A 42479-nucleotide genomic window follows, 5' to 3' on the forward strand; every position below is an offset into this window, starting at 1 on the left:
GCGGTGCGCGGCATCGGCTACCGGCTGGTGGCCTCGCCATAGATCAAGTGAAGCGCGCTAGATGAGCACGATCGATACCGGCCTGACGCTTCTGAAGAGCGCGGCCGGCCGCGTTTCGGCCGCCAATGGCTGGATGGGCAATGCGTTCAAGGGCTGGATGCCGACCGGCCTCTATGCCCGCGCGCTCCTCATCATGATCGTGCCGATGGTGATCCTGCAATCGGTCGTCGCCTTCGTGTTCATGGAGCGGCACTGGAACACGGTGACACGCCGCCTGTCGGCCGCGGTGGTCCAGGACATCGCCGCGCTGATCGACATCTACAAGGGCTATCCGCAAGACAAGGACCGCGACCAGATCCGCCGCATTGCGCAGCAGCGCCTCGGCCTCGTCGTCGACTTCCTGCCCGCCGGCGACATGCCGCCGCCGGGACCGAAGCCGTTCTTCTCGCTGCTCGACCAGACGCTATCGGTGCAGCTCGGCCGCCAGATCGGGCGCTCGTTCTGGATCGACACGGTCGGCCGCTCCAACCTCGTCGAGATCCGCATCCAGCTCGACGATGCCGTGATGCGCGTGTTCGCGCAGCGCAGTGCCGCCTATGCCTCGAACTCGGAGATCTTCCTGTTCTGGATGGTCGGCACGTCCTCGATCCTGTTGATCGTCGCAGTGCTGTTCCTGCGCAACCAGATCAAGCCGATCCTGCGGCTTGCGGATGCCGCGGAAAGTTTCGGCAAGGGCCGCGAGGCGCCGAACTTCCGCCCGCGCGGCGCGCGCGAGGTGCGGCGCGCGGCGGTCGCCTTCCTCGAGATGAAATCGCGCATCGAGCGCACGATGGAGCAACGCACCGCGATGCTCGCCGGCGTCAGCCACGATCTGCGCACCATCCTCACCCGCTTCAAGCTCGAGCTGGCGCTGATCGGCGACAGCCCCGAGCTCGAGGGCATGCGCAAGGACGTCGACGAGATGTCGATGATGCTGGAGGATTACCTTGCGTTTGCCCGCGGCGATTCCGGCGAGCAGTCGCAGCCGACCGACATGGCACAGGCGCTCGAGGAGCTGCGCAGCGATGCCGAGCGCCACGGCCACACCGCGACCGTGGCGTTCAACGGCCTGCCCGTGGTGACGGTGAAAGCGGCCTCGTTCAAGCGCTGCCTCGCCAACCTCGTCACCAACGCGGCGCGCTACGGCAAGAGCATCGCCATCACCGGCCAGCGCGATCACCGTTATTTGACCGTAACGGTCGACGACGACGGCCCCGGCATTCCCGCCCACTTGCGCGAAGAAGTGTTCAAGCCGTTCCTGCGGCTGGACAACGCCCGCAACCAGGACGAAGGCGGCACCGGCCTCGGCCTTGCGATTGCCCGCGACATCGCCCGCTCGCATGGCGGCGACATCACGCTCGGCGACAGCCCGATGGGCGGATTGAGGGCGAGTGTGAGGATCCCGGTGTAGGTGTGAGCTTCACCTCTCCCCGCTTGCGGGGAGAGGTCGGATCGCTCTTGCGATCCGGGTGAGGGGGTACAGGTCTCACAAAAATCTCGTTCGAGGAGAGAGGCCCCTCACCCCAACGCTCTCCCCCGTAAGAACGGGGCGAGGGAGCGCACTGGTTGCGCGGCGAGCGCACCTATTTCGGCAGCAGCGCCTTCAGCTTGTCCATGTCGCGCACGTTCATCTTGAAGCCGCCAGGCATGACGATGTCGCCGGGCTTCTGGTCCGCCTTGCAGGCCCCCAGCCACTTCGCTTGCAGCGTCATGGTGGTATCGCGCCCTGCAGCGCCGGCGACGCCGCCTTGCGCATGCGAAGAGCTCTTCACCGTGTAGGCCGAGTTGAAGTCGCCCGTGATCTCGGCATGCGAGCTCGTGCTGACGCCTGCGACGCTGCACTCGGAGTCGCTGACATAGCCGCTCGCTGTCTTCTTGACGTCCTGCTTGGTGCAGATCTGCTTGGCCATCGGGGAGACGTTGTTGCTCATCTCCTTGTCGACCGTCTCGTCGGTGCAGTGCTGCATGGTCATCTCGGGCACTGGCGAGCCGCTGGTGACCAGCTTCATTTCCCAGAGGCCGGCCCTACGCACGGGCAGATCGTCGGCGGAGGCGACGCCTGCCGACGCCAAAACGCAAAGGGCCGAGCCGAGCAAAGCGAGTTTGCGCGTCATGTGGGAAGCTCCCGGCAAAGAGATGCGGCGCTACGACAACGCCTCAGTAGAGCGTGCGGATCGGCTGATCAGCGGCGCCATAGGGCACCCAGCGGCAGGAGAACGAGATGTAGCCGCCCTCATAGGCCTGCACGCCGAGGAATTTGACGACCTTGCCGTAGCGTGCGCAATGATCGACCGCGACCTGACGGGCATCGACCTGGTTAGCCATCGAATAGGCGATGATACCGCCGGTGTCGTTGCCCTTGAACGGAGGCACCGGAAGGAGATCGGCGCGCGCCGGCTGGCTCGCCATCATACCCAGGGCAAGAAGGCCCGCGGCCGCAATGATTCGCATTCCCGTCACTCCAATTGGCTGGCGCCAGTTTACGGCGCCGGGAGGGAAGTGAAAAGAACTGAAGCCTGCCGGGTGCGACGTTCCGGTCAACTCGTGGAGAAGTGTTGCCGCGCTGCACTTGACCTCTTCCGGCCTTCGCGGCACCGTCCGAGCTTCGCAAGACCCAGCTGTCCGGATTGCCCATGCGCGCCCCCTGCCTGAAATCGCTCCGTTTCGCCGCCGTCCTCGGCCTCATGTTCGGGGCGCTGTCGCTCGGCGAGGCCCGTGCCGCCAATCCGCTGGAGCTGAATTTCTGGCTGAGCGGGCCGCGTTATGACGGCGCCGTCGCCGATTGCGACAAGGCCCTGCCGACGATCGCCACCCAGTTCTGGGAAAAGGAAAGCTCGTTCTGGAATTCCTCGTTGAAGATCACCGGCTTCTCGGCCGTTCACGAGGTCGCGTTCCGGCCCTGGCAGTCCGACAACATCCCGCGCCGCTATTGCACCGGCGATGCCATGCTCACCGACGGCAAGGTGCGCAAGGTGCACTTCTCGATCATCGAGGATGGCGGCTTTGCCGGCTACGGCAACGGTGTCGAATGGTGCGTGGTCGGGCTCGACCGCAATTGGGCTTACAATCCGGCCTGCCGTGCCGCGAGGCCCTGATTCAACGGGGCCTGATTCGGACTGATCAAGCGGCCGAACGGCCGCAGCCTTAATTTTGTTCTTGAAATGTTCTCATCGCCTGCTAGGCTCGGCTGCACAGTCTAGTTGAGGGGCGTCGCCATGTTTCATTCCAGATTGCATTCGTTCTCCCGCCTGATGATCTCGCTGACGCTTGCCGCCGGGCTGGCAACGCTCGCCGGCGGCGCAAGGGCGCAGGACAAGCGGCAGAACGCGCCCGGCGAATTCGATTTCTATGTGCTGTCGCTGTCATGGTCGCCCTCGTTCTGCGAAGAAGCCGCCGAGCGCGGCGGCCGCTCCCAGACGCAGTGCAGCGGCCGGCCCTACGCCTTCGTGGTACATGGGCTGTGGCCGCAATATGAGAACGGCTTTCCGGAATATTGCCAGCGGCCGGCGCCGCGGCTGAACCGCAGCATCGTTTCCTCCATGCTCGACCTGATGCCGGCGCCGGGCCTGATCTTCAACGAGTGGGACAAGCACGGCACCTGCTCGGGTCTTGCCGACCGCAGCTATTTCGAGACGATCCGCAAGGCGCGTGCCGCGATCAAGATCCCGGCCGAGTATCTCGATTTGTCGCAGGCAAAGACCGTCGCGCCCGGCGACGTCGAGGAGGCCTTCATCAAGGCCAATCCGGGCCTCAGCAGCGCCGCCGTCTCGGTCACCTGCAACCGGACGCGGCTGTCCGAGGTCCGCATCTGCCTCAGCAAGGACCTGCAATTCCGCGCCTGCGAGGAGATCGACCGCCGCGCCTGCCGCCGCGACCAAGTGACGATGCCGCCGATCAGGGGTGGGTAGAGTTCGTCAATCCGGGGCGCGCGCAAGCGCGCACCATGATGCGCAATTGCGCATCTGAGAATCAGTCTCGCCACAAACAAGGCTGACAGATGGATTCCCGGTTCGGTGCTTTGCACTGCCCGGGAATGACAGGCGTTACTTTCATCGCGCGATGTCGTAACTCTCCGTCATGAACTACCGCCACGCCTTCCATGCCGGCAACTTCGCCGATGTCATCAAGCACATCGTGCTGGCGCGCATCATCACCTATCTGCAGGACAAGCCGGCCGCGTTCCGCGTCATCGACACCCATGCCGGCGCCGGCCTCTACGATCTCGAAAGCGACGAGGCGCGGCGCGGCGGCGAATGGCTGACCGGCATCGCACGGCTGATGCAGGCGCGGCTGTCGAACGAGACCGTCGCGCTGACCAGGCCCTATCTCGACATCGTCCGCGCCTTCAATCCGAAGGGCGAACTCAAGGCCTATCCGGGCTCGCCGCTCATCGCGCGCGGCCTGCTGCGGCCGCAGGACCGTCTCGTCGCCTGCGAGCTCGAGCCGAAGGCGCGCAAAGCGCTGATCGACGTGCTGCGCCGCGACGAGCAAGCCCGCGTGGTCGATCTCGACGGCTGGGTGGCGCTGCCGGCTTTTGTTCCACCGAAAGAGCGTCGCGGTCTCGTGCTGATCGATCCGCCCTTCGAGGCCAAGGACGAGTTCGAACGGCTGGGCGAAGTCTTCTCGGCAGCCTTCGCGAAATGGCCGACCGGTATCTATGTAATCTGGTATCCGGCCAAGAACCGCCGCGCCACCGACACGCTGGCACAGCTCGTGGCGCGGCTCGCGGCCGCAGCAAAACCACCGGGCAAATGCCTGCGTCTCGAATTCAGCGCCGCACCGCAACTCGACGGCGCCACCCTCACCTCCACCGGGCTTTTGATCGTCAATCCGCCCTACACGCTGCACGGCGAGCTTAAGACCATCCTCCCCGAGCTGGAAATGCCGCTCGGCCAGGGCGGCGCTGCCAGATTCCGATTAGAGGTGCCGAGGCCGTAACACTCCGGCATTCTTGGGAAAAATATGCAGTAGCGGTAGTCAATCCGCGGAGAACCGTATTATGCTGTTTCCGTGACTGGCTTTACGTTCCGCTTCCGCGAATGGTTGCGGCGGAGTGAAGGCCTAAAAAAGATCCCGCCGGGCCGATGAGGCCCGACCAAGGATGGCCAGCTCCCGGGCTCCGTAAGGCCCGGTCATGTCGTGTCGTGTGTCTGCGTCGCGACGGAGGAGCAATGAGGGGGAGTTTCCCGATGGCCATGACGGGAACAGTCAAGTTCTTCAACGGCGAGCGCGGCTACGGCTTCATCAAGCCTGATGACGGCGGTCGCGATGTCTTCGTTCATATTACGGCTGTAGAGCGTGCGGGACTGAAAGACCTTGCCGAAGGACAGCGTATTACTTTCGAAGTCGAACCGGACAAGAAGGGGAAGGGACCAAAGGCGGTCAACCTGGTCATCCTTTCCTAGCGAGCCTTGAGGCAAAAAAATCCCGGCCGCGAGCGGCCGGGAGGCTATGGTCCGGTATTTTCTTGTTCAGCTATCAGAAGTGATAGTTCACGCCCGCGCGCACAACGCTGGCGCTATAGCCATTCGACACGCCGGTAATTGCGAACTGGCTCGTCGACAGATCGATGTAGAGATATTCGAGCTTGGCGCTCCAATTCGGAGCGAGGCCCACTTCCGCGCCGGCACCGATGGTCCAGCCGGCGGTGGTGTGCGACTCCGTCCAGCCGAAGGTCTGCGCGCGCAGCTCGCCGAAGGCGAGGCCGGCGGTGCCGTAGAACAGCACGTTGCTGAAGGCATAGCCGGCGCGGCCACGCAGCGTGCCGAACCACGGGTTGGAGAACTTCCACGGCGCGAAGGTATCGTCGGCGCCGGCAGCCTGGATGTCGCCCTCGACGCCGAACACCCACGGGCCGTTCTGGAAATTGTAGCCGGCTTGGATGCCGCCGACGAAACCGGATGGCTTTGAGGGATTGTTGTCGACCGAGCCCCATTCGTAGCCGATGTTGCCGCCGAGATAGGGACCGGCCCAGCTATACGCGTTGAGCGGCTGGTTGACGGTATAGGGCGCGCGCCCTCCATAATTCATGTCGGCGGCCTCTGCCGAAGCTGTCCAGCCGGCAACCAGCGCGGCCGCGCCCACAACGAGCCTCTTCATCACTCAACTCCAACGCAACTGCCACCCCGCGATGCCTGGCGCCGCCGCGCGCGAGGCAAAACCGCATGGTTGCGGAACCAAGAACCTTTCACGTAGGATTTATCGAGAGTTTTAAGTTAAAGGGCTTTTAAGACCGGTTACCGCCCGCTTAACAGACTTAAGGAAGCGTTACCGGGAACTGCACCGCCATCCTGTGCGTGCGGCACGGCCGGAACTTCAAATCGGCACCCCCAGCGCCTAAATTCGTCTCATGGTTCACGATTCCACCGACAATCCGGACGAGCGCGCGCGCAAATTGCCGCGGGTTGCCGCGAGCGACGCACCGCCCGACCTCGATCCCGCGACGACCGGCGGCGACGACGAGGACGACGCGCGGCTGCCTGACCTCCTCGAAGAGAGCGGCGCGGTCGGCGAAGGGCCGCTGGCGACGGGCCACGAGGCGATCGAGCGCGCGGTCCGGCTCGCCCCGACCTCGCCCGGCGTCTACCGCATGCTCAGCGCCAATGCCGACGTGCTCTATGTCGGCAAGGCAAAGAACGTCAAAAAGCGCCTATCCAACTACGCGCGCCAGAGCGCGCCGCAGCCGGCGCGCATCCTGCGTATGATCGCAGCCACGGTGACCGTGGAGATCGTCTCGACTAACACCGAGACGGAAGCGCTGCTGCTGGAGGCCAATCTCATCAAGCAGCTGCGGCCGCGCTTCAACGTGCAGCTGCGCGACGACAAGTCGTTTCCCTACATCCTGATCACCGGCGACCATTGGGCGCCGCAGATTCTCAAGCATCGCGGCGCGCAGACGCGGCCCGGGCGCTATTTCGGCCCGTTCGCGTCCGCAGGCGCGGTCAACCGCACCATCACGGCGCTGCAGCGCGCGTTCCTGATCCGCTCCTGCACCGATTCCTTCTTCGAAAGCCGCAGCCGGCCCTGCCTGCTGTATCAGATCCGCCGCTGCGCCGGTCCCTGCACCCGCGAGATCGATTTCGGCGGCTATTCAACGCTGGTACGCGAGGCGAGCGACTTCCTCTCCGGCAAGAGCCACGCGGTGAAGCAGGAGCTCGCCGGCGAGATGGAGAAGGCGGCCAATGAGCTCGAATTCGAGCGCGCCGCGCTCTACCGCGACCGCCTCGCCGCGCTGTCGGCGATCCAGTCGCAGCAGGGCATCAATCCGCGCACGGTGGAGGAAGCCGACGTGTTCGCCGTCCATCAGGAGGGCGGCTTCTTCTGCGTCGAGGTGTTCTTCTTCCGCACCGGACAGAACTGGGGCAACCGCGCCTATTTTCCGCGCGCGGAGAAGACCTATACTCCGGAGGAAGTGCTGGGCTCCTTCCTCGCCCAGTTCTACGACGACAAGCCGCCGCCGAAGGTCATCCTGCTCTCGCACGAGATCGAGGAGAGCGAGCTGCTCGCCAACGCGCTCTCGATCAAGGCCGGCCACAAGGTCGAGGTCACCGCGCCCAAGCGCGGCGAGAAGAAGGAGCTCGTCGCCCACGCGCTGACCAATGCGCGCGAGGCGCTCGGCCGCAAGCTCGCCGATACCGCGACGCAGAGCCGGCTGCTGGACGCCATGGCCACGACGCTGAACCTGCCCCATTCGCCCAAGCGGATCGAGGTCTACGATAACAGCCACATCCAGGGCACCAATGCGGTCGGCGCCATGATCGTCGCCGGCCCCGACGGCTTTGTGAAGAACCAGTACCGCAAGTTCAACATCAAGTCGGAAGGGATTACGCCGGGCGACGACTTCGCCATGATGCGCGAGGTGCTGGAGCGCCGCTTCAAGCGCCTGATCAATCCGCCCGAGGAGAGCGCCAAGGTCAAGGACGACGACTTCCCGCAATGGCCGGACCTCGTGATCATCGACGGCGGTCGCGGCCAGCTCAACGCCGTGCGCGAGATCTTCGCCACGCTCGGCCTGACCCAGGTGTCGCTGATGTCGGTCGCCAAGGGGCCGGACCGGGATGCCGGCCGCGAGACCCTGTTCATGCCCGAGCGCGAGGCGATCAAGCTGGAGCCGCGCGATCCCGTGCTTTATTTCATCCAGCGCCTGCGCGACGAGGCCCACCGCTTCGTCATCGGCTCGCACCGCAAGCTGCGCAAGAAGGACATCCGCGAGGCCGGTTTGCAGGAGATTCCGGGCATCGGCCCATCACGCAAACGCGCCTTGCTGCACCATTTCGGAACCCTGAAGGAGATCGAACGGGCCTCGATCGCCGATCTCGGAAAGGTTCCGGGGGTGAGCGCCGAAAGCGCCCGCAGGATTTTCGAGTATTTCCATCCCCAGCCGGGGTGAACTAAAGGGGGACCGCGGTCATAAGGGCGTCGCATCGGGCATCGCATTTGTGAGCGGGACGGTTGACCTTCAGGCTTGAGCGGTATTGGTAGGACGGATGAACATCGCCACGACACGAGGGACGACCAGCCGCGCGATGTCCCTCCCGAACATCCTGACCTATGGCCGGATCGCCGCGATCCCGGTCGTGGTGGGATGCATCTATGCGCAGTCGATCCTGGATCAGCCGCTCTGGCTGCGCTGGGTCGCGGTCGCCATTTTCATCGCAGCAGCAGTCACCGATTACCTCGACGGCTACTACGCACGGATCTGGAATCAGCAATCGGCCTTCGGCCGGATGCTCGACCCGATCGCCGACAAGCTGCTGGTCGCCTCGTGCCTCCTGATGCTGGCCGCCGACGGTATCATCCACGGCTGGTCGCTGTGGGCCGCCATCGTGATCCTGTGCCGCGAGATCCTGGTCTCGGGCCTGCGCGAATACCTTGCCGCGCTGCGCGTCAGCGTGCCCGTGACCAAGCTTGCGAAGTGGAAGACCACGGTCCAGCTGGTTGCGATCGGCTTCCTGCTCGCAGGTCCCGCCGGCGACGAGGTGGTGCCCGTCGTTACGATGATCGGACTGGCGCTGCTGTGGGCCTCGGCGATCCTCACCATGTACACCGGCTACGATTATTTCCGCTCCGGCATCCATCACCTCATCAAGGAGGATGAGGTATGAAGGTGAAGTATTTTGCCTGGGTACGCGAGCGCGTCGGCAAGGCCGAGGAGACCATCGAGCCGCCGGCGACCGTGCGCACCGTGGAGGAGCTGATCGCCTGGCTGTCCGGCCGGAGCGAAGCCTATGCCTATGCGTTCGAGAAGCCGAAGGTGATCCGCGCCGCGATCGACCACGCCCATGTCAAGTCGGACGCCGCCATCGCGGGCGCCCGCGAGATCGCGTTCTTCCCGCCGATGACCGGCGGCTAAGCCATGACCTGCCCCGTCACCATCCGCATCCAGGAAGACGATTTCGACATCGCGCGCGAGATCGCGGTCCTGACCAGGAGCCGAACCGACATCGGCGCGGTGGTGAGCTTCTCCGGCATCTGCCGCGCCGACGACGACAGCGCCAAGGTCGCCGCGCTCACGCTCGAGCACTATCCCGGCATGGCCGAGGAAGAGATCAGGCGTCATGCCGACGAGGCCGTTTCGCGCTGGCCGCTCAACGGCATCACGGTGATCCACCGAGTCGGGCGCTTCATGCCCGGCCAGAACATCGTGCTGGTGCTGACCGCCTCGCAGCACCGCCAAGCCGCATTCCAGGCCGCCGAGTTCCTGATGGACTACCTCAAGACCAGCGCCCCGTTCTGGAAGAAGGAAGAGAGCGCCACCGGCACCGGCTGGGTCGAGGCCCACGCCCGTGACGACGAGGCCGCCGCACGCTGGACCAAATCCTGATGGCAAAAGCATCCAAAAAGACCGCGCGCGGCCGCGCCGCGCCGAAGCTTGCGAAAGTCGGTCCTGGCGAGCTTGTCACGCTGCTCGACTTCGTCCGCTATGCGGTCAGCCGCTTCGTTGAAGCAAAGCTCGCCTTTGCGCATGGCACGACCGACCCGGTCGCGGAAGCCGTTTTCCTGGTCTCTGAGGCGCTGCATCTCACGCCCGACCAGTTCGAAGGCTTTGCCCACGCGCGCGTCACGGCAGCGGAAGGCAAGAGCATCCTCGATCTCATCCATCAGCGGGTCACGACGCGCAAACCGGCCGCCTATCTGGTCAACAAGGTCTACATGCGCGGCCTGCCCTTCTATGTCGACGAACGTGTCATCGTTCCGCGCTCCTTCATCGGCGAGCTGCTGGATTCGCATTTCGGGGGCGAAGAAGGTGCCGGCGCGCTGATCGACGATCCCACCGCCGTCGGACGCGTGCTCGACCTCTGCACGGGCTCGGGATGCCTCGCGATCCTCGCCGCGCATCACTTCCCGAACGCTGCGGTCGATGCCGTAGATATCTCCAAGGGCGCGATCGAGGTCGCCGCGCGCAATGTCGCGGACTACGGGCTCGATGAGCGAATCACGCTGCATCGCGGCGATCTGTTCGCCCCGCTTGGCGACGCGCGATACGACCTGATCATCTCCAATCCGCCTTACGTCGACGCCGAAGGCATGGCGGCATTGCCGCCGGAATGCCGGGCCGAGCCGAAACTCGCTTTCGATGGCGGCGCAGATGGTCTCGACGTGGTGCGGAAGATCCTGCGCGATGCGCCCGATCACCTCACGCTGGATGGTGGGCTGATCTGCGAGATCGGCCGCGGCCGCGAGCTGGTCGACGAGGCCTTTCCGGAACTGCCGCTGCTGTGGCTCGACACCGAAGACTCCGAGGGCGAGGTGTTCTGGATCGCGGCAGCCGATCTCGGCTGATCCGTCACGGCAACGGCGCTGCGCGCGGAACAAGTCAAATTCCGCCACGTTCATCCCCCGACGAATGTCTCGCTCTCGGAGGGTGTCCGTATGCTCGCGCCATCGGGTGAATTGCTGCGCGCCGGCATGGCGCTCAAGCTCAACCACGTCAAACGCGCCGCGCGATCCTATCTGCGCGACCAGACCAGCCACGCCACCGGCAAGGTGACCTCCTACGCGGTGGCCGGCGGGCTGTTCGCGGTCGCGGGCCTGTTCATTGTCGCAGCCTTCTTTGTCGGGCTGATCGCCCTGTACCGCTGGATCGCGATCCACTACGGGCAATTCTGGGGCTTTGGCGCCGTCGGCACAGTGCTGCTGGTGCTGGCTGCGGTCTGTGCCGGGGTGGCGATCGCGCAGATGAAACGCAAGCCCAAGCCGATCGTGCCGCTCGCAAGCCGTCTGCGCGTGGCGGTCGCAACGCCCCGGATCCCGCGCGGAACGGTCAAGCAGGCGGTTAAGGAGGTGGCGACGACGATCCCCCTCGCGCCCCTCGCGCCAGGCGAACGCGGCCATGGCAACCGGACCTGGCCGGTTCGCACCAACCGGCCCGTGCAGCTTGGCCTGATGCTCGCAGCGGTCGGGCTGCTGGGCGTGACAGCGGCGCGCCGGCGACGCCACGGGCAACGGTCGGAGACGTGACATGCTGATGCGGCGCTCCGAGCCAATCGACAGCTGGCTCCTGATGGCGGCGACGGCCGTCTTCGTGCTCTCGGCAGAGCGCTACTTCCAGGACTCCGGCCTGATCCGGCCGGGACCTCCACCAGACCACCGTAAACAAGAGGCGAATTCACCGGAAACCCACCCCGCGAGCGCAGCGGTGCAGCCCGGCCGCGGGCGTCATGCGAAGAGCCCGTTCGCGATCCCTTGGGCGGGGTGGAAAGATATTTTGTGGCGTACCTACCAGCGCATCGACGAGGATCGCCTACTCGCCACAGCAGGCGGCGTCGTGTTCTTCGGGCTGCTCGCAATCTTCCCGGCTGTCACCGCACTCGTGTCCTCCTACGCTCTGTTCGCCGATCCCTCCACGATCAGCGCCAACCTGCGGTCGTTAGCGACCATGCTGCCGGAGGGTTCATTCCAGATCGTGGAGGAACAGGTCGGACGTGTTGTCTCGCACGGCAATGCAACGCTCGGCGTCACCTTCCTGGTCGGCCTCGTTCTCGCGATCTGGAGCGCCAATGCCGGCGTCAAATCCATCATCGACGCCCTCAACGTCGCCTATGAGGAACGCGAGAAGCGCAGCTTCATCCGGCTGAACCTGGTGTCGCTGGCCTTCACGGTGGGCGGCATCGTGGCGCTGCTGTTGATGGTGGGCGCCGTCGTCGCCTTCCCGCTCGCGCTCAACCATCTCGGCATGGCGCCTGAAAGCAAGCTGATCGTGGCGCTGGCGCGATGGCCGCTGCTGTTCCTCATTCTGCTGGCGGCGCTCGCCATCCTCTACCGCTTCGGGCCCAGCCGCGATGCGCCGCGCTGGGAATGGCTGAGCGTCGGTGCGGTGACGGCCGCCATTCTCTGGATCGCCGGCTCGTCGCTGCTGTCCTGGTATCTCTCGTCCTTCGCCAACTACAACGCGACCTATGGCTCGCTCGGCGCGGCAATCGGCCTGATGATGTGGATGTGGATGTCCGCGATCGTCATCATGTTCGGCGCCGAGTTGAACTCGGAGATCGAGCGGCAGACGCTGCGGGACACGACCACCGGTCGCCCCAAGCCGCTCGGCAGCCGCGAGGCCGTCTCAGCCGACACGGTCGGCGCCAGTGCGCCATCTTGATCGGTCGCGGTCAGGCCGGGAACCGGCCCGACCGCATCTCGACGGTATCAGCGCCTAAAGCGCGATGAGATTGAGATGAATCATCATCGCGCTTCAGGTCGTTGTCTAGGCATGATCTTTCCGGAAAACCGCTTCATCATGCTTTGGTGATCACGGCTTCCAGATATTCGCTGTGCACGATGATCGTGCCGTCATCGGCGTGGTTGAACTCACCGAGCAGCGCCAGCAGATCACGCTTCAGCGCTGCCCGGCCGGTCTCGTCGAGCGCGGCAAACGCCTTCAGCGTCGGCCCGTAAAAGGTCTTGAAGATTTCGAGCCAATGCTCCGGCGAGCGATAACGGAACACGAACATGCGCGGCTCGGCGGCGATCTCGGAGGCCTGGCTTGCGAACATCTCTTCCAGTCGCGCCCGCGTGCCCCACAATGCCGGCGACTTCACGCCGACCGGCGGCGGCAGATGCTTGCCGATGGTCTTGAACAACTGGCCGATGAAGCCCTGCGGCGTCCAGTTGGCGAGGCCGATCTTGCCGCCGGACCTGCAAACCCGCGCGAGTTCGGAGGCCGCCTTGTCCTGATCCGGCGTGAACATCACGCCGAAGGTCGAGAGCACGACGTCATAGCTGGCGTCGGCAAACGGCAGCGCCTCGGCATCCGCCTCGCGGAATTCGATCATCAGGTGTTCCGCCGCCGCGCGCTCACGCCCGCGCTTGAGCAGCGCCGGCACGTAATCGGTGGATGTGACGTCGCACCAGCGCCGCGCCGCGGCCAGCGTCGCATTGCCGTTGCCGGCGGCAACGTCCAGCACCTTGCTGCCGGCGCGTATGTCGAGTGCCTCGCAGAGCTGCTCGCCGACGATCTGCAAGGTGGTGCCGACGACGGCATAGTCGCCCGACGACCAGGCGCCGTGCTGGCGCTGCTTGACGGCGGCAAGATCAGGTTGGGCTGCGGCTGGCTTGATGGCGGCGGAAGTCGACATGGCAATCTCCTGCGGTTGAAAACGCCGGGACGATAGGGCGCATACGGCTCGCTGGCCTTGAGGGCGGCGTTATTTTACGCTGAGAGCGCCTTGATTTCCGCACGGGAGCCGAGGGGGAATTGTGACGTTTCAGTTCGAGGATTTCCTGCTCGACCCCGAGCGCCGCGAATTGCGGCACGCGGACACGCTCGTCGCACTCGAACCACAAGTGTTCGATCTCCTGACCTACCTCGTCCGCAACCGCGAACGCGTCGTGACGCGGGACAATCTGCTCGATGCGATCTGGAACGGCCGCGTCGTCTCGGAATCGACACTGACCAGCCGGATCAACGCGGCGCGCCGCGCGGTCGACGACAATGGCGAGGAGCAGCGGCTGATCCGCACCGTCGCGCGCAAGGGGGTGCGGTTCGTCGGCGCAGTGACCGAGCTCGCCGGCGCCGCCGGACCAGCCGGGACCGAGAAGCCGCCCGCGCCGCAGCTTGCGGGCCTGCCGCTGCCCGATCGCCCCGCGATCGCGGTGCTGCCCTTCACCAACATGAGCGGCGAGGCTGGGCAGGATTATTTCTCCGACGGCATCAGCGAGGACATCATCACCGCGCTGTCGAAGTTGCGCTGGTTCTTCGTCATCGCGCGCAACTCCTCCTTCATCTACAAGGGCCGCACGGTTCATTTGCGGCAAGTCGCGGAGGAACTCGGCGTGCGCTACGTCGTCGAGGGCAGCGTCCGCAAGGATGGCGAGCGCGTCCGCATCACGGCGCAGCTCAACGACGTCGCCACCGGCAGCCATCTCTGGGCCGAACGCTACGACCGCGAGCTCGCCGACGTCTTCGCCGTCCAGGACGAGATCACCGAGGCGATCGTCGCCGCGATCGAGCCGCAGCTCTATGCCGCGGAGAATTTTCGTGCCCAGCGCAAGCCGCCCGACAGCATGGACGCCTGGGACCTCGTCATGCGCGCGCTCTCGCACTATTGGCGGGTGACGCGGCAGGATCACGTGGTCGCCCAGGCCCTGCTCGAGAAGGCCATCGCACTCGACCCCGCCTACGGCAAGGCGCTCGGCCTGCTCGGCACCAGCTATATGTTCACCGCGCATATGGGCTGGATGGACATGGCCGTCGCGATACCCGCCGCCGAGCGGGCAGCGCGCGCCGCGATCCGCGCCGACGACGAGGACGCCTGGGCCCACAACGCGCTCGGCCACGTCCATCTGTTCGCGCGACGGTTCGAGGACTCGCTGGCCGAGTTCGAGACGGCGCTGCGGCTCAATCCGAACTTCGCGCTGGCACAGGGCTATCATGGCCTGGCGCTCGGCTATTGCGGCCGCTGGCGGGATGCCGACGAGGCGGCGCGGCGGGCGATCCGCCTCAGCCCGCGCGACCCCTATGCCCCCGTCTATTTCGGCATCGCCGCCTATGCGCGGTTCCTCGGCGGCGACGACGAAGAGGCCATCCGCCTGGCGCAGGAAGCCTTGCGCCAGCGCAGTGACTTCGTTGGGGCGCACCGCGTCCTGACCGCGGCCGCCGGCATGGCCGGACATCGCGAGATGGCCGCCGCGGCCTTGAAGGAACTGCGCCGGGCCCAGCCGAACGTCTCGCTCGCCTGGATCGCCGAGTTCATGCCGATCAAGCTCGCCGGTGACCGCGAGCGCTACCTCGAAGGCTTTCGCCGGGCTGGCCTCACTTGAAGCCCGAACAGGCCGCTATCCCCTCGAATCAACAATGATGTTAAGCTCATGCGGCTTGGGGAGCATGAGGCGTGACGGGGTCGCACAGCGGCCCGTGTTTTCCCGGGTGAGGCTGTCAGCTCTTGAGGCGTAACGCGCGGCATGATTCGCATTTCGACGATCTTCATCGCCATCTGCATGGTTCTGGTCGCGGCTTCGCTCGGCCTTGTGCTCTACGCGGTCGCCGGCATCAGCGGAACCGAATCCGCGATCGTGGCGCTGACCGCGCTGACCTTCCTGATCCTCTACAATGCGGTGTCGATGCGGCTGCGCGACCGCAGCGACGTCGGCGGCCAGATCGCTGATCTTTCCCGCGGCACCGCCGACCTCGCCCGCCAGGTGGCCGAATTCGGCCGCCGGCTGGCGGCGATGGAGGGGCGCATCGCCTCGTCCAACTCGACCAACTCGGACCGCATCCAGTCGGTGGTCGGCGAGATCAACGAGCTCGGCGGACTGGTCAGGCAGCTCGCTTCGACCGTGTCGGCTCATGAGGACCTGCTGGCTGGTGCCGCGCCTCAGCCTGCGGCAGCGCCGGCGGCGAGACCGGAGGCGGAAGCGCCGATCGACCTGATCGCGCCGTTCGAGGAGCGACAGGCCGCGCCACCGCCGCTTTCCCCCGCGCCTCCGCCTCCCGCGGTGCAGGCGCGGCCGGCCGCACCGGTTCAGCCCCAAAGCGCCGTTCAAACCGCCAACGGACGCAACCAGACCCAATTGCTGGCGACGCTGCGCAACGCGATCGACGAGAACCGCATCGACATCTTCCTCCAGCCGATGGTGACGCTGCCGCAGCGCAAGGTGCGGTTCTACGAGGCCGTGACGCGGGTGCGCGACGAGCGCGACCAGCTGATCGCCGCCGAGGAGTTCATCAGCATCGCCGAGGCCTCGGGGCTGATCGGGCGCATCGACAACATGGTGATGCTGCGCTGCGTGCAGGTGCTGCGGCGCCTGATGGTGCGCAACAAGGATGTCGGCGTGTTCTGCAACGTGGCGGCCTCCACGCTCGGCAATTCCACCACCTTTGCGCAATGCCTCGACTTCCTCGAAGCCAACCGGGCGCTGGCGCCGTCGCTGGTGCTGGAGTTCAAGCAGTCGACCTTCCGCAATCTCGGTCCGGCCGAAACCGAGAACCTTGCCGCGCTCGCCCAGCGCGGCTTCCGCTTCTCGATCGACCATGTCACGGACTTGCGGATCGAGCCGCGCGAGCTCGCCGACCGCGGCGTGCGCTTCATCAAGGTACCGGCCACGCTGCTGCTCGACCCCAGGCAGGCCTCGACCTCCGACATCCATCCGTCCGACCTCTCGGACCTGCTCGGCCGCTTCGGCATCGACCTGATCGCCGAGCGGATCGAGGGCGAGCGCGCCGTGGTCGATCTGCTCGACTATGACGTGCGGTTCGGCCAGGGGTTCCTGTTCGCGCCACCCCGGCCATTGCGGCCGGAGGGGGCATCTGCTACCGGCGGGGCCTCGCCGAACCAGGCGCAGGACACTCAGGGATCCAATGGCTCCGGCACACCAAGCTCAGGCGCGACGTCTTCGGCGCCTCCGCCACAGCGCATCACCGGCAACGCGGCGCTCGCGCGCCGCATCTGATCGGCCGCACGCATCATGACCACGCTGCATTTTGCCGAAAGCCTGCGCGAACTCGTGGGCGGTGTGGACGTCGTGCTCAGCGACATCTGGGGTGTCGTTCACAACGGCCTCGAATCCTTCCCCGAGGCCTGCGAGGCGCTGCACACCTATCGCAGCCGCGGCGGTACGGTGATCCTGATCACCAACGCGCCGCGCCCGGCCGACTCGGTGCAGCGGCAATTGCGCAAGCTTGGTGTCGCCGACGAGACTTATGACGCGATCGTGTCATCGGGCGACCTGACCCGGCTCTATGTCGCCGAGCATCCCGGCCGCAAGATGTTCTGGCTCGGCCCCGAACGCGACAACTCGATCTATCGCGGCCTCGATGCGACGACGGCGCCGCTGGAGGAAGCAGACTACATCGTCTGCACCGGCCTCTATGACGATGAGACCGAGACCGCCGAAGACTATCGCGGCATGATGCTGAAGGCGCGCGAGCGCAAGCTGACGCTGGTCTGCGCCAACCCCGACATCGTGGTGGAGCGCGGCGACCGGCTGATCTATTGCGCCGGCGCGATCGCCGAGCTCTACCGCGAGCTCGGCGGCGAGGTGATCTTCTACGGCAAGCCGCACCGCCCGATCTACGAGCGCGCCATGCGGCTTGCCGGCGAGCGCCAGGGCCACATGATCGACCGGAAGAAGGTTTTGGCGATCGGCGATTCCGTCCGCACTGACCTGACCGGCGCGCGCGAATTCGGCATCGACTGCCTGTTCGTCACCCGCGGCATCCATGCCGAGGAGTTCGAAGGCCTCGACCAGCTCGACCCGGCCTCGGTGATGGAATTGTTCGGCCACCCGCCGAAGGCCTTGATGCGCGAATTGAAATGGTGATGACCGACATCGTCATTCCGGGACGCGCGTAAGCGCGAACCCGGAATCTCGAGATTCTCAGGTGCGCAACTGCGCACCATGGTTCGGTGCTGCGCACCGCCCGCAATGACGGAAGAACGCAGAGAGCCCGGGACGAAGCCCGGGCTCTCCGAATTCACCAAATGGCTTCGATCGCCCTTACGCGCTCGCCATGTCCGGGAAGACCGCCTCGATCTTGGTCTTCAGCGTCGCCGCGTTGAACGGCTTGACGATGTAATTGTTCACGCCGGCCTTCTTGGCCGCGATCACGTTCTCGGTCTTCGATTCCGCCGTGATCATGATGAAGGGCGTGGTGGCGAGATTCGGGTCCGCGCGCACCTCGCGCAGCAGGTCGTAACCCGTCATCGGCTCCATGTTCCAGTCGGAGATCACGAGCCCGTACTTCTTGCCGCGCATCTTGTTCAGTGCCGCCGAACCGTCGCTGGCATCATCGATATTCTCGAAGCCAAGCTGCTTCAGCAGATTCCTGATGATTCGGATCATGGTGCTGTAGTCATCAACCACCAGAACCGACATCGACAAATCAACCGCCATCTCGACTCCCCCAACGCATACCCAGGAATATTACGATCGGAGCTGCCAGGCCGGAGGCCCGTCCAGTTCCACGTTTCAAGGACTAGCACCAAGGCGTTAAACAGCCCGTTAACTGGGGGCGCCCCCGAAGAATTGAAATCGTGTTCAACGGGGCCCTCCTCCCCCGCTTGACTTCATCGGGCGGGTCAAGCCACGGTCCCGGCCGGTCCCGCCGGCTCGAGAATTCCCCTGATGGCCCCGCAATTTACCGTTATTCGCGACACCACGCCGGATTCCGCTATTCCCCGCGGCGCCGTGGTCGCCATGGGCAATTTCGACGGCGTTCATCTCGGCCACCGGGCCGTCATTGCGGCCGCCCTGGAAATGGGCCGGACGCATGGCCGCCCTGCGCTGGCATTGACCTTCGAGCCGCATCCGCGGCGGTTTTTCAGCCCCAATACCCCGCAATTCCGCCTGACGGACGAGCGGGCCAAGCTGCGGCTTCTGGCCGGCACCGGGCTCGCCGGCGCCGTGGTCATGACCTTCGACAAGGCAAGGGCCGGCACCAGCGCGCAAGATTTCATTCACCATGACCTGATCGGACGTCTCGGGGTCAGCGGCATCGCGGTCGGCTACGACTTCCATTTCGGCAAGGGGCGGGTCGGCTCGCCGAGCCTTCTGGTCAATGAGGCGCCCCGGCTCGGCATCGAGGTCGACGTGCAGCCGCATGTCGATATCGACGAGCGGCCGGTGTCCTCCAGCGCGATCCGGATCGCGCTTGCCGAAGGCCTCCTCGACGACGCCACGACCATGCTGGGCGCGCCCTGGTTCGTCACCGGCGAGGTGATCCATGGCGAGAAGCGCGGCCGCGACCTCGGTTACCCCACCGCCAATATCCGCCTGGACGCCAATTGCGGCCTCAAGCACGGCATCTACGCGGTGCGGGTCGGCCGCGGACCTGAACGGCTCGATGGGGTGGCCAGCTTCGGCCGCCGCCCGACCTTTGATAATGGCGCCCCACTCCTCGAAATCTTCCTGTTCGACTTCAAGGGCGACCTCTACGGGCAGGCGCTGGACTGCGCCTTTGTCGGCTTCATCCGCGAGGAGCTGAAATTCGACAGTCTGGAGGCCCTGATCCGCCAGATGGACGACGATTCCGCCCGCGCCCGTACCATGCTGGCCGCCGCCCCGGACGCGTTTCCTCGGCTGGGCGCGATCGACTGAGGCCGAAGCCGGCCTGCCGGACCTTTGCGCTTCCCCCGCTCGGCTGCTATGGAGAGCCCATGTTTGCGCGGCGCATCATAGGGATTAGCGGCCCGGCTTCCGCCTGAGCTTTTGGCTCGGCGCAAGACCGGGATTTTGTCGTTTCACCCCGCGATTCCATGTCGCCATCCGTTCCCGCGCCCTTCCGAGCCAGTCAGCCTCATGTCCGAAAAGCCGCAAAAGTCCCAAAAGACCGAAGCCAACGACTATTCCAAAACCCTATTCCTGCCGCAGACCGAATTCCCGATGCGCGCCGGCCTGCCGCAGCGCGAGCCGGAGATCCTGAAATACTGGAACGACATCGGCCTCTACGACAAGCTGCGCCAGGCGGCCCAGGGGCGCGACAAGTTCGTGCTGCATGACGGCCCGCCCTACGCCAACGGCAACATCCATATCGGGCACGCGCTGAACAAGATCCTCAAGGACGTCGTGACCAAGAGTCAGCAGATGCTCGGCTTCGACTCCAACTACGTGCCTGGCTGGGACTGCCACGGCCTGCCGATCGAATGGAAGATCGAGGAGGAGAATTATCGCAAGAAGGGCAAGCAGAAGCCCGATTTCCGCGACTCCGCCGCGATGGTGGCCTTCCGAAAGGAGTGCCGCGCCTATGCGACCCACTGGATCAACGTGCAGCGCGAGGAATTCAAGCGCCTCGGCATCATCGGCGACTGGGATCATCCCTACCAGACGATGAGCTATCCCGCCGAGGCGCAGATCGCGCGCGAACTGATGAAGTTCGCGGCCAACGGCACGCTGTATCGCGGCTCCAAGCCGGTGATGTGGAGCGTGGTCGAGAAGACCGCGCTCGCCGAAGCTGAAGTCGAGTACGAGGACTACACCTCCGACATGGTGTGGGTGAAATTCCCCGTGACCTCGCCGGCCCACGGCGTGCTGGCCTCTGCCAGCGTCGTGATCTGGACCACCACGCCCTGGACGCTGCCGGGCAACCGCGCCATCTCGTTCTCACCGAAGATCGCCTATGGCCTCTACAAGGTGACGGATGCGCCCGCGGACAATTGGGCCCGGAACGGCGATCTCCTGATCCTGGCCGACGCGCTGGCCGCGGACGTGTTCAAGCAGGCGCGCGTCACGGCTTACGAGAAGGTGCGCGACATTCCCGGCGACACGCTGGACGCCGTCGAATGCGCTCATCCCCTGCGCGGGCTCGGCGGCGGCTACGAGTTCATCGTGCCGCTGCTCGCCGGCGAGCATGTCACCGATGATACCGGTACCGGCTTCGTGCACACCGCGCCGAGCCACGGCCGCGAGGACTTCGACGTCTGGATGGCCAACACCCGCGAACTCGATGCGCGCGGCATCCCGACCGCGATCCCCTACACCGTCGACGAGAACGGCGCCTATACCGCGCAGGCCCCCGGCTTCACCGGCAAGCGCGTGCTCAACGACAAGGGCGAGAAGGGCGACGCCAACGAGGCGGTGATCAAGGCGCTGATCGAGGGCGGCAAGCTGCTCGCGCGTGGCCGCCTCAAGCATCAGTATCCGCATTCGTGGCGCTCGAAGAAGCCGGTGATCTTCCGCAACACGCCGCAATGGTTCATCGCGATGGACAAGGACATCAGCGAGGACGGCCACGCGAAGAAGGGCGACACGCTACGCGCCCGCGCGCTGCACGCGATCTCGGTCACGCAATGGGTGCCGCCGTCGGGCGAGAACCGCATCAACGGCATGATCGCCAACCGTCCGGACTGGGTGATCTCGCGCCAGCGTGCCTGGGGCGTGCCGATCGCCGTGTTCGTGCGCGAAAAGAGCGACGGCTCGGCCGAGATCCTGCAGGACGAGATCGTCAATCAGCGCATCACCGAAGCCTTCATGGAGGAAGGCGCGGACGCCTGGTACATGGATGGCGCCCGCGAGCGCTTCCTCGGCTCGCGCGCGAACGAGGACTGGAAGAAGGTCGACGACATCTGCGACGTCTGGTTCGATTCCGGCTCCACCCACGCGTTCGTGCTCGAGGATCGACAGAACTTCCCACAGCTCGGCAACATCGTCCGCAAGGTCGACGGCGGCAACGACACCGTGATGTATCTCGAAGGCAGCGACCAGCATCGCGGCTGGTTCCATTCCTCGCTGCTGGAAAGCGCCGGCACGCGCGGCCGCGCGCCCTACGACATCGTGCTCACCCACGGCTTCACGCTCGACGAAAACGGCCGCAAGATGTCGAAGTCGCTCGGCAACACCGTCGAGCCGCAGAAGGTCATCAAGGATTCGGGCGCGGACATCCTGCGCCTGTGGGTCTGCGCCACCGACTACGCCGACGACCAGCGCATCGGCCCTGAGATCCTGAAGAACACGATCGAGACCTATCGCAAGCTGCGCAACTCGATCCGCTGGATGCTCGGGACGCTGCATCATTTCAAGGCGAGCGAGAAGGTCGCTTATGCCGAGATGCCCGAGCTCGAGCGGTTGATGCTGCACGAACTGGCCGGCCATGCCGAGACCATTCGCAAGGCCTATGCCGCGTTCGACTACAAGACCGTGGTCGCGAGCCTTTCGGCCTTCATGAACTCCGAGCTGTCGGCGTTCTATTTCGACATCCGCAAGGACACGCTGTATTGCGACCCGCCGTCCTCGCTGGCGCGCAAGGCGGCGCTGACCGCGATCGACATGCTGTGCGATGCTCTCCTCAAATGGCTCGCGCCGATCCTGAGCTTCACGACCGACGAAGCCTGGCGAATGTTCCGCCCCAACGCGGAGCCCTCGGTCCATTTGACCCTGTTCCCTGCGGATATCGAAAAGCTCCGCGACGACAAGCTCGCCGCGAAATGGGAGACGATCCGCAATGTCCGCCGCGTCGTCACCGGCGCACTCGAGCTCGAACGCGCCGCCAAGAACATCGGCTCGTCGCTCGAAGCCTCGCCGGTGATCTACATCGCCGACCGGAATGTGCTGATGACGCTGTTCGACACCGACCTCGCCGAGGTCTGCATCACCTCGAACTACGAGGTGCGTGAGGGCGAGGCGCCGGCTTCGGCGTTCCGTCTCGATGCGGTGCCCGGCGTAGCCGTCGTGGTCGAGAAGGCGGTCGGCACCAAATGCGCCCGCTCCTGGAAGATTTCGCCGACCGTCGGCGAAGACCCCGAATATCCCGACGTCACCCCGCGCGACGCGCAAGCGCTGCGCGAATGGAAGGCACTGGGAGTTAGCCTTTAACTCACTGTCGTCCCGGCCTGGTGCGCAATTGCGTAGGGGGCCGGGACCCATAACCACGGCAACCAATCGTCGCGAAGGCTGATGACTCCTAGTCATTCCAACAACAACCGCCGCGGAGTATGGGTCCCGGCCTTCGCCGGGACGACGGCGGTGTTTGCGGCAGACATGCCGGCATGACCCCTCTTCGCGCCGGCATCCTCGCGGCCGTGGTTACGGTCATCCTCGACCAGGCCTCAAAGCTCTGGCTCTTGAACGGATTCGACCTCGCCCATCGCGGCGTGGTGAGGGTGACGCCGTTCTTCGACCTGGTGCTGGCCTGGAACATCGGCATCAGCTTCGGCTGGCTCCAGAACGACGGCCAGGCGGCGCAGATCGCGCTGATGGCGGTCAAGGTCATTGCCGTGGTTGCGCTGGCGATCTGGATGGCCCGGTCGCACACCCTGCTGGCCACGATCGCGCTCGGGCTCATTATCGGGGGCGCCATCGGCAACGGCATCGACCGCCTGGCCTATGGCGCGGTGGTCGATTTCGCCCTGTTTCACATCGATATCGGCGGAAATACCTATAATTGGTACGTGTTTAACCTCGCGGACGTGGCCATCGTTGCTGGGGTGGCGGGGCTATTGTATGATTCCTTCCTGGGGGTACCCGCCGCAAAAGCGCCCTGATCCCGGCCGATATGACCGGCAGGTGGAACCTTGCTTTTGCGAGGGTTTAAGCCGCGTGCGAGCGGCAAACTGCCACAATTTGGAACAGGTACAGCGATGCGCAGCTCGAAGACCAGCGGTTCGATGGTTCGAGATCCCCGGTCGGGGTTTTGGCGGGCATTGAAATTATCCGCCGTCGCGCTCGGCATCGGTCTCGTCATGTCGGCAGGTGCGGCCCGCGCCGGTGACGACGGCGACGAAGACGACGACATGACCTTCGAAGAGCGGCTCATCGACAATCTGATGTCCGGCATCGGCGCCAAGAGCATGGAGAAGAAGGGCATCGAGTACCGCGAGCGGTCACCGCTGGTGGTGCCACCCAAGCTCGACCTGCCGCCGCCCGCCGGAACCGAAGCCAAGAACGCGCCGAACTGGCCGAAGGACCCCGACGAGAAGCGCCGCAAGGAAGCGATTGCCGCGCGCAAGAAGGCGGTCAAGGCGACGGAGAACTGGCAGGCCGCCCAGCCGCTGACGCCCGCCGAGATGAAGGCCGGCCAGGTCGCAGCTCCCGAGCGCACGAGCAACGATCCGATCCAGCCGGGCACCAACGCCAACCCCTCGCTCAGCCCCGCCCAGCTCGGCTACACCGGCGGGCTGTGGAACATGATGAAGGGCGTCGGCGGCACCCCCGAAGAGAAGAAATTCACCAGCGAGCCGCCGCGCCAGTCACTGGTCGAGCCGCCGCCGGGATACCAGACGCCGTCGCCGAACTATGCCTATGGCGCGGGCAAGGACACGACGAAAAAGACCTATTTCGACATCATGTCCGGCAAGGACAAGGAGCAATAAGCTCGTTGCCCGGCGCAACATCCTGACAGGCGAACCCGGCGCCGGCGGCTGATGCACGCCGGACGCGGTCTATGAATTGCCAATCAGTAACTTGCCTACGCGTTGAGTTCTCTGCTTCGTGAGGCGAAGCCTCAGCCGCACGGTGTACCATGCCGTGCCTTCCTTCCGAGCCGGACATCCGGGCTCGGCCTGTCATAAGGATCATGATGTCCGTCAAACGATCGGCTGCCCGCCTTCTTGCCGCGCTGCTTTCGACGAGCGTCCTCTCAGCCGGCGCCGTCGCCCAGACCACGGTGACATCGGCCCCGCCCGCCAGCTTCACGCTCGGCAACGGCATGCAGGTCGTGGTCATCCCGGATCACCGCACACCCGTCGTCACCGAGATGATCTGGTACAAGGTCGGCTCGGCCGACGAGACGCCGGGCAAATCCGGGCTCGCGCATTTCCTCGAGCACCTGATGTTCAAGGGCACCTCGAAGCATCCGGTCGGCGAATTCTCCCAGACCGTGCTTCGCGTCGGCGGCAACGAGAACGCCTCGACCTCGGTCGACTACACCAACTACTACCAGCGCGTGCCGAAGGAGCAGCTGCCGACCATGATGGAGTTCGAGGCCGATCGCATGACCGGCCTCATCCTCAAGGACGAGAACGTGCTGCCCGAGCGTGACGTGGTGCTCGAAGAGTACAACATGCGCGTCGCCAACAATCCCGAGGCGCGGCTCAACGAGCAGATCATGGCCGCGCTCTATCTCAATCATCCCTATGGCCGGCCGGTGATCGGCTGGCACCAGGAGATCGAGAAGCTCGACCGCGAGGATGCGCTGGCGTTCTACCGCCGCTTCTATGCGCCGAACAACGCGATCCTGGTCATTGCCGGCGACGTCGAGGCCGCCGACATCCGTCCGCTGGTCGAGCGCAATTTCGGCTCCATCCCGGCACAGCCTGCGATCCCGGCGCGTCGCATCCGCCCGCAGGAGCCGGAGCCGGCCGCTCCGCGCACCGTCACGCTGGCCGACCCGCGCGTCGAGCAGCCGAGCCTGCGCCGCTATTATCTGGCGCCTTCCGCAACCACGGCCGCAGCCGGCGAGAGCGCGGCCCTCGACGTGCTGGCGCAGCTGATGGGCAGCGGCAGCAACTCCTACCTCTACCGCGCGCTCGTCGTCGACAAGCCGCTCGCGGTCTCCGCCAGCGCCAGCTATTCGAGCATCTCGCTCGACCCGACCCAGTTCGCGGTCTCGGCTGCGCCGAAACCCGGCGTCAGCTTCACCGAGGTCGAGCAGGTGATCGACGGCGTCATCGCCGACATCGCGCAGAACCCGATCCGCGCCGAGGATCTGGAGCGCGTGAAGACCCAGCTCATTGCCGAGGCGATCTATGCCCAGGACAACCAGGCCGTGCTGGCGCGCTGGTATGGCGGCGCGCTGACCACGGGCCTGTCGATCGAGGACATCAGGAGCTGGCCCGACCGCATCCGCGCGGTCACCGCCGAACAGGTGCGCGCCGTCGCGCAGAAATGGCTCGAGAAGAAGCGCTCGGTGACCGGCTACCTGATCAAGGACCCTGCAGCCGCCAAGCGCGAGGAGAAGCGTTCGTGACCTATCCCTTCCTTCGACGCGTTGCCTTCTCTGTCGCGACCGGCGCGGCGCTCGTGCTCACCGCTGTCTCTCCTTCACAGGCGGCGGCAAAGATCCAGCGCCTGGTCTCGCCCGGTGGCATCGAGGCCTGGTTCGTGCAGGACGCGACGGTGCCGCTGATCGCCATGGAATATTCCTTTGCCGGCGGCTCGGCCCAGGATCCCAAGGACAAGTCGGGCGTCGCCAATCTGGTCGGCGACCTGCTCGACGAAGGCTCCGGCGATCTCGACTCCAAGACCTTCCACGAGCGGCTCGACCGCCGCGCCATCGAGCTCTCCTTCAGCGCCAGCCGCGACAGCTTCCGCGGCAGCCTGCGCATGCTGCGCGACAACAAGGATGAGGCCTTCGACCTGCTCAGGATGGCGCTGACCTCGCCGCATTTCGACACCGCCGACGTCGAGCGCATCCGCTCGCAGGTGATCTCGGGCCTGCGCCGCGAGACCACCAATCCGTCGTCGCTGGCGAGCCGCAAGTTCCTGGAGGTCGCCTTCGGCGACCATCCCTATGGCCGGCAGAGCAACGGCACGCTGGAGAGCGTGCCGACCATCGGGGTCGCCGACCTCAAGGACTATGTCGGCCGCGTGCTCGCCAGGGACGGGCTGAAAGTCGCTGTGGTCGGCGACGTCGATCCTGAGACCCTCGGCAAGCTGCTCGATCACACCTTTGGCAGCCTGCCCGCCAAGGCCAATCTGACGCCGGTCGCCGACGTCGAGGCGGCCAAGCCGCCGCAGCGCGCCTTCGTGCCGCTCGAGGTGCCGCAGACCGTGATCACCTTCGGCGGCCCCGGCGTGAAGCGCAGCGACCCCAACTTCATGGCGGCCTACGTCGTCAACCACATCCTCGGCGGCGGCGGACTGTCCTCGCGGCTCTATCGCGAGGTTCGCGAGAAGCGGGGCCTGGCCTATTCGGTGTTCGAATCCCTGCTCTGGATGGAGCATTCGGCGGTTTTCATCGGCAATACCGGCACTCGCGCCGACCGCGCCGGCGACACCATCGATGCCATTGAGAAGGAGGTGCGCCGCATCGCTGAGGAGGGCCCGACGCAGAAGGAACTCGACGAGGCCAAGTCGTACCTCAAGGGCTCCCAGATGCTGGCGCTCGACACCTCCTCCAAGCTGGCGCAGGCGCTGCTGCAGTACCAGCAGGACAAGCTGCCGATCGACTACATCGAGAGGCGCAATGCCATCGTCGATGCGGTGACGCTGGATGATGCCAAGGCCGCCGCCAAGCGGCTCTGGGGCCAGGGCCTGCTCACCGTCGTCGTCGGACGCACCCCCCAGGCCGCCGCGCAGCCCGCGGCCATGGCGCCGAAATCGAACTGACGTCTTCTCTATAGGCCTCCTGAATGGCCGGGCTCGCCCCGGCCATTTGCGTTTCGGGAGCAGCGCCATTGCTGAAGGCTGATGTCCGCGGTATGTCCGGGGCATCACGAATGGTGCCATCATGCTGCGGATATCCCGCGATCTCGTCATCGACGAGGACGACATCGAGATCGGCTTCGTCCGCGCTTCCGGCCCGGGCGGGCAAAACGTCAACAAGGTCGCAACCTCCGCGCAGCTCCGCTTCGACACGGGCAAGCTGACCCTGCCCGAGGACGCGGCGATCCGGCTCGCCCGCATCGCTGGCCAGCGCATGACCAAGGACGGCGTCATCGTCATCCACGCCCAGCGCTTCCGGACCCAGGAGCGCAACCGGCAGGATGCCATCGATCGCCTCGTGGAGATCCTCAAAGAGGCCATGGTGCGGCCGACGCCGCGGCGCGCGACGCGGCCGACCTACGCCTCCAAGCAGCGCCGGCTCGACGGCAAGAAGCGCCGCAGCGACGTCAAGGCCGGGCGTGGCGGCCGCTTCGACGACTAATTGGCACGGCAAAAAAACTCCGGCCGCAAGGCGACCGGAGTCTTGCCGGTTTACCCGGCGAGATCAGTAACGCTTGGACGGCGCTGCGCCGCCTGTCGTGGAATCGTCGGCCGTTCCCTTGTGCGCCGCGCTACCTGTGGTGCCGACCGTGCCTCGGGTGCCCTTGGTTGACTTCATGCCGGGCTTCTCACTCGCTGCGCCCGGCTGAGCATCCATGTCCTCATCGCCACTGCCCATCGTGCCGCCTTGCATGGGTTTGCTTTGCACGGTGCCGCCAGGCCTGGCGCCAGACGACGTCCCTTGCGCGAGAACGGGCGTCGCAATGAGGGCCGCGAGAGCGCATGCGATTGCAGAGGTCTTCACCAACTTCATCCATTATCTCCTGGATTTTTCGCGATGAACCGTTCGGCTGCGTTCTGCGCCGTTCGCCTGCACCGGACCGGTTCATCGCATAGACAGTTCGAACGGCGCGGTGTTGATGCAATCCGCGCCGTGTGGTGATCGTTTAGGGTTTTCGCGGCGGTTTCGCGGAATTGTGCTCCGCATATAAGGCAGCGCGGAACATCACGCATCACAAGCCTCTCCGCGCGCAGCGAAACAGCCCGCTACTACCACCGGATGTTTGGTCGCGCCTAGTGTTTGCGCACATTGATTGAGATGGCGGATTCTTGGCGATGCGCGTGGTCCTGCTGGGAGTGTGCACCGCGTTGGTGCTGGTGGTGCCGGTTGCCGATGCGCAAATGCCGTTGTCGGCCGCAAAGCCGCCGGATGGTGCCGCATTGTTCAAGCAGCAATGCGCGGTGTGTCACACCTTGAGCCTGTCTGAGCCGATGCGGCAAGGCCCGCCTCTGGTCAAGGTCGTCGGCCGGCCCGCAGGCAAGGTCGAGGGCTTCCATTATTCGGACGGCCTCGCCAAGGCGAATTTCGCCTGGGATGAGACCCGGCTCGATGCGTGGCTGGCCAATCCGCAAGCCGTCATTCCCGGCGTGATCATGGCGTACCGGCAAGCCAAGCCGGAGACGCGCGCCGCGATCATCGCCTTTCTCAAGGAGCAGAGATCATCGCCTTTCTCAAGGAGCAGAACTGAATGGCAAAGCCGGTGCATTCCATGATCCGCGTGCGCGACGAGGCGCGCTCACTCGACTTCTACAGGCGCGCCTTTGGCCTGAAGGTTGCCGACCATCTGAAGTTTTCCGACTTTGCCCTGATCTATCTGCGTCACCCCTCCTCACCTTTCGAGGTGGAGCTGACGGTCAATTTCGATCGCAAGGAGCCGTACGTGCTCGGCGACGGCTATGGCCATCTCGCCGTGGTGGTCGAGGATCTCGATGCCGAGCATGCCCGCTTCGAGCGCGAGAAGCTCGCGCCGGGGCCGCTGCGCGACTTCAAGCACGACGGCAGGACGCTGGCGCGCTTCTTCTTCGTCAGCGATCCCGACGGCTACAAGATCGAGGTGATCCAGCGGGGCGGACGCTTCGGCTGATCACATCACAAAAACCAAATCACAAAAATGACGGAGGAATGTCATGAGAGAAGTCGATCGTCGAAGCAAGCACAGCCGCCGCGTTTTTCTCAAGGGCGTGGCAACCGCCGTGCCGGTCGTCGCTGTCGCAACCAGCGCCGCCGTCGGCATCGAGGACGCCTGGGCCGATGATGCGAGCGCGCTTTCGCCCGCGACGATGAAGACGCTGCTGAAGGTCGCGCGCGACATCTATCCGCACGATGTGCTCGGCGACAGCTATTACATCACCGCAATCAAACCGTGGGACGGCAAGGCGGCGAAGGATCCCGCCGTCAAATCGCTGATCAGCGACGGCATCAGCCGCCTCGACCAAAACGCGCGCGACCGGCACAAGGTGGCCTATGCCGAAGTGCCCTGGGAAGCCGACCGCGTGGTGCTGCTGAAGGAGATCGAGGCAAGCGACTTCTTCCAGAAGGTGCGCGGCGACCTCGTCGTCTCGCTCTACAACCAGAAAGAGGTCTGGCCGCGGTTCGGCTACGAGGGGTCCTCCGCCGAGCATGGCGGCTACATCAACCGCGGCTTCGCCGACATCGACTGGCTGCCGAAGGCTTAAGTCACCCAACGGTTCAGGAGAACGCATATGGCAAAATTCGATCTGAACGATTCCAGCGTTGTGGTGATCGTCGGTTCCGGTGCCGGCGGCGGCACGCTGGGCAACGAGCTCGCGCAGAAGGGCGTCAAGGTTGTCATCCTGGAAGCAGGTCCGCGCATCGAGAACCATGATTTCATCAACGACGAGTGGGAGAGCTTTTCCCAGCTTGCCTGGACCGACGCGCGTACCACGTCGGGAACGTGGCGCGTCGCCAAGGATTTTTCCGGCCTGCCCGCATGGATCGTTAAGGCGGTCGGCGGCTCCACGACACATTGGGCCGGCGCCTCGCTGCGCTTCGACGAGCACGAGTTCAGGGTGAAGAGCACCTACGGCAACATTCCCGGCGCGAACTTGCTGGACTGGCCGGTCACGCTCGCCGAGATGGAGCCGTGGTACGCCAAGGCCGAGAACAAGATGGGCGTGACCCGCACCAACGGCATTCCCGGACTTCCCGGCAATAATAACTTCAAGGTGCTGGAGGCCGGCGCGAAGAAGCTCGGCTACAAGACCGTGCACACCGGCAACATGGCGATCAACAGCCAGCCGCGCGACGGACGCGGCTCCTGCCAGCAGATCGGCTTCTGCTTCCAGGGCTGCAAATCCGGCGCGAAATGGTCGACGCTCTACACCGAGATCCCCAAGGGCGAGGCGACCGGAAATCTCGAAGTGCGGCCCAGCAGCATGGCCGTCAAGATCGAGCATGATTCCAGCGGCAAGGTGACCGGCGTCGTCTACGCCGACGAGACCGGCGCGATGCAACGCCAGAAGGCGCGCATCGTCGCGGTCGCAGGCAATTCGATCGAGAGCCCACGACTGCTGCTCAACAGCGCCTCGACCATGTTTCCCGACGGTCTCGCCAATTCATCGGGACAAGTCGGCCGCAACTACATGCGCCACATGACCGGCAGCGTCTATGCCGTGTTCGAGAAGTCGGTGCACATGTATCGCGGCACCACCATGGCCGGCATCATCCGTGACGAAGCCGCCAACGACCCGAAGCGCGGCTTCGTCGGCGGCTACGAGATGGAGACGCTGTCGATCGGCCTGCCCTTCATGGCGGCGTTCCTCAATCCCGGCGCCTGGGGCCGTTCGTTCACCTCAGCGCTCGACGGCTATCCCCGGATGGCCGGCATGTGGCTAGTCGGCGAGGACATGCCGCAGGAGACCAACCGCATCACGCTCGATGCGGTCGTGAAGGACAAGTTCGGCCAGCCGGTCGCGAGCGTGCATTTCGACGACCATCCCAACGACGTCGCGATGCGCGCGCATGCCTACAAGCAGGGCGCGGCGGTGTACGACGCCGTCGGCGCCACCGTGACCTATCCGACGCCGCCCTATCCGAGCACGCACAATCTCGGCACCAACCGGATGAGCGAGAAGCCGCGCGACGGCGTGGTCAACAAGTTCGGGCAGAGCCACGACATCAAGAACCTGTTCGTCTCCGACGGCAGCCAGTTCACCAGCGGCGCGGCCTGCAACCCGACACTGACCATCGTCGCGCTGGCGATCCGGCAGGCTGATTACATTGCGGGGGCGATGCAGAAGAAGGAGATTTGAGGCCTGATTTGGCAGACCGTCTCTCTCCGCCCGTCATTGCGAGCGAAGCGAAGCAATCCCAGACTGCCGACGCGGAAAGATTCTGGATTGCTTCGTCGCAAGCGCTCAGCGCAATGGCGAAGTGGAGGGAGTCCCGCAGCCCGATGGACGACGTTGAGAGGGGACGCACATCCAGACCCAAGGTGTCGTCCCGGCGAAGGCCGGGACCCACAACCACCACAGGGCCCAGTTTGGCGAAGATTGGTCGTTCGGCTACCCACAGTCGATAGGTTTCGCGGTATGGGTCCTGGCTTTCACGACGGCGGGGGGGCGGAAGCTATTCGGCCGCGTCGAGAATGGGCGTCACCGTGGCCTTGAACTCCTGCACCGGCGCAATCGCCTTGGAGCGGTAAATCAAACACGAGCAGCGCAAGAGCGAAGCGAAATTGTTGACCTCGCCGTGATGGTCGAGCACCTCGTTGTAGAGCGTGGTCAGGAACTTGCCGACGCTCATGCCCTCCTTGGCCGCGATCTCCTCCAGCGTGTCCCAGAATGCCATCTCCAGCCGGATCGAGGTGCAGTGCCCGCCGATCCGTAAAGACCGGGTCTGGGATTCGTAGTCGCGTTGGGGCTGATGCGCGAAGAGATGGCACATGGCGTCCTCCCGTCCTGTTGCCGTTTTTTCACGATGGTACACCGCGGCCCGGCACCCCACAATCAGAACGCTCACCGGAAGTCGATTCACCCCGGTTGCGCGATTTTCTCGAACGCCCAATGTCTTCAATGTGATAGACACCGCTCTTCCCCAGCCCACCACGTCCCTGTTGCCCAACACATGCTTTTGACGCAACACGGCCTAGAATAGCGCTGTCCGCGAATCCAAATCGAAAGCCTCATGCCCGTCCGCCAACTGCCAGAACAGGTCGTCAACCGCATCGCCGCCGGCGAGGTGGTCGAGCGGCCCGCGAGCGTGGTCAAGGAACTGGTGGAGAACGCCATCGATGCCGGCGCGAGCCGGATCGACGTCTTCACCGACGGCGGCGGACGGCGGCGGATCGGCATCACCGACGACGGCAGCGGGATGACCGCAAGGGACCTGGCGCTAGCGGTCGAGCGTCATGCGACGTCAAAGCTCGACGACGAGGATTTGCTGCAGATCCGCACCCTCGGGTTCCGCGGCGAGGCGCTGCCCTCGATCGGCTCCGTCGCGCGGCTGTCGATCACGACGCGGCACGCCAGCGAGCCGCACGCCTGGGCGCTGTCAGTCGAAGGCGGCGAGAAGTCCGAGATCATGCCGGCGGCGCTGGCGCATGGCACGCGTGTCGAGGTCAATGATCTCTTCTATGCAACGCCGGCGCGGCTCAAATTCCTGAAGACCGACCGCACCGAGGCGGAAGCGATCCGCGAGGTGGTGCGGCGCCTCGCCATGGCGCGGCCTGACGTCGCCTTCACGCTCGCGGGCGAGGAGCGCGCGCCGGTGACCTGGGCTGCCGCGCTGCCCGGCGCCGCCGGCCGCCTGACGCGGCTCGGCGATATCCTCGGCGCTGAATTCCGCAGCCACGCCATCGAGGTCCATGCCGAACGCGAGGGCGTCGTGGTCAGCGGCTATGCGGCGGCGCCCGCGCTGACCAAGGCCAACGCGCTCGGGCAATATCTCTTCGTCAACGGCCGCCCGGTGCGCGACAAGCTGATTCTGGGCGCCGTGCGCGCGGCCTATTCCGACTATCTGCCGCGCGACCGCCATCCGGTGCTGGCGCTGTTCGTCACGCTGGATCCGCGCGAGGTCGATGCCAACGTGCACCCGGCCAAGACCGAAGTGCGCTTCCGCAATGCCGGTCTCGTCCGCGCGCTGATCGTGCACGGATTGAAAGACGCGCTCGCACGCGAGGGCCGGCGCACGGCGGCTAACAGCGGCGAGAGCGCGCTGTCCTCGTTCCGCCCCGCCTTCACGCCACAGCGTCCGGCAAGCTGGGACTGGCGCGCCTCGCCATCCGCTCCGATCGCGCCGATGCCTTCTTTTGACGGCTCGGCCGCGCCTGCCTTCGCCGAGCGTGCGCAGGCCGCATTCGATGTCGGTGCGCCCAGCGCGGACGTGCGGATCGAGACGCAGCCGGTCAGCGATCTCGTCGACCGCCCGCTCGGCGCGGCGCGCACCCAGATCCACGAGACCTACATCGTCTCGCAGACCCGCGACGGCCTCATCATCGTCGACCAGCATGCCGCGCATGAGCGCATCGTCTATGAGCGGCTCAAGGCTTCGCTGGCCGCGAACGGCGTGCAGCGGCAGATCCTGCTGATCCCCGAGATCGTCGAGATGGACGAAGCCACGGTGGAGCGCCTGCTGGAGCGCAGTGAAGAGCTTGCTTCATTTGGGCTTGCCATCGAATCCTTCGGCCCCGGTGCTGTCGCCGTGCGCGAGACGCCGTCGCTGCTCGGCAAGACCAACGCGGGCGGGCTTTTGCGCGATCTCTCCGAGCACATGGCCGAATGGGACGAGGCGCTTCCTCTCGAACGCCGCCTGATGCACGTCGCCGCCACCATGGCCTGCCACGGCTCGGTGCGCGCCGGCCGAAGGCTGCGGCCGGAGGAGATGAACGCCCTGCTCCGCGAGATGGAGGACACTCCGAACTCCGGCCAGTGCAATCACGGCCGGCCAACTTACGTTGAGCTGAAGCTGAGCGACGTAGAGAAGCTGTTCGGGCGGAGGTGACGTTGCCGTAGGGTGGGCGAAGCGAAGTGTGCCCACCCAAGTGTGCCCACCCACCTTTCACAATCATGGAAAGGTGGTGGGCATGGCGCGTCGCGCCTTTGCCTACCCTACGGCAGCGAGACTACGGCTTCCGCAGAAACACGAACTCCGTGTCGTCATATGCTCGCCGCTCCAGCTCCTCAAAACCCTCGGGCATCGTGAACTGCGCGGCTTTGGCTTCTTCCACCACCAGCAGCGCGCCTGGTGTCAGCCAGCCACCGTCGCGCAAGGAGGCGAGCGCCTTTTCCGCAAACCCCTTGCCATAGGGCGGATCGAGGAACACCAGCGAGAACGGCTCGACGGGATGCGCAGGACCGAGGTCGGTCGCATCGCGGCGATAGACCTTTGTGGCGCCGCCGAGGCCGAGCGACTCGACGTTGTTGCGGAGCAGCGCACGCGCCTCGGCGCCATTGTCCACAAACAGCGTGAATTTCGCCCCGCGCGAGGACGCCTCGATGCCGAGCGCGCCGGTGCCGGCGAAGAGATCGAGCACGCGCGCATCCGCAATCGGATCGTCATAGGCGTGCACGAGGATGTTGAACACGGACTCGCGCAGGCGGTCCGCCGTGGGGCGGATGTCGCGCGAGGACGGTGAGGCGAGATTGCGCCCCTTCAACCTGCCGCCGACGACGCGCAAGCCTAGTCCTCCCGCGGCGTCAGGTCGCGCTTGCCGTGATAGCCGCGCTTGGGACGGCGCGGCGGGCCGTAGCCGTTCGCTTCCATCTCGTTGCGCTCGCGCGCCTCTTCGCTGCCGGTGCGCTGCACCAGCACGCGGCGGCCCTTGCGGTCGTTGATGACCGCGCGCTTCGCCGGCTTCTTCGGCGCATCGTCGCCGCGCCCGGCGGACTTCGACGGCACGTCGAACTCGGCACCCGATTTCTCGATCACCTTGTCGCCGAGCTGCTCGCGCAGCACGCGCGACTTGATCTCGTCGACCTGGCCTTCGGGAATCTCGCCGAGCTGGAACGGGCCGTAGGAGACGCGGATCAGCCGGTTCACCTCGAGCCCGAGGTGGGCGCAGACGTTGCGGACCTCGCGGTTTTTGCCTTCGCGGATCGCGAATACCAGCCAGACATTGGCGCCCTGGTCGCGCTCGAGTGTCGCCTCGATCGGACCGTATTTGACGCCCTCGACCTCGATGCCGTTCTTGAGCTCGTCGAGCTGCGCCTGCGTGACGTCGCCATGGGCGCGGACGCGGTAGCGGCGCAGCCAGCCGGTGTCCGGCAGCTCGAGCGTGCGTGCGAGGCCGCCGTCATTGGTGAGCAGCAAGAGGCCCTCGGTGTTGAAATCGAGCCGGCCGACGCTGATCAGGCGCGGCAGGCCTTCGGGCAGGTTGTCGAACACGGTCGGACGACCTTCGGGGTCGTCATGCGTCGTCATCAGCCCGCGCGGCTTGTGATAGAGGAACAGCCGGGTGCGCTCGCGCGGCGGCAACGGCTTGCCGTCGACCAGGACGACGTCGTTCGGGGTGATGTCGAGCGCCGGCGAGTTGATGACGCGGCCGTTGACGGTGACACGGCCCTGCGTGACCATTTCCTCGGCGTCGCGGCGCGAGGCGAGCCCCGCGCGCGCCAGTGCCTTGGCGATGCGCTCGCCGGCCTTCTTCGGCTTCGGCGCGTCCTCGCGGCGCGGCCGGCCCTCGAAATCCCGATCGCGCTCGCGATAGGCGCCGCGGCCGCCGAAGGCGGGACGCTTCTCGAAGATCCTGCTGTCGTCCTCATTGTCGCGGCGTGGACGGTCGCGGAAGCGGCCCTCGCTGCGCGGATGCTCCTGCCAGTCCATCCGGCCTTCCGGCCGCTGGCGCGGACGATCGAATTTGGGGCGGTCACCACGTTCGCTGTCACGGTCACGCGGCCGATCGAATTTCGGCCGCTCGCGGAACGGACGATCGCCCGATGCACGATCATCGCGCGAACGCGAGAAGCGGGGACGGTCCTCGCCGCGGCCGCCCTCGCGACGGTCGTCGCGCTGACGCCAGGGCTTTTCGTCGCCGCGATCGCGGCCGCCGAAATCCTTGTCGAAGCTCTTGCGCGGACGGTCACCGCGCGGACGATCGTCGCGCTTCTGCCACGGCTTTGAGTCGCCGCGTTCGCCACGATCCCGCGGACGGTCGCCAAAGCTGCGCTTGCGATCATCCTTGCCCCCGAAATCGCGGTCGCGGCCGAAATCCTTGCGCGGCCGGTCGGAGTCGCCACGCGAGAACTTGCGGTCCTCGAACCGGCGCTCGGAGCGCTCGCCACGCGGTGCGCGATCGTCACGGTCGAATTTCGGACGGTCGCCACGCGGCTTGAACGGACGGTCGCCGCGCGGCTTGAAGCTGCGCTCACCGCGCTCCTCACCCTCTCGCTTGAAGCGTGGCCGGTCGGAAAAATCGCGGCGCGGGGCATCGCCCTCCTCGCGGCGGCGGAAAGGACGGCTGTCACGGTCGCCACGCGGGCGGCTGTCGCGGTCGCCTTTGCCCTCGAAGCCGCGCTTGGAGAACTTCTTCTCGGGGCCGCGCGGCTTGCCGCTACGGCCGCCTTTGGACGGTCCCTTCGACGGTCCCTTCGATGGTCCCTTGGGGGGGCCTCGCCGGCCGCGGGAATCGTTGTCTTTGTCGCTGTCGCGAGGCATGAATAATCTCACTCAGGGGTGGCGCGAGGGCATTGTGCGCGCTCGTTCCGAGCCGCATGCTCAGGCAAAACCGGTATTCACTCTTGCTGAAGGCGGAGCTACTAGCAGGTTTCTGGCGATGATACGAGGCTTGAAAGCCCCCTCTTTCATGGATTTGGCGCTTCTGACGGCCGAAAATGCCGGAAAAGCGGGCGAAGTTCCGATCGGATGCGTGGTGGTCCGCAATTACGACGTCATCGCCACCGCGGCGAACCGGACGCTGACCGACCATGACCCCACCGCCCATGCCGAGATCGTCGCACTGCGCGAGGCCGCGAACAAGATCGGCAGCGAGCGCCTCGTCGACTGCGACCTCTACGTGACGCTGGAGCCCTGCACCATGTGTGCGGGCGCGATCTCGTTTGCAAGGGTGAGGCGGCTCTATTACGGCGCGGCCGACCCCAAGGGCGGCGCGGTGGAGTCAGGCGTGCGGTTCTTTGCATCGCCAACCTGCCACCACGCGCCGGATGTGTACTCCGGCGTCGGCGAGAGCGAGGCGGCACGGCTGCTCAAGGAGTTCTTCCGGGAGCGGCGGTAGGTCCCTCCCCGTCCTTGCGAGGAGCGAAGCGACGAAGCAATCCAGAGTCTTTCCGCGGAGGCAGCCTGGATTGCTTCGCTGCACTCGCAATGACGGGGGTGGCTCAGGCCAAGAAGAACTCGCGCAGGGCCTTCGCGGTCACATCGGGGTTCTCCTCGGTCAGGAAGTGCCCCGAATCCACCGGCATGCCGTCCACGTTCGTCGCCCATTGCTTCCACGTGTCGAGCGGCGTGGCGGCGGCCTGCGCCACGCCGGCATTGCCCCACAGCGCCAGCATCGGCACGGTGATCTTCTTGCCGGACTCGAAATCGGCCTTGTCGAGGTCGTAGTCGAAATAGGCGCCGGCGCGGTAATCCTCGCACATCGCGTGCACGCGGGCGGGATCGCGGAATGGCGCGATGTAGTGCTCGAGCGCGCGCTTGTCGATCGCGTCCAGCGTCTTCGATTTGGTCTGGCTCGCCATCTTGAAGCGCAGGAAGAACTCGCCATTGCTCGAAATCAGCGTCTCCGGCAGCGGCGCGGGCTGGGCCAGGAAGGTCCAGTGATAGATCTTCAGCGCATAGGCGCGGTTCATCCGCTCCCAGTAATTATAGGTCGGCAGGATATCGAGCACGGCGAGCTTCGACAGCCGGCCTGGATGGTCGAGCGCCAGCCGATACGACACACGGCCGCCGCGATCGTGGCCGGCGAGCGCGAAGTGCACGTGGCCGAGCTGCTCCATGGCTTCCACCATGGCTTTCGCCATCGCGCGCTTGCTGTAGGGCATGTGCAGCGCATCGCTCTCGGGCATGTCGGACCAGCCGTAGCCCGGCAGGTCGGCGATGATCAGCGTGAACTTGTCGGCAAGCTGCGGCGCCACGCGGTGCCACATCACATGGGTCTCGGAGAAGCCGTGCAGCAGCAGCAGTGGCGGCCCCTCGCCGCCGACGCGGGCGAAGATGCGGCCGAAGGAGGTGTTGATCCACTCGGAGGCGAAGCCGGGATAGAGGTCGGCGAGATCGGACATCTTTCTGCATCCTTGTCTGGTCAGTCCCGGAGCGCTCCCAACAAAAATGTCGAAAACAACCCCATGCACAGTAGCGGTATTATCAGCGGGGCCAGTAACCCCAACAGCTGATTGCGCATTTCTGGGATGCCGATGTGGCGGCGCGGTGGCGCAAATGCCGGAATGCGCGGATCGGCGCGTCGCACGCGCCGTCCGGCATGACGAGCTAACCTCTGGCCTTCTCCGCTTCCACCGCCTGCCAGCCGATGTCGCGGCGGCAGAAGCCGTCCGGCCAGTTGATGCGGTCGACGGCCTGGTAGGCGCGCGCCTGCGCCTCCGTCACGGTCTTGCCCAGCGCGCAGACATTGAGCACGCGGCCGCCATTGGCGAGGATCGCACCGTCCTTCTCAATTGTGCCGGCGTGGAAGATCTCGACGGTGTCGACCTTGGCGGCGTCATCGAGCCCCTCGATGCGCGTGCCCTTCTGGTAGTCGCCGGGGTAGCCCTTCGCCGCCATCACCACGGTGAGCGCGGATTCCGGATGCCAGCGCAGATCGAAATGCTTCAGCTCCCCGTCGCAAGCGGCGATGAACGCCGGCACGATGTCCGACATCATGCGCAGCATCAAGACCTGGCACTCGGGATCGCCGAAGCGGACGTTGAACTCGAACAGCTTTGGCCCCTGCGTCGTCAGCATGATGCCGGCATAGAGGATGCCGCGGAACGGCGTGCCGCGCTGCTTCATGCCCGCGACCGTCGGCAGGATGATCCTGGCCATGATCGCGTCATGGACCTGAGGCGTCACCAGCGGCGTCGGCGAATAGGCGCCCATGCCGCCGGTGTTCGGGCCGACGTCGTGGTCGAACACGCGCTTGTGGTCCTGCGCGGATGCCAGCGGGATCGCGGTCTCGCCATCGCACAGCGCGAAGAAGCTGATCTCGCGGCCGGGCAAAAATTCCTCGATCACGACTTCAGCGCCGGCCTCGCCAAAGGCGCCCTCGAACATCATGGCGATGGCGTCCTCGGCCTCGCGCACGGTCTTGGCGACGACGACGCCCTTGCCGGCGGCGAGACCGTCGGCCTTGACCACGATCGGCGCGCCCTGGCTCTGGACATAGGCGCGCGCGTCATCGGCGTTGGTGAAGCGCTTGTAGGCGCCGGTCGGAATGCCGAATTCGGTGCACAGCGCCTTGGTGAAGCCCTTGGAGCTTTCGAGTTGGGCAGCGGCTCCGCTCGGGCCAAACGCCTTGATGCCGCTAGCTGCGAGATCGTCGACGATCCCGGCCGCCAGCGGCGTCTCCGGGCCGACCACCACCAGCTCGACCGCGTTCGCCTTGCAGAAGTCGATCACGGCCGCATGGTCGGCGATATCGAGCGCCACGCACTCCGCCTCGCGCGCGATGCCGGCATTGCCGGGCGCGCACCAGAATTTGGTGACCAGAGGCGAGGCTGCGATCTTCCACGCCAGGGCATGTTCGCGGCCGCCGGAACCGAGCAGGAGAATGTGCATCGAAGGCTCGAAAATGAGGGGTTTTGCTGGGGGCGGAGGTCGCACGAATCGGGGTGGGGCTCAAGGGGGGCGAACAATATCCACCAAACTGTACCTCTCCGCGAGGCCCGACACTGTGCCCCTCCGCTCAAAGAGCCAATTCGACCATTTAGGAAATTTACAAGGGCGCCGGCGGCAGTTGTGGGTAGTTCCCGCCGCCGCTTGCGTTCTTTTTTGCCGCCATGCGACCATGGGTAGATCAGGAGATCGATCTCGATGGCCCGTACAAAAACGACAAAAAAGCTCGCTGCCAAAACGACGAAGGCATTTAAGCGAGCGTACGTAAGGCAAACCGACGTTCCCAATGCGTCTCTCGCCGACGCCTTACGCATTCCCAAAGCGATTGACGAAAACTTCGGAGGCCGCCCCACCGCCCCGCTTCAAGTCGCGCTAGCCCTTAAGGTCGATCCGGGTGGTTCACAATTGCGAGTGCTGTCGGGAGCCAGCATGGCGTTCGGACTAATCGAGGGTGGTGCTCAAGCTCAAACGATTTCACTGACCCCACTCGCCAAAAGCATCTTGCGCCCGACATCTGAAGAGCAGGATGCCGCTGCTCGCCGCGAAGCGGTCCTCCGCCCGCGCGTGTTCAAGGAATTTCTTGAAAGGTACGACAATCACGCCTTTCCACGAGCAGACATCGCGCTTAACGTGTTGGAGGAACTAGGTGTGCCTCGCGAGAAGTGCGCTGAAGTGCTGGAAAGGCTGCAGGAGAGTGCAAGGGCTGCCGGCTTTTTACAGCCAGGAAAAGACAAGACGTACGTCTTTCTTGACGTCGCACGACTAACACCCGCCGACCGGGAGCAACCCGAGACGTTCGACGACACTAAAGACCAGGACGATCTCGCAGCGCTCGCTGAGCTACACCAATCACCGTCAGCGCAACCTCATCCGCTTGCCTCTCTTGAGCCTATTGTAGCGCCCAATACCGAAGCGCCGCACAATGCAACGATGGCTGCGGCGGTGGCAGATGATGCGCGAAGGAGAAAGGTGTTCGTTACTCATGGAAAAGACAAGACGTTTGTCGATCCAATCAAGCGTATGCTGGAATATGGCGAACTTGAACCGGTAGTCTCGGTAGAGCGCACCTCTGTCTCCAAGCCAGTGCCAGACAAAGTAATGGATGACATGCGCATATCCGGCGCGGCGATCATTCATGTCGACGCTGAGCGCGTACTTAAGGACGACGACGGCAACGACCATGTCGTCATCAATCCGAACGTTCTGATCGAGATTGGTGCCGCGATGGCGTTCTACGGTCGCCGGTTCGTGCTGCTCGTCCGCGATGGCGTAAAATTGCCCTCAAACCTGCAGGGACTATTCGAGGTTCGGTACAAGGGTGACACATTGGACGCAAACGCCACGATGCAGCTTCTTGAGGCCATGCGCGAGATGAAGACCTTGCCGCTGCCAACAAAAGTTGGGCTGTAAGCAATCAGATCGCCGAAGCAGAATTCTTAGGAATTACGGTGACAGTGCACTAAATCCCCAATCAAAAGAGTCAGTTGGCATAGTTTAGTGCACCGTCACCGGTATCCCCACGAATCGGGGTGGGTCTCAAGTGGGGCGCTCCCGAACTCCCGGCCATTCGATATCCCCGATCATCCCGCGCGGTCGCCGGCGAACGCCTTTTCGCCGTCCGAGCGATCGGGTACACGGAATTTGCATTCCCCACCGCGTGCTGCGACAGCGATCTGATCGGCCTGATGGATGAACCCTGAGAAGCTGCAGCCGGGCGCGCCCGCCCTGGAAAAGGGGCTGGACCTTCTGGAGGCGCTGGCGGGCGCATCGCGCGGCCTCAGCCAGAAGCAGCTTGCCGAGCGGGTCGGCCGCTCCGTCAGCGAGATCTTCCGGATGCTGGTGGCGCTGGAGCGGCGCGGCTATGTCGCGCGGGATCCTGCGACCGGCGAATATACGCTGACGCTGAAACTGTTCCGGATCGCCTCGCAATTCCCGCCGACCGAGCGGCTGCTGAAGGCCGCGCTGCCGGTGATGGAGCAGCTGGCCTCCCGCGTGCAGCTGTCCTGCCACCTGACGGTGCTGCACGGCGAGCAGTTCATGGTAATTGCCCGGATCGAGCCGGAATGGCTGATGGGCTGGTCTGTCAAGGTCGGCGCGGTGTTTCCGCTCACCCAGCAATACGCATCGGCAAAGGTTCTGGCGGCCTTTCAGCTCGAAGGCCGGCGCGAAGAGCTTGCGCAAGTCATCGCCGCCAATGATCGCATCAGCACCAGGAAGGCCATCGACGCGCTCGATCGCATTTCCGCGGAGGGAGGAAACTTCTCCAATGACGATGGCTATACGCGCATCCTCGCCTATAGCTGCCCGATCATTGAGGCCTCCGGCCGCGCCGTGGCCGCGATGACCGTCCCCCTGGTGAGGCAGGATCAAATTCCCGCCACGGAAGCCAGCGCCATCGCCGCCGCGCTGCGCAGCGCGGCGAGGGTCGTCTCCGAGAAGATCGGCGGCGTCGCCTAGAGCACGCCGGGATCAGGCTTGATCGTCGCAACGACCGAGATGCACTCCCTCTCCCGCTTGCGGGAGAGGGTGTCTCCGCAGCGGGACAATCCCCAAGAGGAAAGAACCCTCACCC

Annotated in this window: 41 protein-coding genes; 30 read left to right on the plus strand and 11 right to left on the minus strand. The window is 65.2% G+C overall.

The window, feature by feature from the left end; translation table 11 throughout:
• The first annotated feature begins 61 nt into the window (after positions 1–61).
• Positions 62–1450, plus strand: coding sequence for an ATP-binding protein (locus A5906_RS08570; RefSeq protein WP_080134768.1), 1389 nt, complete (start codon positions 62–64; stop codon positions 1448–1450).
• Between the two features lie 172 nt (positions 1451–1622).
• On the opposite strand, the gene A5906_RS08575 is transcribed toward A5906_RS08570, so the two are convergent.
• Both A5906_RS08575 and A5906_RS08580 read right to left on the minus strand, forming a co-directional pair.
• Complete coding sequence (locus A5906_RS08575; RefSeq protein ID WP_080134769.1) at positions 1623–2153, minus strand: DUF3617 domain-containing protein; 531 nt, start codon at positions 2151–2153, stop codon at positions 1623–1625.
• A gap of 43 nt (positions 2154–2196) precedes the next feature.
• Positions 2197–2490 carry a hypothetical protein gene (locus tag A5906_RS08580; RefSeq protein WP_080134770.1) on the minus strand — a complete coding sequence of 98 codons (294 nt, stop codon included), beginning with the start codon at positions 2488–2490 and terminating at the stop codon, positions 2197–2199.
• Positions 2491–2723: 233 nt separating this feature from the next.
• Between A5906_RS08580 and A5906_RS08585 the strand changes: the two genes are divergently transcribed.
• From A5906_RS08585 to A5906_RS08600, 4 genes are all read left to right on the plus strand, one after another.
• Positions 2724–3134 carry a hypothetical protein gene (locus A5906_RS08585; protein ID WP_430642367.1) on the plus strand — a complete coding sequence of 137 codons (411 nt, stop codon included), beginning with the start codon at positions 2724–2726 and terminating at the stop codon, positions 3132–3134.
• 120 nt (positions 3135–3254) lie between these two features.
• A complete protein-coding gene (locus A5906_RS08590; protein ID WP_080135235.1) occupies positions 3255–3947 on the plus strand; it encodes a ribonuclease T2 family protein in 693 nt (230 codons plus the stop codon).
• A 169-nt stretch (positions 3948–4116) separates the two neighbouring features.
• Entirely contained in the window at positions 4117–4977 is an 861-nt protein-coding gene (locus A5906_RS08595; protein ID WP_080134772.1) for a 23S rRNA (adenine(2030)-N(6))-methyltransferase RlmJ, read from the plus strand.
• 251 nt (positions 4978–5228) lie between these two features.
• The gene (locus A5906_RS08600; RefSeq protein ID WP_008544396.1) at positions 5229–5444 is read left to right on the plus strand and encodes a cold-shock protein; all 216 of its coding nucleotides are present in this window, start codon (positions 5229–5231) and stop codon (positions 5442–5444) included.
• 73 nt (positions 5445–5517) lie between these two features.
• Here the strand turns inward: A5906_RS08600 and A5906_RS08605 are convergent, their stop codons facing one another.
• Complete coding sequence (locus A5906_RS08605) at positions 5518–6138, minus strand: outer membrane protein (RefSeq protein WP_080134773.1); 621 nt, start codon at positions 6136–6138, stop codon at positions 5518–5520.
• Between the two features lie 250 nt (positions 6139–6388).
• On the opposite strand from A5906_RS08605, the gene uvrC reads away from it, so the two are divergent.
• From uvrC to A5906_RS08640, 7 genes are all read left to right on the plus strand, one after another.
• Positions 6389–8428 carry an excinuclease ABC subunit UvrC gene (gene uvrC, locus A5906_RS08610; RefSeq protein WP_080134774.1) on the plus strand — a complete coding sequence of 680 codons (2040 nt, stop codon included), beginning with the start codon at positions 6389–6391 and terminating at the stop codon, positions 8426–8428.
• 97 nt (positions 8429–8525) lie between these two features.
• Positions 8526–9143 carry a CDP-diacylglycerol--glycerol-3-phosphate 3-phosphatidyltransferase gene (pgsA, locus tag A5906_RS08615; protein ID WP_080134775.1) on the plus strand — a complete coding sequence of 206 codons (618 nt, stop codon included), beginning with the start codon at positions 8526–8528 and terminating at the stop codon, positions 9141–9143.
• Positions 9140–9391, plus strand: a complete 252-nt coding sequence (gene moaD, locus A5906_RS08620; RefSeq protein WP_011090205.1) for a molybdopterin converting factor subunit 1 — start codon at positions 9140–9142, stop codon at positions 9389–9391. Before pgsA ends, moaD begins: the two co-directional genes overlap by 4 nt.
• 3 nt (positions 9392–9394) lie before the next feature.
• Positions 9395–9862, plus strand: coding sequence for a molybdenum cofactor biosynthesis protein MoaE (locus tag A5906_RS08625; protein ID WP_080134776.1), 468 nt, complete (start codon positions 9395–9397; stop codon positions 9860–9862).
• Positions 9862–10821: a 50S ribosomal protein L3 N(5)-glutamine methyltransferase gene (gene prmB / locus A5906_RS08630; RefSeq protein ID WP_080134777.1), complete on the plus strand. Its 960-nt coding sequence runs from the start codon at positions 9862–9864 to the stop codon at positions 10819–10821. Before A5906_RS08625 ends, prmB begins: the two co-directional genes overlap by 1 nt.
• 90 nt (positions 10822–10911) lie before the next feature.
• On the plus strand, positions 10912–11499 hold the full coding sequence (locus tag A5906_RS08635) for a phage holin family protein (protein WP_080134778.1): 588 nt from the start codon (positions 10912–10914) through the stop codon (positions 11497–11499).
• A gap of 1 nt (position 11500) precedes the next feature.
• Positions 11501–12631, plus strand: a complete 1131-nt coding sequence (locus A5906_RS08640) for a YihY/virulence factor BrkB family protein (RefSeq protein ID WP_080134779.1) — start codon at positions 11501–11503, stop codon at positions 12629–12631.
• Between the two features lie 136 nt (positions 12632–12767).
• Here A5906_RS08640 and A5906_RS08645 read toward each other — a convergent pair whose 3' ends face one another.
• Positions 12768–13607 carry a class I SAM-dependent methyltransferase gene (locus A5906_RS08645; protein ID WP_080134780.1) on the minus strand — a complete coding sequence of 280 codons (840 nt, stop codon included), beginning with the start codon at positions 13605–13607 and terminating at the stop codon, positions 12768–12770.
• A gap of 121 nt (positions 13608–13728) precedes the next feature.
• Here A5906_RS08645 and A5906_RS08650 point away from each other — a divergent pair, with 121 nt between their 5' ends.
• The 3 genes from A5906_RS08650 to A5906_RS08660 all read left to right on the plus strand — a co-directional run bounded on the left by A5906_RS08650 (position 13729) and on the right by A5906_RS08660 (position 17790).
• Positions 13729–15291, plus strand: a complete 1563-nt coding sequence (locus tag A5906_RS08650; protein ID WP_080134781.1) for a winged helix-turn-helix domain-containing tetratricopeptide repeat protein — start codon at positions 13729–13731, stop codon at positions 15289–15291.
• Between the two features lie 141 nt (positions 15292–15432).
• Positions 15433–16920: an EAL domain-containing protein gene (locus tag A5906_RS08655; RefSeq protein WP_080134782.1), complete on the plus strand. Its 1488-nt coding sequence runs from the start codon at positions 15433–15435 to the stop codon at positions 16918–16920.
• A gap of 15 nt (positions 16921–16935) precedes the next feature.
• Positions 16936–17790, plus strand: a complete 855-nt coding sequence (locus A5906_RS08660; protein ID WP_018648378.1) for a TIGR01459 family HAD-type hydrolase — start codon at positions 16936–16938, stop codon at positions 17788–17790.
• Positions 17791–17967: 177 nt separating this feature from the next.
• Here A5906_RS08660 and A5906_RS08665 read toward each other — a convergent pair whose 3' ends face one another.
• Positions 17968–18363, minus strand: a complete 396-nt coding sequence (locus A5906_RS08665; protein ID WP_007596883.1) for a response regulator — start codon at positions 18361–18363, stop codon at positions 17968–17970.
• 231 nt (positions 18364–18594) lie between these two features.
• On the opposite strand from A5906_RS08665, the gene A5906_RS08670 reads away from it, so the two are divergent.
• The 7 genes from A5906_RS08670 (at position 18595) to arfB (ending at position 27766) form a co-directional block, all read left to right on the plus strand.
• Positions 18595–19566 (plus strand): bifunctional riboflavin kinase/FAD synthetase, encoded by a 972-nt coding sequence (locus A5906_RS08670; RefSeq protein ID WP_080134783.1) that lies wholly within the window; start codon positions 18595–18597, stop codon positions 19564–19566.
• A gap of 201 nt (positions 19567–19767) precedes the next feature.
• Entirely contained in the window at positions 19768–22776 is a 3009-nt protein-coding gene (gene ileS, locus A5906_RS08675) for an isoleucine--tRNA ligase (RefSeq protein WP_080134784.1), read from the plus strand.
• 173 nt (positions 22777–22949) lie between these two features.
• Positions 22950–23444 carry a signal peptidase II gene (gene lspA / locus A5906_RS08680; RefSeq protein ID WP_080134785.1) on the plus strand — a complete coding sequence of 165 codons (495 nt, stop codon included), beginning with the start codon at positions 22950–22952 and terminating at the stop codon, positions 23442–23444.
• Positions 23445–23540: 96 nt separating this feature from the next.
• Positions 23541–24272: a hypothetical protein gene (locus tag A5906_RS08685; protein WP_080134786.1), complete on the plus strand. Its 732-nt coding sequence runs from the start codon at positions 23541–23543 to the stop codon at positions 24270–24272.
• 206 nt (positions 24273–24478) lie between these two features.
• Positions 24479–25867, plus strand: coding sequence for a M16 family metallopeptidase (locus A5906_RS08690; RefSeq protein ID WP_080135236.1), 1389 nt, complete (start codon positions 24479–24481; stop codon positions 25865–25867).
• Entirely contained in the window at positions 25864–27228 is a 1365-nt protein-coding gene (locus tag A5906_RS08695; protein WP_080134787.1) for a M16 family metallopeptidase, read from the plus strand. The genes A5906_RS08690 and A5906_RS08695 overlap by 4 nt, the downstream gene beginning before the upstream one ends.
• 121 nt (positions 27229–27349) lie before the next feature.
• Positions 27350–27766 (plus strand): alternative ribosome rescue aminoacyl-tRNA hydrolase ArfB, encoded by a 417-nt coding sequence (arfB, locus tag A5906_RS08700; RefSeq protein WP_080134788.1) that lies wholly within the window; start codon positions 27350–27352, stop codon positions 27764–27766.
• Positions 27767–27829: 63 nt separating this feature from the next.
• Here arfB and A5906_RS08705 read toward each other — a convergent pair whose 3' ends face one another.
• Positions 27830–28138: a hypothetical protein gene (locus A5906_RS08705; protein WP_080134789.1), complete on the minus strand. Its 309-nt coding sequence runs from the start codon at positions 28136–28138 to the stop codon at positions 27830–27832.
• A gap of 302 nt (positions 28139–28440) precedes the next feature.
• On the opposite strand from A5906_RS08705, the gene A5906_RS08710 reads away from it, so the two are divergent.
• Genes A5906_RS08710 through A5906_RS08725 form a run of 4 tightly spaced genes read left to right on the plus strand, consistent with a single transcriptional unit; the run spans position 28441 to position 31437 of the window.
• A complete protein-coding gene (locus A5906_RS08710) occupies positions 28441–28878 on the plus strand; it encodes a c-type cytochrome (RefSeq protein ID WP_080134790.1) in 438 nt (145 codons plus the stop codon).
• Positions 28854–29249: a VOC family protein gene (locus A5906_RS08715; RefSeq protein WP_080134791.1), complete on the plus strand. Its 396-nt coding sequence runs from the start codon at positions 28854–28856 to the stop codon at positions 29247–29249. Before A5906_RS08710 ends, A5906_RS08715 begins: the two co-directional genes overlap by 25 nt.
• A 43-nt stretch (positions 29250–29292) precedes the next feature.
• On the plus strand, positions 29293–29841 hold the full coding sequence (locus A5906_RS08720; RefSeq protein ID WP_080134792.1) for a Twin-arginine translocation pathway signal: 549 nt from the start codon (positions 29293–29295) through the stop codon (positions 29839–29841).
• A gap of 27 nt (positions 29842–29868) precedes the next feature.
• A complete protein-coding gene (locus tag A5906_RS08725; protein WP_080134793.1) occupies positions 29869–31437 on the plus strand; it encodes a GMC family oxidoreductase in 1569 nt (522 codons plus the stop codon).
• A gap of 316 nt (positions 31438–31753) precedes the next feature.
• On the opposite strand, the gene A5906_RS08730 is transcribed toward A5906_RS08725, so the two are convergent.
• Positions 31754–32071, minus strand: a complete 318-nt coding sequence (locus A5906_RS08730; RefSeq protein WP_080134794.1) for a ribbon-helix-helix domain-containing protein — start codon at positions 32069–32071, stop codon at positions 31754–31756.
• A gap of 240 nt (positions 32072–32311) precedes the next feature.
• Here A5906_RS08730 and mutL point away from each other — a divergent pair, with 240 nt between their 5' ends.
• Entirely contained in the window at positions 32312–34126 is a 1815-nt protein-coding gene (mutL, locus tag A5906_RS08735; RefSeq protein ID WP_080134795.1) for a DNA mismatch repair endonuclease MutL, read from the plus strand.
• A gap of 121 nt (positions 34127–34247) precedes the next feature.
• Here the strand turns inward: mutL and rsmD are convergent, their stop codons facing one another.
• Positions 34248–34802: a 16S rRNA (guanine(966)-N(2))-methyltransferase RsmD gene (rsmD, locus tag A5906_RS08740; protein WP_080134796.1), complete on the minus strand. Its 555-nt coding sequence runs from the start codon at positions 34800–34802 to the stop codon at positions 34248–34250.
• Positions 34803–34804: 2 nt separating this feature from the next.
• Positions 34805–36778: a pseudouridine synthase gene (locus A5906_RS08745; RefSeq protein WP_080134797.1), complete on the minus strand. Its 1974-nt coding sequence runs from the start codon at positions 36776–36778 to the stop codon at positions 34805–34807.
• Between the two features lie 118 nt (positions 36779–36896).
• On the opposite strand from A5906_RS08745, the gene A5906_RS08750 reads away from it, so the two are divergent.
• Positions 36897–37355, plus strand: a complete 459-nt coding sequence (locus tag A5906_RS08750; RefSeq protein WP_080134798.1) for a nucleoside deaminase — start codon at positions 36897–36899, stop codon at positions 37353–37355.
• Positions 37356–37458: 103 nt separating this feature from the next.
• Here A5906_RS08750 and A5906_RS08755 read toward each other — a convergent pair whose 3' ends face one another.
• Both A5906_RS08755 and purD read right to left on the minus strand, forming a co-directional pair.
• The gene (locus A5906_RS08755; protein WP_080134799.1) at positions 37459–38361 is read right to left on the minus strand and encodes an alpha/beta fold hydrolase; all 903 of its coding nucleotides are present in this window, start codon (positions 38359–38361) and stop codon (positions 37459–37461) included.
• Between the two features lie 205 nt (positions 38362–38566).
• The gene (gene purD / locus A5906_RS08760; RefSeq protein ID WP_080134800.1) at positions 38567–39850 is read right to left on the minus strand and encodes a phosphoribosylamine--glycine ligase; all 1284 of its coding nucleotides are present in this window, start codon (positions 39848–39850) and stop codon (positions 38567–38569) included.
• A 255-nt stretch (positions 39851–40105) separates the two neighbouring features.
• Between purD and A5906_RS08765 the strand changes: the two genes are divergently transcribed.
• Positions 40106–41317 carry a TIR domain-containing protein gene (locus tag A5906_RS08765; RefSeq protein ID WP_080134801.1) on the plus strand — a complete coding sequence of 404 codons (1212 nt, stop codon included), beginning with the start codon at positions 40106–40108 and terminating at the stop codon, positions 41315–41317.
• A gap of 279 nt (positions 41318–41596) precedes the next feature.
• Positions 41597–42364, plus strand: a complete 768-nt coding sequence (locus A5906_RS08770; protein ID WP_080134802.1) for an IclR family transcriptional regulator — start codon at positions 41597–41599, stop codon at positions 42362–42364.
• The last annotated feature ends 115 nt before the right edge of the window (positions 42365–42479 follow it).

Source organism: Bradyrhizobium sacchari (genome assembly GCF_002068095.1).
Classification (GTDB): Bacteria; Pseudomonadota; Alphaproteobacteria; order Rhizobiales; family Xanthobacteraceae; genus Bradyrhizobium; species Bradyrhizobium sacchari.

What these genes read in the sequence shown, in the direction of transcription:
- A5906_RS08570 (WP_080134768.1), top strand. Translation starts at nt 62, where the DNA reads ATGAGCACGATCGATACCGGCCTGACGCTTCTGAAGAGCGCGGCCGGC.
- A5906_RS08575 (WP_080134769.1), bottom strand. Translation starts at nt 2,153, where the DNA reads ATGACGCGCAAACTCGCTTTGCTCGGCTCGGCCCTTTGCGTTTTGGCG.
- A5906_RS08580 (WP_080134770.1), bottom strand. Translation starts at nt 2,490, where the DNA reads ATGCGAATCATTGCGGCCGCGGGCCTTCTTGCCCTGGGTATGATGGCG.
- A5906_RS08585 (WP_430642367.1), top strand. Translation starts at nt 2,724, where the DNA reads ATGTTCGGGGCGCTGTCGCTCGGCGAGGCCCGTGCCGCCAATCCGCTG.
- A5906_RS08590 (WP_080135235.1), top strand. Translation starts at nt 3,255, where the DNA reads ATGTTTCATTCCAGATTGCATTCGTTCTCCCGCCTGATGATCTCGCTG.
- A5906_RS08595 (WP_080134772.1), top strand. Translation starts at nt 4,117, where the DNA reads ATGAACTACCGCCACGCCTTCCATGCCGGCAACTTCGCCGATGTCATC.
- A5906_RS08600 (WP_008544396.1), top strand. Translation starts at nt 5,229, where the DNA reads ATGGCCATGACGGGAACAGTCAAGTTCTTCAACGGCGAGCGCGGCTAC.
- A5906_RS08605 (WP_080134773.1), bottom strand. Translation starts at nt 6,138, where the DNA reads ATGAAGAGGCTCGTTGTGGGCGCGGCCGCGCTGGTTGCCGGCTGGACA.
- uvrC (WP_080134774.1), top strand. Translation starts at nt 6,389, where the DNA reads ATGGTTCACGATTCCACCGACAATCCGGACGAGCGCGCGCGCAAATTG.
- pgsA (WP_080134775.1), top strand. Translation starts at nt 8,526, where the DNA reads ATGAACATCGCCACGACACGAGGGACGACCAGCCGCGCGATGTCCCTC.
- moaD (WP_011090205.1), top strand. Translation starts at nt 9,140, where the DNA reads ATGAAGGTGAAGTATTTTGCCTGGGTACGCGAGCGCGTCGGCAAGGCC.
- A5906_RS08625 (WP_080134776.1), top strand. Translation starts at nt 9,395, where the DNA reads ATGACCTGCCCCGTCACCATCCGCATCCAGGAAGACGATTTCGACATC.
- prmB (WP_080134777.1), top strand. Translation starts at nt 9,862, where the DNA reads ATGGCAAAAGCATCCAAAAAGACCGCGCGCGGCCGCGCCGCGCCGAAG.
- A5906_RS08635 (WP_080134778.1), top strand. Translation starts at nt 10,912, where the DNA reads ATGCTCGCGCCATCGGGTGAATTGCTGCGCGCCGGCATGGCGCTCAAG.
- A5906_RS08640 (WP_080134779.1), top strand. Translation starts at nt 11,501, where the DNA reads ATGCTGATGCGGCGCTCCGAGCCAATCGACAGCTGGCTCCTGATGGCG.
- A5906_RS08645 (WP_080134780.1), bottom strand. Translation starts at nt 13,607, where the DNA reads ATGTCGACTTCCGCCGCCATCAAGCCAGCCGCAGCCCAACCTGATCTT.
- A5906_RS08655 (WP_080134782.1), top strand. Translation starts at nt 15,433, where the DNA reads ATGATTCGCATTTCGACGATCTTCATCGCCATCTGCATGGTTCTGGTC.
- A5906_RS08660 (WP_018648378.1), top strand. Translation starts at nt 16,936, where the DNA reads ATGACCACGCTGCATTTTGCCGAAAGCCTGCGCGAACTCGTGGGCGGT.
- A5906_RS08665 (WP_007596883.1), bottom strand. Translation starts at nt 18,363, where the DNA reads ATGGCGGTTGATTTGTCGATGTCGGTTCTGGTGGTTGATGACTACAGC.
- A5906_RS08670 (WP_080134783.1), top strand. Translation starts at nt 18,595, where the DNA reads ATGGCCCCGCAATTTACCGTTATTCGCGACACCACGCCGGATTCCGCT.
- ileS (WP_080134784.1), top strand. Translation starts at nt 19,768, where the DNA reads ATGTCCGAAAAGCCGCAAAAGTCCCAAAAGACCGAAGCCAACGACTAT.
- lspA (WP_080134785.1), top strand. Translation starts at nt 22,950, where the DNA reads ATGACCCCTCTTCGCGCCGGCATCCTCGCGGCCGTGGTTACGGTCATC.
- A5906_RS08685 (WP_080134786.1), top strand. Translation starts at nt 23,541, where the DNA reads ATGCGCAGCTCGAAGACCAGCGGTTCGATGGTTCGAGATCCCCGGTCG.
- A5906_RS08690 (WP_080135236.1), top strand. Translation starts at nt 24,479, where the DNA reads ATGTCCGTCAAACGATCGGCTGCCCGCCTTCTTGCCGCGCTGCTTTCG.
- arfB (WP_080134788.1), top strand. Translation starts at nt 27,350, where the DNA reads ATGCTGCGGATATCCCGCGATCTCGTCATCGACGAGGACGACATCGAG.
- A5906_RS08705 (WP_080134789.1), bottom strand. Translation starts at nt 28,138, where the DNA reads ATGAAGTTGGTGAAGACCTCTGCAATCGCATGCGCTCTCGCGGCCCTC.
- A5906_RS08710 (WP_080134790.1), top strand. Translation starts at nt 28,441, where the DNA reads ATGCGCGTGGTCCTGCTGGGAGTGTGCACCGCGTTGGTGCTGGTGGTG.
- A5906_RS08715 (WP_080134791.1), top strand. Translation starts at nt 28,854, where the DNA reads ATGGCAAAGCCGGTGCATTCCATGATCCGCGTGCGCGACGAGGCGCGC.
- A5906_RS08720 (WP_080134792.1), top strand. Translation starts at nt 29,293, where the DNA reads ATGAGAGAAGTCGATCGTCGAAGCAAGCACAGCCGCCGCGTTTTTCTC.
- A5906_RS08725 (WP_080134793.1), top strand. Translation starts at nt 29,869, where the DNA reads ATGGCAAAATTCGATCTGAACGATTCCAGCGTTGTGGTGATCGTCGGT.
- A5906_RS08730 (WP_080134794.1), bottom strand. Translation starts at nt 32,071, where the DNA reads ATGTGCCATCTCTTCGCGCATCAGCCCCAACGCGACTACGAATCCCAG.
- mutL (WP_080134795.1), top strand. Translation starts at nt 32,312, where the DNA reads ATGCCCGTCCGCCAACTGCCAGAACAGGTCGTCAACCGCATCGCCGCC.
- A5906_RS08745 (WP_080134797.1), bottom strand. Translation starts at nt 36,778, where the DNA reads ATGCCTCGCGACAGCGACAAAGACAACGATTCCCGCGGCCGGCGAGGC.
- A5906_RS08750 (WP_080134798.1), top strand. Translation starts at nt 36,897, where the DNA reads ATGATACGAGGCTTGAAAGCCCCCTCTTTCATGGATTTGGCGCTTCTG.
- A5906_RS08755 (WP_080134799.1), bottom strand. Translation starts at nt 38,361, where the DNA reads ATGTCCGATCTCGCCGACCTCTATCCCGGCTTCGCCTCCGAGTGGATC.
- purD (WP_080134800.1), bottom strand. Translation starts at nt 39,850, where the DNA reads ATGCACATTCTCCTGCTCGGTTCCGGCGGCCGCGAACATGCCCTGGCG.
- A5906_RS08765 (WP_080134801.1), top strand. Translation starts at nt 40,106, where the DNA reads ATGGCCCGTACAAAAACGACAAAAAAGCTCGCTGCCAAAACGACGAAG.
- A5906_RS08770 (WP_080134802.1), top strand. Translation starts at nt 41,597, where the DNA reads ATGAACCCTGAGAAGCTGCAGCCGGGCGCGCCCGCCCTGGAAAAGGGG.